A 57,671-nucleotide genomic window follows, 5' to 3' on the forward strand; every position below is an offset into this window, starting at 1 on the left:
TACCTTCTGGTCGCCGACCTCGCGCTTGATCTCCTCGATCATGTCCTCGATGAACGACTCCATGCTCCAGTCGCCCTTGCAATCGCAGATATTATAAAGGAAATTGCGAATCATCTCGTTGCCGTAAACGGAGTGGCGAACCTCCGGGTGAAACTGCACGGCGTACAGACGTCGCTCCGCGTGGCTCATGGCCGCGACCGGCGCATGCGGCGTGCTGGCGTCGACGCGGAAGCCCGCAGGCAGCTCGGTGACGTGGTCGCCATGGCTCATCCAGACGGTCTGGCGCGTCTCGAGATCGCGGATCAGATGCGAATCGGCGACGAAGTCGACGTCGGACTTGCCGTACTCGCGCTTGGACGCAGGTTCGACCTTGCCGCCCTGCTGATGGGTAATGAGCTGCATGCCGTAGCAGATGCCGAGGATCGGGATGCCAAGCTCGTAGACGCCCGGATCGACGGAAGGCGCGCCCTCCGCGTAGACGCTGGCCGGACCGCCGGAGAATACGATGCCCTTGGGCTTCAACGCGCGAAGCTTGTCCGCGGGGGTGTTGTGGGGGAGCAGTTCGCTGTACACGCCGAGATCGCGGATCCGCCTGGCGATGAGCTGGTTATACTGGCCGCCGAAGTCGAGAACCACGATCATTTCATGCTCATGATTAGTCACTGGTTGAACAGAGCCTCCTAAAGGTTGGGCGGGCATCGGCGTCGGTCGTTGCTGCGACGGACGCCCGCCTCATGCCGGATACGCAAATCGATTGTTGTAATTATAGCTTCGCCGCTTCGACAGCGTCAAGGCGATTCGACCTTTTGCGGAAGCGGCTAGGCGCCCCCTTCGCGCGCCGCCGCGAGAACCGCTTCGGCATGGCCCTTCACCCGCACGTTCCGCCATTCGCGGCGCAGAATGCCGGCCTCGTCGATGAGAAACGTCGAACGCACGACGCCCATGTATTCTCTGCCGTACAGCTTCTTGAGCCGCCAGACGCCGTATAATTCTGCCGTCCGGTGGTCTGGATCCGACAGCAGCAAGAACGGCAAGCCGAATTTGTCCGCGAATTTGCGATGCGCCGTGAGGTCGTCAGGACTGATCCCCAGCACGACGGCGCCGGATTCGCCGAACGCCGGATGGGCGTCGCGGAAGTCGCACGATTCCTGCGTGCAGGTCGGCGTATTGTCCTTCGGATAAAAATAAAGCACGACCTTGCGGCCGCGATATTGGCTCAGACGGACGGGACCCTCCGCGCTCTCCAGCTCGAAATCCGGCGCGGGCGAACCGACTTGAAGCGATGCTTCCACTTGCTTCTCTCCTTTTAATCTACAGGTCTCCCCATAGCGTAGCAGATGTTGTTAACGGAGTAAAAGCATGTCGGCGGGCGCGCGGCAATTGACGTTATTTCCCGGGAAAAGAATAACCGGATTCGCCACCCCTCGCGGGCTTGGCGAATCCGGTTATAGGGCGGCTTCCCGCGCAGATCAAGGGGTTTCGGCGTTCGAAAGTTCAATGTCGAGGCTGCATTCGCCCTTGTCTGCCGGCAATTCGACGGTGTAAAATCGCGATCCGGCCTCTTGAACTTCGACATCCTCGCCGTCCAGCAGCGCAGATGCCGGCACCCTGTCGGACACGAAGCCGAACGGCCCGCCGCCCTCGCGGACCCGGATACGGATATGGCCGCGGCTGTCTTCGACACAAGATAGCACCGCGTGCGAACCCGCGAACTTGTCGAGCCGGCCCAGCGGCGCGAACCCGCTCGTCATCGGCACGACGGTCCAGATCGCGCACTCGCCCGGCGCAAGGCTCAGCGGGACCGATTCGCCGCGGCCGACGATATCGGCATGGCCGGAGCCGTGCGCGTGCACGGCGAAGCGTTCGCCGCTCAAGCCCGGCACGTCGCCCGGTCCGACAGCGGCTTCCATGCCGCCCGCCTCCGCGTCGATCCGGAAGATCGCCACCACGCCCGCGCCCCCGGTCGTATTCCACAGCTTCAGCGGCAGCGCTTCCCGCGTCGGATCCCGGAGCAGGCAGTCCGGAGCCGGGACCGCCACCCTGTCGCAGCGAAGCAGCGTGCCGTCGCGGTAGGCGAGCGGCCGCAGCAGCGCGACATCCGTCTGTCCGGGGGGATCGCTCACGTAGACCGGTCCGCCGCTGATCGCACGGAGCAGCGCGCCGGCGCGCGCATCCTGGTGCTCGGACCAGAACATGTCCCAGTCGCCCCAGTAGAATGCGCCGTGCCAATAGGAATTGTATGCATTCTGGAGCGCATGCTCCGCGAAGCCCCGCAGGTCCTGCGGCACGAAATCGTCGCTGCTGCGGGATACGGCGGACTTGGGCCGGTGCCAGACGTTCTCGGCGGCCATGCCCATGCAGTTGATCAATGCCGAATCGAAGTGAAGCGCGACGGAAGCCTCCAGCGAGGCATGCGCGGCAGACGCGGCGTCGCCGTAAGCGTACGCGCCCTCCCAGAAGTTCGACGTCGCGCTCTGGCTGTCGACCTTCACGAAGTCGACGCCCTGCCGGGCCAGCCAGCCGTGCCACCCGTGCCAGAATCCGAACGCCTCGCCGGGCTCCGGCGAAGGCAGCAGCTGTCCGCGGGCGTTCGTCCGCAAGGAGCGGCTGTAGGCGCGCGCCTCGTCGCTCGACGGGTCGATCCCGCCCCAGTAGCCGGCGATCGTATGCCATACGCCCACGTGCGCGACGCCGAACCGGTTTTTCAGCGCGTCGACCGTACGTCCGAGTCCCCCGGGGAACTTCGCCGCGTCCGCCTCGAACCGGGCCAGTTTGCCGTCGCGCACGTCCGACCAGCCGTCGTCGATCATAAACCAGCCGGCGGGTACGCCTAGACGCTGAAGCTCTTCCGCTTTTTGCAGCAGCCCTTCTTCATGGACCCGATGGTAAAAGGCGTCCCAGCTGCACCATCCGACCTTGTCCAGGAGGGGCGGATACGTCTTGTCCTTGCGCAGCATCCCGGGCTTTCCGAGCGACTCGGCAGCCGCGGCGGCGTGGCGTTCGACCATCGCGTACGGATCTTCGCCCTCGCCCAGCACGAACGCCAGCGTATGGATCCGCGTCAGTCCGCTCTGTCCCGGACTCAGCCGCAGCGAGACGCCGGACGCCCAGCCGGACGCGTCGGCTCTGACCGCGCCGCCGCTGACGGGCAGCAATTGCGCGTAGCGGTCGTTCCCGCCGCACAGCAGCAACTGCGTGCGGTCCGGAATCTCCGTCCAGTCCGTGCCGAAGGCAGGCCGCGTCCACCAGTCTTTGTGCTGGTAAACGGCCATCCACCGGCCCGGCTGGCCGCTAGCGCCCAGCCGGATCTCGACGGCGCCGGACACGGCGAACGTCCGCTGGCGTCCGAACGCGCTGTCGTTCGCCAGCGCGGCCTCGATATGTCCCGTCACGCAGTCTCCCGCGTTCCGCAGGATGAGCGTCACGCTGGCGCGGGCGGCTTCGTCAGCGAAGACGTATCTCGCCTCGCCGTTTAGATTTGCGTCGTTATCCGTCGAAGCGGACGTATCCACGGTATTAGGCGAGAGCTGCAGCTCTACTGTCCCTCCGCCCGGATCGGCCAGCTTCACGCTGCAGCGCACAAGCCCGGCGTCCAGACCCGGACCGGAGCCGGAACCCGCCTTGCGCATCCATTCGAACCACATCATGCTTCCCTCCTTCATGCCGTTAAACATGTCCGATCAGTCTTACGGCTCCAGCGCGTGCATCGCGACGGACAGGCTCGCCGCGTCCCCGACGTTCTCGCGCAGCTGCGACGGCAAGATCCTGCAAGCCGCCAGCGACCGGGGCAGCGCCTCGCGCCGCAGCGTCTCCAGCACGATCGGCGCCAGCAGCGGCTCCTGACGGGCATAGATGCTGCCGATGACGATCGCCTCCGGATTCAGCATGTCCACCATCATTGCCAGCCCTCTGCCCAGCTCGATTCCCGTGACGCGGACGACGAGCCGCGCGAGCTCGTCGCCTTCGTGCGCGGCCTCGAAGATCCGGCGCGCCGTCAACCCCCCGGCGTCGGCGGCGTCGATCGTCAGCGCCGTTTTCTTGCCGCCCTGCGCCCATTCCTCGGCCATGCCGATCGCCAGCCTCGCCATGCCGCCGCCGCTGCAGAAGCCCTCGAAGGAGCCGGGCTTGCCATAGCCGAGCGGACCTTCGTCGCGCATGCGAATATGGCCGACTTCGCCGGCCATGTCGTTGGCGCCCGTATACAGGCGTCCGTTCAGGATGAGCCCTGCGCCCATGCCGGTGCCGAAGGTCAGGAACGCCATATGGCGCGTGCCCCTTCCTGCCCCCCAGCGCCATTCGGCCAGCGCGCAGGCGTTGGCGTCGTTCTGCAGCGCCGCCGGCACGCCGAACCGCCCGCGCAGCGGCGTCAGCACGTCGATGCCGTCCCAGCCGGGCAGGTTGGGCGGCGACAGTACGAGTCCGGCTTCGCTATCCAGCGGCCCGCCGCAGCTGACGCCGACGGCGTCCGGCCGGGCTGCCGCACCTTGTTCCGACAGCAGCGCCTCGAGCGCCGCCATCAAGGCCGCCATCGTCTCCTCGGGCGACGATGGCGTGGGAAAGCTCGTTTTCCCCATAATATCGATCCCGCTCTCGGACGCCTCCCCGATGACGGCCGAGCACTTCGTGCCTCCGATATCCAGACCGCCGAGCAACCGCCTCATGGGAAAAACGCCTCCTCGAGCATGATGCACAGCGCGTGATAAATCGGCAGATGCCGCTCCTGGATGTCCGGCGTCCGGTCGTAGGGCACGCGGATCGCGACGTCGCACAACGCCGCCAGCTTGCCGCCACCTCGTCCGGTAAAGGCAATCGTCGCCAGTCCCAGCGACTTGGCGACCTGAACCGCGCGCACCACGTTGGCCGAGTTGCCGGACGTGCTGAACACCGCCAGCGTATCCTCCGGCCTCCCGTAACCATATACTTGCTGCGCGAACACCATGTCCGCCGCCACGTCGTTGATATACGCCGTCGCCAGCGCCGATTGGCTCACCAGCGAGATCGCGGGCAGCGCGCCCTGGAGCCGGTCGGCCAGGTACGCGCCATCCTCCTCGCCCCAGATCGCGAGCCTCTCCCGTTCGCCGGCGCCCAGACGGCGAGGCGACATGAAGCCCTTCATGAGCTCGCCCACCACGTGCTCGCAGTCCGCGGCGCTGCCGCCGTTGCCGGCCAGCAGCATCTTGCCGCCCCGCGCGAACGAAGACCGCGCCGCTTCGTACGCCGCCTCGACATCCGCCCGGCACACGGCCAGCTCCGGATACTTAGCGATCAGTTCCTCCAATGTCCGGCTCAAGCGCGGCACCTCCATTCCATTCATTTAATACAGCCGCCGGCCCTGCTCACCAGTGCCATAGCGGAACTTTTTTCCGCTATCACACTAGCCAGCCTCGCTCACCGGCACCATTAGCGGAACTTTTTTCCGCTATCGCATCCGCCAGCCCCGCTCGCCGAGGCCATAGCGGATCTTTTTTCCGCTATCGCACCCGCCGGCCCCGCTCGCCGACGCCATAGCGGAACTTTTTTCCGCTATCACACTAGCCAGCCTCGCTCGCCGACGCCATAGCGGAACTTTTTTCCGCTATCGCATCCGCCAGCCCCGCTCGCCGAGGCCATAGCGAATCTTTTTTCCGCTATCGCACCTCGCCAGCCTCGCTCACCAGCACCTAGCGGAACTTTTTTCCGCTATCACACCCGCCGGCCCCGCTCGCCGACGCCGTAGCGGAACTTTTTCCGCTATCGCACCCGCCGGCCCCGCTTACCGGCGCCTTTTCCCGCATCAAATCAAACGTCCCGCTCCAGCAGATCCGTCTCCACCGCCCGCAGCTCCCCGTCCCGCGGCACGCGGAACGTCTTGATCTCGCTCGGCCCGAACTCGGCCCGGATCGTGCGCCCGAATCGAGGCAGCGCGATCTCCGCCTGCGTGCGGCGCCCTTCGGTCTCGTAGGCGCGGACGATCAGATCGCCGCTGCCTTCCTCCGCGATCTTGACGGCGCTAACGATGACGTTGTCCGCGGACGACTCCACGTAGGAATCGGCCAGCGGCAGATCGCCCTCGTGATACGTCTCGATGACCGCCGTCGGCCGGCAGTTCAGCTCGGCCGCGCGATGCGCGGTGCCGGCCTCTTCCCAGCCGCCCTCGTGCGGCAGCAGCGAGTAGTTGAACCGCTGGATGCCCTGGTCGATGAACGAATACTCGCCGTCCGGCTCCGGCACCTTCGGATCGTGATGCGCGTAGATCGGGCTGCGCAGCACGGTGAGCGCGAGCTCCTTGCCCGAGATGCTGTAACTGTACTTGGCGTCGTTCAGCAGGCTCACGCCGTAGATCTTGTTCGTCTGGCGCGTCAGCCCCGTGTAGTCGACCCAGCTCTGTCCCGGCTCCTCTTCGCCGTTGTGCTCGCGCTGGATCGTGCCGTAAGGGACTTCGTACGTATGCTTGCTGAAGATGACGTTGATCGGGAAGACAAGCTTAAGCATCTTAAACTTCTCGCGCCAATCCACGGTCACGCTGACGTCGATCAGCTCGCGGTCCGCGTACATCGCGAAGTCCTGCACCAGCTTCGAATCGCCGTAACGGCTCACGACGCGAATCACCGATTTGACCGGCCCGTGCTCGATGCGAGATACCTTAACCGCCTTAAATTCCCCGGCGACCTTGTTAAAATGAAGCACGTCGTGGCTCCACGTATCCGACTTGTCGTCGATGACGACCGCGCGGGCGGCCTGCCCGGCGAATACGTCGTGCTCCGCCTTCTTGTCCCGCAGACTTTTGATCGCGCCGGAGTCGCGGTCGAACTCGAGCCGGAAGCGGCCGTTCTCGAGCACCAGGTTGCTCGCCGCGATCGGCGCGCCGACGGCCTTGAGCGACTCGGACGCCGCGACCAGCTTGTAGGTGCGGTAGCCCAGCGGCGGCAGCTCCGCCATGAAGCTCAGGCGATAGCGCCCGCCGGAGGTCGCCTGCGACTGCACCGTCTGGAACGGCACCGGCGTATCGTTGTCGTCCGTCAGCATGGTTTGCGGCCCGATGCCCCCGACCTCGAGCTCCACATTGACTTTGCTCGCCCAGGCATGCGGATTGAAGACAACGATCGGCTTCATCCCCTCGTCCTGACCGATGCCGACGCGCCAGGAGATCGACTGCACCGCGTCGTTCAGCGCGCGGTCCGCGATCGCCATCGCTTCGCCGAACAGATAGCGCGCATCGTCGTAGGCGGCCTCGAGGCTCGTGCCCGCGAGAATGTCGTGGAATTGGTTAAAAAGTACGTTTTTCCACGCGCGGCCGAACGCTTCGAGCGGATAAGGCTGCCCCGTAATCCAGGAGGCGAGCGCCGAATACTTCTCCGCGGCGGCGAGACGGTTCTCTGCCTGGCGGTTCCACTGCTTGATGCCGGAGTGCGCGCTGTAGCAGCCGCTCGCATGGTGCTGAAGATCATCATGGACGACCGGAAACGACAGCCCGGACGCCTCCATGTCGGAGAAATATTGGTCGGGCGTCGCGAAGACGAGTTTCGGCAGCTCCGGGTCTTCGTTCAGCGCGCGGATGCTCTCGATATTCTCCTTGGTCGGGCCGCCGCCGTGGTTGCCGACGCCGTAGAAGAACAGCAGGTCGTTCAGGGGCTCCTTGAACTCGCCGAGCGCGCGTCGCACGTGACCGCTCAGCTCCTTGCCCCAAGACAGGTACTCGAACATGATGCGGAACGTCAGCACCTTGGAGCCGTCGTCCGACTGCCACCAGAACAGCCGGCTCGGGAGCCCCTTCTCGTTTGGCATCGGCCGCATCATGACGTAGTAGTCCATGCCGCTCTTTTTCAGAATCTGCGGAAGCATGCCGTTGTGGCCGAAACTGTCGACGTTGTAACCGACCTTCGCCGTCACGCCGAACTTCTCCATAAAGTAGCGCTGTCCGTACAGACCCTGCCGCACGAACGACTCCCCGCTCGGGATGTTGCAGTCGGGCTGAATCCACCAGCCGCCGACGATATTCCAGCGCCCTTCGGCGACCCGCTTGCGGATCTCCTCGAACATGTCCGGCGCGTTATTCTCCACCCATTCGTACATGGCGGCCGAGCTGGACGTGAAGACGAAGTCGTCGTACTCGTTCATCCGGTCGAGCGCCGAGCGGAACGTCGCCTTGACCTCCTGGAAGCCCTCCTGCCATTGCCACAGCCATACCGGGTCCAGGTGGGCGTTGCCGATCATGTATAGTTTTCTGTGCTTCATTTAAACGATATCCCCTTCCGTCAGGCGGGCGCCGCCTATGCGGTCCAGCGCCTCGTCGTAGTCTGTGAAAATGCCCGCGCATACCGCAGCGTGCACGGCTGCGCCGAAGGCGGCTTCCTCCCGCGCCTCGGCGAGCTCGAGCGGCGCGCCGAGGCGCTCCTCCAGCAGCCGGCGCAGCGCCGGGTTGCGGCGGATGCCGTTGCCCGCGCCGACATAGCGGCGCACCCCGACCCGCAGGCACGGCGGCAGCTGCGCGGCAAACGCGGCCAGCTCGTCCGCGACGCCCGCCAGCATGCCGGCGGTCAGCGCCTGCGGCGTCAGCGTCGCCGGCGTGAGCCCGGCGACCGTGGCCGTGCGGTCCGGCTCGGCGCGCGTCCCGAAAAACGCGGCGTCGACGCGCGGCAGCGCGCGCCCCTCATCGAGCGCCGCCAGCGCCCAGCGGTTCATCGCGGCGTATAGCCGCTCGTCCGACACGCCGCCCTCGCCGCCGCCGAGCGTCTCCGCGATCTCGCGGTAGAGCCCGGCGAGCAGCGCGTAGGACTTGCCGCCGCCGAGCGACGCGCCCGCCAGCAGCCAGCCGCCGCCTGGAAATGGCCGCAGCTCGAGACCGGACGCGGGCCGGACCGGCTCCGGCGAATAGAGCGACAGCTGCGCGCCCGTCCCCACGTTGAGGAGCAGGCAGCCCGCGAGCGCCGGCGCCGCCCCGAGATAGCTCGCCTGGTTGTCGCCGATGGCGGCGGCGACCGGAATGCCGCCCGGCGTCGTGCCGACGCGTGCGCCGGACGGTACGGCCAGTTCCGGCAGCAGCGCAGCGTCGATGCCGGCGCGCGCGGCCGCAGCCGTGTCGAACGATCGGCTGCGGACATCGAACAAGCCCAGGCTCGCCGCCTGCGTGGCGTCGATGAGCGGCGCCGCCCTGCCTGCAAGACGCATCGCGGCGTAGTCGCCGACGGTGCACAGCTTGGCGGCCGCCGCGGGGACGCCGCCTGTCCGGCGAAGCACGTCGTGCGTCAGCAAGCCGTAGCCTGACGGAACGGGATACCCGCTGAGCGCCTCGAGCCGCTGCCGATAGGTCGTCGCTCCAGGCGCATCTTGCTCCTGCTCCTGCTCCGCGACCTGACGCTCGCCCCGTCCGTCCTGCCATGTATAGAGCGGACTGACAGCCCTTCCGCGATCGTCCACATAGAGGATGCCGTGCATCTGCGCGGAGATCCCGATCGCCGCCGTCTCGGGCAGCAGGTCGCGCCACGCCTCGATCATCTCGACCAGCTCATCCACGATCCGGTCCGGATCCTGGGTCCGCTCGTCCGGCGCCGCAGCGGGCAGCGCCGCCGGATTCATCCGGACGATCGTGCGCGCCGCGCTGCCGTCCCGCGTATCGACCGCGGTCGCGCAGAGCGAGGTCGTGCCGATATCGAGGCCGATTACGTATGGCTTTTGCGCCTCGTGCACTTTCGCTTTCTGCGCAGCGTTCTCCGCATTTTCTGGCATAGACATCCTCCATTTGGCAGCTCGTTCTCAAGCAACGTTATTCAGAGCTGCACCGCTCATTCTCGGCACCGCTTTAGTCCAGCCCTTCCAGCCCGTACAGCTCGATTACGTTCCCGCGGAAGATGCGGTCCGCGAAGCCGATCGCCTCCGCCTCGGTCAACGCCCCGGCCTCTACCTTTTCGCTGAGCGTCTCGGCCACGATGCGCCTCGCCAGCTTCAGGTGGGCGTAGGTGCCTTCGATATGATTGTAGTCGCCGCCGAAGCCCTGGATCTTGCTCGCCGGCACCATCTCGATCGCCTGATGCAGCGTCTGCTTGGCCGCGGTCGGCGTGATGATGTAGATCCACGTGAAGTCCATGTACGCGTTCGGGAAATTTTTGACCATGCTAAGGTAGACTTGGTGATAAGGAAAACCGGCGTGCAGCAGCACGAAGCGCGCGTCCGGGTAATCCAGCAGCAAAGGCACGAGGTGCTCGGCGTTGGATCGCCCGATGATGTTGCCGTCGCCCGATACGCTCGTCTCGTGGTGGCCGGTATGGATCTGCACGGGCAGGCCGATCGCGGTCGACCGCTCGATGACATGCCGGATGATATAGTCCTGCAGCGGCCGCAGCTCGCTCCCCGTCATCTCGGCGCCGCTCAGCAGGCGATCGTACACGCGCTCGGCATCGCTGAGCGTCGGACTGCCGCAGGCCAGGGTCCTCCAGTAAGCGTGACCCAGCTTGGTCGCGACCATGCCTTCTTGCTTGTATCGTTGCAGCAGGCCGTCCGTCGCGTCCAGGTATGCGCGGAACGAACGCGCGACCGCGTCCTTGTCCATCGCGCGCCAGACCGCGAGGAGGTCCTCCGTCGTATGCAATCGGAATGTAAAATCGAGGAACATGATCGGGCGGAACCGGTCATAGCCGAGATCCGTCGTCTGGATGAGCGTGAAGGCCAGGTCGATGCCCGACCGCTCGCCGAGCACCTCGTCGTACCAGCCCGGATTCGCGCTGGCCGCGAGCACGCTCGCATTGGCTTGCAGGATGCCGTCCGCGTTCCATTCCCGGAGGCCGTGAAGCTCTTCCATCGCCTGCTTGAACATGCGGGCGTATGTGGTGTTGGACGTGCGTTGCCAGTACTTGAGAAAGATCGAGGCCCGTTCTTGGTCGGACAAGCCCAGACGCCGGTCGAGCGCGCCGCGTTTCATGCCGGCGGTGATCAGGTCTGATTCCAGATAGTGCAGCAGCGAGAACAAGTCGTGATTCTCCCTGCGGCGAATCTCTGGCGTCGCCAAGTGTTCGTGCGCGTCGATAATTCGGAGCTGCCGGATGTGATCGTGTATGGTTTGCATCTCTTCTGTCTCTCCTTCCGCTAGCCCGTGCGGCGTATGGGGGGCGTCCGTCCGGCGCCTGGCCGGCGGTTCGCGGGAACGTTCCCGCTTTGTCGCCGGCCCGGCGCCGCGCAGCGGCTTAAGCCGCAACGATCGGCCGTCCCTCCTACTGCCGCTCTTTCAAACCTTAACCTCAGTCGACCTTCAGGTCTGGGAAGGCGTTTTTAACTTCCTTCTTGAAGCTCGCCACGACTTTGTCGTAATCGGTCTTGTTGGCGATGCCTTGGCCCGCCGTCTTGCGCCACAGGCTCAGGATGTCCTCGCCGTACTTGTCGGCGGACAGCGCCGGCAGCTTCGTGACGGTATCGTAGTAAGGCTTCAGGACGTTCTGGTCGCCGAAGAAGCTCGACTTGAACGAATCCATGTTGTCTTGATAAACCGTAGCGAGTCCAGGCATGTTGCCCGTCTTGCCGAGGTTGTACGTCTGCCATTCGGAGCTGGCGATATACTTGATGAATTCATAGGCAAGCTCTTTGTTCGGCGACTTGTCGTAGATGCCGCGGTACGTGCCGCCGGTGTAGAAGCCGAGCGGCGTCGGCGCGACGCCGAACTTGCCGACAGCCTTGTCGTCCTTGTTGTCGATCATGAAGCCGGCCCATGCGGGCATCGACGTCAGCACGACCGTGCCGCTGTTCAGCGCCGTGCCCCAGCCTGCCGACATGAATTCCAGCTTGGCGTCGACGTTGTTATCGCGGATCTTTTGCTGCGTCTCATAGGTTTCTTTCCACTTCGGATCGATGACCAACGCGCCGTCCTTGACCCACGGTTCGGTGTTGTACGCCATAATGTCGAACAGGTCGCCCGCGTTCTCGATCAGGTGAACCTTGCCGCCGCTTTGCTCATATACCTTCTTGCCGGTCTCGATCAGCTTATCCCAGTCGCTCACCATCGCGCCGATCTCTGCAGCGTCGTCGGTACCCAGATATTGCTTGGCCGTATCCTTCAGGTACCAGAAGCCGCCCGGGGAGGAGTGGTCGGAGACCGCCTTCAGCTTGCCGTCGGAGGAACGTCCGAGGCCTTGCACGTAAGGCACGTAGTCCTTGACGAGGTCTTCCGCGCCCATCCCGGACAGGTCGGCCAGGAACTTGGAGTCGATGAACTTGCCGATGTAGCCGCGCTCCAGGTCGAAGATATCCGGCAGGTCCTTGCCGCTCTGCAGCGCCGTCAGCAGCTTCGTTTGATATTGGTCGCCGGGGAACATTTTGACCTCAACCTGTACGCCCGGGTTCTTTTCCATGAACTTGGCCGCCATGTCGTTCACCTGGTCGAAGAACGTCCAGATGACGAGCTTGCCGGAGAGCGCGCTAGGCGCCTCGGATTCAGAGGCCGGGGCCGAAGAGGATGCCGAAGGCGAGGCGGGGTCGGAAGCCGACTGGGATGCCGATGCCGAAGACGATGGGGATGCATTGTTGCCGTTGTTGCCGCCGCATGCGGACAGCAGCGTCAGGATGAGAATGAGCGCCAGCGATACGGGAAGCCATGATTTTCTTTTCAAAGCAATCGCCCCTTTAAGATCGTTAGTGAAAAAGCTTGGCCTTGCCGTACTGCGCGTTGCTTGCTGCCGTTGACTGCGCTTACACAACTCGCCTCAGTCCCTATGGACCCGCATCACCTCTTTCGCGGAGCTTCTGCCATTGACATTGCCGGTATTCAGCCGCTGATCAGCCCTTGACCGCGCCGGCCGCCACGCCGCTGATGATCTGCTTGGACATGAAGGCGAAGAACACGAGCAGCGGAATGACCGAGATGGCGATGCCGACGTACTGGGCGCCGAAGTCGGAGGAGAACGCCGACTTGACGCTGGCGATCATGACGGGAAGCGTCTGCTTGTCGTTGTCGAACAGGATGATCATCGGAGTCAGGAAGTCGTTCCATTTGCCGATGAAGGAGAAGATGGCGAGCGTCGCGATCGCCGGCCCCATGAGCGGCAGCACGATGCGGTGGAAGATGCGGAACTCTCCGCACCCGTCGATCCGCCCGGATTCGATGATCTCGTCGGGGATCGAGGCGTCCGCGAACTGTCGCATCAGGAAGATGCCGAACGCGTTGTACAGCGATTGGAGCAGCAGCGGCCAGTACGTGTCGGTCAACTGCAGCATGCTCATGACCTTGTAGAAACCGATGATGCCGAGCTGCCCGGGGATCATCATCGTGCCGAGCACGAACAGGAACAGGAAACCCCGGTAGCGGAAGCGGTACTTGGAAAAGCCGAAGCCGGCCAGCGCCGCGAAGTAGACGTTAAGGAGCGTCCCCGTGACCGCGATGAACACCGTGTTCGCGAAGCCGCGCCAGATGTTGACGGAACCGACGAGCCGGTCGTAATTGTTAGCCAGCTCCGTACCGGGCCAGAGAAGAAGCTTGCTCGCGATATCCGAGTTCGCGTGGGTCGACGTGATCAGCATGCTGTAAAAGGGAACGAGACAAATGAACGTGACGGCAGCCAGCAAGAGATACAGCATGGCTTTGGTGTGGGTATATCCGGATCTCATAAGCGAGGCGCCTCCTATTCCTTCGTTCTCGTGGCCAGCGTAGTTACCGCGGTGAAGAACATGACGACGACGAAAATGCCGTAGGCGACGGCGGAGCCGTAGCTGTAATCGAAGTTCTTGAATGCGGTCTCATACAGGTACATAATCATCGTCCGCGTCGAGTTCCCCGGTCCGTCTCCCAGCATGAGCGGCGCATCGAACAGCTGCAGGCCGCCGATGACCGAGGTAATGAAGGTGAACAGCATGACCGGACGCAGCAGCGGAAGTATAATCTGGCGGATGATGACCGGCTTGGTCGCTCCGTCCACCTCGGCGGCCTCGTAGACTTCCTTGGAGATGCCCTGGAGACCGGCGATGAAGATAATGAGGTTGAAGCCGAAGTATTGCCAGCAGATGACGCCGGCGACGATGATTCGGGACCACCACGGATTGTTGAACCAGTTCACCGGGTCGTTGATGAGGCCGATATTCATGAGCGCCTTGTTGATGCTGCCCGTCTGCCAGTCGAACATGAGGCTGAACAGGACGCCGAGCGTGACCGGCGTGACGATATGCGGGAAGTAGAATACGGCCCGGAAAAAGTGCTTGCCCCGGATGAACCGCTCGTTCAGGATCAGCGCGAGCCCTAGCGCGAGAATGATCTGCGGCACGATCGACATGATCCAGATGATCAGCGTGCTGCCGATCGTCTGGAAGAAAAAGCTGTCGTGGATCAGCCGAGTATAGTTGGCGGCGCCGACGTATACCGGATCGCTGAAGCCGTCCCACTTGGTCAGGCTGAGATAAAAGGTATACAGGATCGGCGCGAGGCCGACGAGCAGGAAGCCGATGAAGAACGGCGCGATGAAAATATAACCGTAGAAGGACTTGTTGATTTTCGTGTTCATGCGCATCAACCCTCTTTTAATCAGATGGAAGTCGGTCTGTCGCAGGAATCGCGTACGATCAGATGCGGCTTCAGCAGGCTGTAGGAGCGGCTGTCTATACGTTCGTCTTCCCCCTCGATCCGGCGGAACAGCCCCTCGGCCGCGAGCATGCCGATCTCCTGGAACGGCTGCCGCACGGTCGTGAGCGACGGGAACACCCACTCCGAGATCGAGATATCGTCGAAGCCGACGAGCGAGAGCCGCGACGGCACGCTGAGGCCTTGCTCCTGGATGGCCCGCAGCGCGCCGATCGCCGTCTCGTCGTTCGAGGCGACGACGGCGGTGAAGCCGCCCGCCTTGAGCAGCCGGCGCATCGCTTCGTATCCGCCCTGGTTGCTCCAGTCGGACTCCGCGATCCAGGCCGGGTTCTCGGTCAGGCCGAGCGCCTCCATCGATTGCCGGAAGCCCTTGAGCCGGTACTTGCTCGCTCCGGCATGCGGCGGGCCCGCGATGTAGGCAATCTCCCGGTGTCCGAGGCCGTGCAGGTAGCGCACGATCTCCTCGAGACCGGCGGCGTTGTCGACGTCGACCGACATCAGCCCCTCCATCTCGCCATGGTCGCCGACGAGCGCCACCGGATACTCCGAGTCCCGGAACACGGCCAAGTCCTCCGCGGTCCGTTTCTGGAAGCTGACGAGGATCAGCCCGTCGACCTGTCCCTCGTACAACAGCGACAAGAACTCCCGCTCGCTGCCGTAGTTCGACGTCCAGCTGTAGAAGATGCAGTTAAAGCCCCTGCGGCCGGCGACGATCTCGATCCCCCGTATGATGCCCGAGTAGAACACGTTAGAGATATTGTCGACGACGACGCCGATCGTATTCGTCTTGTCCATGACCAGCCTTCTTGCGTTGGCGTTGCGGTGAAAGTTAAGCTCCTCGATCGCCCGGTCCAACGCCTCTTGCGTGGCGCGCTTGACCTTCTGCCCGTTGAGATATCGCGATACCGTGCTCTTGGACGTGTTGGCCAGCCTGGCGACGTCGTGAATGGTAGGTCCCATGTTTCGTCCTGCTTTCCTTGAATGGTTTAGGTCCCGGCAGTTTGCGGCGGCTTAACGAAGGCACGGCGCGGTTTCACATTTTCGGGAACGTTCCCATTTTAACACGACGCTTGGACTCGCGATACCGTTTATAACGATCTTTAACGCTCTGAACTTTCTCTTGCCGCTCCACGGCGCGTTAACTCACTTCTCTCGAAGAATCGAACCGCCGGACGATCGCTGCCTCGCTCCTTAGCGAACGGCCCCTTTCTAGACCTCAACCAACACGACGCAAGAAAAAATACGCTTACAAACATTTTGGGAACGTTCCAATTTTAGCTGAAAAAAAGAGAGCCTTTTCATGTGACCGTTTCCAAATGGCTACCGAATAATACGATTGCGGTATTACGATTGCGGTAATACGGTTGCCGAATAGTTGCTACTGTAAGTCGGGTTGGCATGAGGGCCAGATGAAATGGATCTGATGGATCTGATGGATCTGATGGATCTGATGGATCTGATGGATCTGATGGATCTGATGGATCTGATGGATCTGATGGATCTGATGGATCTGATAGCTCTGATGCATCATCGGGACTTCGCCTGATTGGGAACGTTCCCAAAAAATCGATTTGAATATTTACATGGCAATCATACAAAATGAAACATTGCATGTCAATAGCCTTTATATCGGTCTTGCCAGCGCTGCGTCTCCCGGGTATAGTAAAACTAATAAACACGCGCGTGAAGCACACCGCCTCTCCCTTCGGAGACGGCGGTGTTTTTTATTGCCCTTAAGGAGGAAGCATCATGTTCGAGGAAATGTATGAAACCTGGCTGGAACAACAGCGGCGAGGCCGCAAAGGAGAATCGCTCCGCAGGTTGCTGGAGGGCCACGCGCACAATGAGTCTCTATTTGTAAAAGGGATCTGGCTGAGCGCGGTGGGCCATCTGGAATTTCTGCATGCCGAGTATGAAGTGCCCGGATTCGGTGAAAGTTCTTTTTTCGTCGATCACGCATATCTCAGATCTCCGTACAAGATTGCCTGGGAGATCGATGACTTCAGCACGCACGGCCAACATGCTAGCCGACGCACGTTCGAATATGAGCGCGATCGACAAAATCAGCTGGTGTTGGACGGCTGGACCGTATTTCGCATTCCGTTAGATACCATACGAGAGCGGCCGCGCAAGTGCCAACAATTCATATTGCATACGCTAGGCAGGCTATATGGTGACCTCGGCGGCGCCAAGGAGATCACGCTGCCGCTTAAGCACAGGGAAATCGTGCGGTTCGCCAACAAGCTCCAGCAACCTTTCAAGCCAGGTGACGTTTGTGAACTGCTGGGAGTCAGCGATCGGCATGCGCGAATGCTGCTACGCGAGTTGGCCGACAGCGGCTGGCTTGAAAAGTGCGCCGGCATTCAACGCGCAAGAGCTTACCGTCTTGGAAAACGCGCTTTTTAGTTGCGTTCCCGTATCCGCGAACGCATTCAACGGCGATCGAGCTGCGACAGCTGCCGATAGCGGATATTTATTCCGCTATTCGCCCAGCAACGGCGATCAAGCTGCGATAACGGAACTTCTTTCCGTTATTGTGTGAGAATGCGCGGCTTGAATGCCGATAGCGGAAATTTATTCCGCTATCCGCCCCAGCAACGGCGATCAAGCTGCGATCTCGGAACTTTTTTCCGTTATTGTGTGAGAGTGAGCGGCTTGAATGCCGATAGCGGATATTTATTCCGCTATCCGCCCCAGCAACGGCGATCATGCTGCGATAGCGGAACTTTTTTCCGTTATTGTATGAGAGTGCGCGGCTTGGATGCCGATAGCGGATATTTATTCCGCTATTCGCCCAGCAACGACGATTATGCTGCGATAACGGAACTTTTTTCCGTAATTGTGCAAGCGTGCGGGACTTGAATGCCGGTAGCGGATATTTATTCCGCTATCCGCCCCAGCGAAGGCGATCAAGCGTGCGATGCGGAACCTTTTTCCATTCCAGGCGCGCCTTAGCTTCCTGCCCCCCTGTATTTGGTGACGCCTCGATTCCACACGGCGAGGCTGATGCCTGCGGCGATCAGGCCGACGACCGGCGTCATCCACGCCATGAAGACGTCGCGGTGCGCCTCGAGGAAGAACATCGCCGGGTAGACGCCGACGAAGGCGAACGGCAGCACCCAGGTGAGCAGGAAGCGGATGCCCCGGTTGTAGATCTGGATCGGGTAGCGGCCGTAGTTCTGTATGTTGTACATGAGCGGGATGATGCCCGTCGGCGCGTCGGAGTAGAACGAGATCGCGGCGAGCGACACGTAGATGCCCGTATAGATGAGCACCGAGCCCAGCACCATGACGATGAGGACGATCGGATCGTACCAGTCGAACGTCAGCCCCAGCTTCGCCCACGCGGTGCCCATGATGCCGAGGCCGACCAGCGAGGAGACGAGCGACGGCGGGTCCACGTTTTCCAGCATGACCTGCGCGAGCGAGTGGGCGGGACGCGTCAGCACGCGGTCCATCTCGCCTTTGATGATATAGCGGTCGCCGAAGTTCCACAGATTCGTGAAGGCGCCGAATACGCCCTGAGCGATCATGTAGTAGCCATAGACGAACACGACCTCCGACTCGCTCCAGTCGCCGAGCGTCGGCGTGTGCTGGAATACGATGAAGATGAATACGAGATTCGTCAGCGAGAACAGCAGGTCGCTCACGACCTCCACCCAAAAATCGGCGCGGTAGGTCAGCTTCACTTTCACATAGTTGGCGATATATTCTTTGAACAGTCCGAACGTATAGCCCAATCTGGACAGTCTCATCTTCTCCTCAACCTCCCTGCACGAACAGCCGACGGCGCGCCGAACGCCACATGAGCAAGATCGGCACGACGAGGACCGCAAACCAGCCTATCTGAATCCACAGCGCGTGCCACGTCTCGGCGTCGGTCGTTCTGCCCGTGAATACCGAGCTCGGCAGGTACGTGATCGCTTGGAACGGCAGCCAGTCCATGACCGCCCTCCCCCACGCCGGGAAAAAAGCGATCGGCACGATGACGCCGGACAGCAGGTCGACGAGCACCCGCTTCATGCGCATGAGCCCTTCGTTGTTTTCCACGAAGAAGGCGAACAGGCCGGTCAGGATATTGAGCTGGGAATTGATCAGGAAGCTGAACCAGATCATGACGAAAAACACGATCCAGCGCATCGGATCCGTCGGAAGCGTGACATGGAACAGCAGCGTCGCGAGTATCATCCCCGGCACCATGAACAGCAGCATGCGGAAGACGCCCTCGCCGAAGCCCTGCATCATTTTCACCATCAGATAATTAATGGGCCGCGTCATCTGCACCGCCACGCTGCCGTCGCGGATCTCGTTCGAGATCTCGCGGTCCAGATTGTTAAAGTAAAACGCGCGCGCCATCCAGGACACGGCCACGTAGGTCGTCATCTGCTCGACCGTGAATCCGGCCAGCGTCTCGGCGCTGCCGTAGATCGCTTTCCACAAAAAGTAGTACGCGCCGATATTAATGGCATAAACAATGATACCGCTATAATAATTAACGCGGTAAGCAAGCATCGTCAAAAAGCGGATGCGGACGAATTCGAAATAGGCGGCGTTCACGGCTGGTTCGCCTCCGCCCGTGCGGTGGGCCGCGTACCGTCGGTATCTGCGCTCGTTCCGGCGGCGGCGCCGGCTGCCAACGTCTCCGCGGGCGTCTGCGCGCTGCCGGTCCGGTAGATCTCGCGCACGATCTCCTCGGTGTTCGTCTCGATGATCTTGATGTCGCTGATCTCCATCGTGCCGACGACGCGGGACAGCACCTCGGACACATTGATCTCGAGCGGGATCCACACCGTCGCCGTATAGGCGTCGTCCATGCTCCACTTGACGTCCATGCCGTCCGTCAGCGCCGCCAGCCTGTCCGTCCGCACGGCGTCTCCGAACGTGAAGACGACCTCGCGGCCTTTGCCCCATCGCGTCTTCAGTTCCTCGAGCCCTCCGTCGTAGATGATCCGGCCGTCGTCCAGCATGATGACGCGGGAGCACAGCGCTTCGATGTCCTGCAGGTCGTGCGTCGTGAGGAGGATCGTCGTGCCGCGCTCGCGGTTGATGCGCTTCAGGAACTCGCGGATCTCGGTCTTCACGACGATGTCGAGGCCGATCGTCGGTTCGTCGAGGAACAGAATCGACGGATTGTGGAGCAGCGCAGCCGCCAGCTCGCAGCGCATCCGCTGGCCCAGACTGAGCTTGCGCACCGGGCGGTTCAGCAGTTCGCCCAGGGACAGGGTCTCCACCAGCTCGTCGAGCAGCCGCTTGAAGTCCGCTTCGCCGACGCCGTACACCTTGCGGAGCAGGCGGAACGACTCGATCACGCCGATGTCCCACCACAGCTGGCTGCGCTGGCCGAACACGACGCCGATGCCCTGCACGAACTTTTCCCTTTCCTTATGCGGCACGAAGCCGTTGACCTTGATATGCCCCGACGTGGGGACGAGGATGCCGGTCAGCATCTTGATCGTCGTCGACTTGCCGGCGCCGTTCTCGCCGATGTAGCCGCAGATCTCGCCCTGCGGAATCTGGAAGCTGATGTCCTTGACCGCGGTCACTTCCGTATACTCGCGCTTGAACAGGTCGCGAAGCGCGCCGCCTAGGCCCTCGCGGTTTTTCTGTACGTTGAACTGCTTGCGCAGATGATGCACGTCTATCGCTAACATCCATATTCCTCCGGGATTCGACTTAACTTGATTCGAGTCGTGCGGGAACTATATAATTCAATAAGATATCTTACAGGAGAATCATCTTAACGTAAAACGAAGGGAACATGAGGATGCGCAGCAAGCCGCAGAAAAAAAGAAGATGGCCGCTCTACACGGGGCTCTCCATATTGGTGATCGTCATCGCTTACGCCGCCTGGTACGTATACAGCGGTTATCATGCGCTCGATCAGCTGGATAAACCGAGAGAAGACTCCATCTTCAGCAACATGCCGGAGAAGCCGGAGGAGCAGCCGCCCGAATGGACCGGCACCGAGCGCGTCAACGTCCTGCTCATGGGCGGGGACAACCGCGGCCTCGGCAAGGGAGAGTCGCCGCGATCGGACTCGATGCTCATCGCGTCGTTCGACCCGACGACGAAGAGAGTTCACCTCTTCTCGATCCTGCGCGATACCTACGTGAAGATTCCGGGGCACGGCTCCGACCGGTTGAATGCCGCGCTCTCCATCGGCGGTCCCAATCTGTCGATGAAGACGATCTCCGAGTTGACGGGCCTTGATATTCAGTATTACGTGTACGCGGACTTCCAGGGCTTCATCAAGCTGGTGGACGCGATCGGCGGCGTGGACTTCTATGTGGAAAAGGACATGGACTACGAGTCTGCCGCGGATAAGCATATGTTCGACATCCACCTGAAGAAGGGCCAGCAGCACCTAGACGGCGATCATGCGCTGCAGTATGTCCGGTTCCGTCACGACCGGCTTAGCGACTATACGCGGACGGAGCGCCAGCGCGCCTTCCTCGGCGCGGTCGCCGATAAGCTGCAGTCCGGCTGGAATCTCATCAAGCTGCCTACCATCCTCAACAAGGTCGTGCCGTACATCGAGACCAACATGTCGGTCAACGACATGTGGAAGCTCGCGAGCCTCGGCTACAAATCGCACCAAGCGGGCTCCGCGCAGCTGCCTCCGATGAACCTGCTCGTCGAGCAGAATATCGGCGGGTCGACGATCGGCATCCGCGACGAGGACGAGCTGCGCGAATATATCCAGGAGGTGCTCGCCGCCGATTCGTCCGCGGCTTCGCCCTCGCCGTCCGGATCGGCGTCAACTTCCGCCAGCGCAACGCCTTAAACTGCAAGTCCGCCAGTGGGGACCGCCGATACGGCGGTCTCTTCACGTTCGCTCGGTATACGCCACAATCCGCAGTCCCATCGCTCCACGATCCCGCTCGCTCAGGAGGCACCTTCTATATGTCTAAACATGATCAATACGCAAATACGAGCTCGAGCACCAGACCCGTATCCGAGCGCCTCTACGAGGAGGCGCAGCTGCATATCGTCGGCGGCGTCAACAGCCCGTCCCGCTCCTTCAAGGCCGTCGGCGGCGGCGCTCCGGTCTTCATGCAGCGCGCCGAAGGCGCGTACTTCTGGGACGTCGACGGCAATCGCTACCTCGATTACCTGGCCGCGTTCGGCCCGATCATCACCGGCCACGCGCATCCGCACGTCACCGCGGCGATCGTGCGCGCCGCGCAGAACGGCACGCTGTACGGCACGCCGACCGAAGGCGAGGTCACGCTCGCCCGCATGCTCAAGGAAGCGATCCCGTCGCTGGACAAGGTGCGCTTCGTCAACTCCGGCACCGAAGCAGTTATGACGACCATCCGAGTCGCGCGCGCGGCGACCGGGCGCAACAAGATCGTCAAGTTCGCCGGCTGCTATCACGGGCACTCGGACCTCGTGCTCGTGGCGGCGGGCTCCGGTCCTTCGACGCTCGGCATTCCGGACAGCGCCGGCATCCCGGTCAGCATCGCGAGCGAAGTAATCACGGTGCCGTTCAACGACACCGAGGGGCTGCGGCTCGCGCTCGAGGCATGGGGCGACGACGTCGCGGCCGTCATGATCGAGCCGATCGTCGGCAACTTCGGCATGGTGATGCCGAAGCCCGGCTTCCTGGAGGACGTGTGCCGTATGGCCCGTGCGGCCGGCGCGCTCGTCATCTACGACGAGGTCATCACGGCGTTCCGGTTCCACTATGGCACGACGCAGACGTATGCGGCGGCGTTCCCGGATCTGGCCGCGATCGAGCCGGACCTGACGGCGCTGGGCAAGATCATCGGCGGCGGCCTGCCGATCGGCGCCTACGGCGGCCGGGCCGAGATCATGGCGCAGGTCGCGCCGCTCGGCCCCGCCTACCAGGCGGGCACGATGGCGGGCAACCCCGCCTCCATCGCGGCGGGCATCGCCTGCCTGGAAGTGCTGCGAGAGCCGGGCGTCTATACGCGCATGGAAGCGATGGGCGCTCGCCTGGCCGATGGCCTGCGCGAGTCCGCGGCGCGCCATGGCGTGCCGCTGACGGTGAACCGCATCGCGGGCGCGATCTCGACCCACTTTTGCGACCACCCCGTCACGAACTACGACGAGGCGCAGGATACGGACGGCGAACGCTTCGCGGCGTTCTTCCGCGAGATGCTCTCGCGCGGCATCTATCTCGCGCCGTCCAAATACGAGGCCTGGTTCCTGACGACCTCGCATACGGACGCGGATATCGACAGGACGCTCGAGGCGGCGGACGCGAGTTTTAAGGCCATCCGATAGTCATGTGCGGTTCCGGTGCGTGAAGCGGAGCCGTGACGCGCGCGTCTTGGCGGCCCTGCGAATTTGGCGCTAAGAAACAAAAAGACGGCCATTCGGCCGTCTTTTTTTGTCATCGCTCTGACTGGCGATCCGCGTCGTAACGCCCGTCGACTTCCTTCGCGAGCTTGCGGTAAGCCGCCGTCTCTTCGGCGACGGGATCGCGCTCGGTCTGGATCCGGATCTCCCACCTGGGCGACAGCCGGGCGAGCGCTTCCTCGTTGGGATCCCCTGCGGCGGGCTCTCCCTCGGTCAGCTGCCGCACGAGCTCCGCCTCCGCCCCGGTCATGAAGGCCGCCTCGTCGTCTACGTATTCCTCCGCGCCTTGTGCTGCGAGCGCATCGGACAGCTCGGGCTGCCGCTGCGATTGGTCGAATCGGCTCGCCGATTTGTGGTCGCTCATGTATACCGATCTCCTTTCAAAGGTAGCATGAACCGTACAGCCTACTCTCATGTACCCCAAGCGGAACCGAATGCATGTATCCCCCGCACGCAGGATCGCACTCACCGCTTAAGCATCCGCAAGCGCCTTCAACAATTCGTCGTGTATCGGGCCGTTGCTCGCGGCTATGTCGCGGACGCCGAGCGAATAAGGCTGACCGTTCTGGTCCGTGACGACGCCCCCGGACTCCGCGATCATCAGCGCGCCGGCTGCCAGATCCCATGCGCTCAGTCCGACCTCCCAGAAACCGGTGAGCCTGCCCGCGGCGACGTAGGCCATATGCAGCGCCGCAGAGCCGGAGCTGCGGATGTTGCGCACCTGCGGCGCCAGCGCGAGCGTCTGCCGCAGATTCCGCGGCAGCGCGCCGATATGGTCTGCCGGGAATCCGGTCGCCAGCAGGCTCTGCGAGAGCGCGGGCTCGGCGGATACTTGCATGCGTTTGCCGTGAACGTAGGCGCCCTTGCCCTTCTCGGCGACGAAGAGCTCGTCGCGCGAAGGATCATAAATGACGCCCACGATCACTTCTCCGCGATAGGCCAGCGCGATCGACACGGAGTAGAACGGAAACCCGTGCACGTAATTGGTCGTGCCGTCCACGGGGTCCACGATCCACAAATATTCGCTGCCGCCCATCTTGGCGATCGACTGCGCGGAGGCCTCCGGGCCCGGTTCCACGCCCTCTTCGCCAAGAAAGGAATGCGTCGGATAATGCGTCGCCAGCAGGTTGCGGATCAGGCGTTCGGAGCCCTTGTCCACCTCGGTGACGAGATCGTGCTTGGAAAACTTAAGGTCGGGCGCGGCGAACTGCCCGATGCGGCTCTTGATCCACTCGCCCGCCTTGGACGCGCAATTGATCGCCACGGCGGTAAAGCTCTTGCCCCCGATCGTATTCGGATTGTCGCTCATGCAATCATCCCTCATTAAACGTTATAAATTCTATTTGCCCTATACCGCTTGTCTACCCTTGATCTCTCTAGTTATACGCGTCCTCGCGTCGCGGCGTTCCGGCGCTTGGCCCCGACGCCGCATAGAAGAGGCGCGCTCCTACATCTCGCGGGCGCCCTTCCAGATCAAGTAACCCGCCATGATCAGCAGCGTAACCCGCAGCAGCCACATCAATTGGGGCCCCGACAGCCTCGAGGCGATCTTGGCGCCCGCCTGGCCGCCGATCAGCGCGCCCGGCGCGAGCGCCAGAAACAAGGGCCAGTCGATGTTGCCGTGCCACAGATGGACGGTGCTCCCGAGGATCGAGGACAGGAAGATCACGAACATCGAGCTGGCCGTGGCGACATGCGGCGGGAACCGGAACAAGATGACCATGACCGGCACGAACAAGGAACCGCCGCCGATCCCGAACAGACCCGAGCACAGTCCGACGGCGAATCCGATCGACAGCGCCAGCGGCAGATTGTAGCCATAGTGGTGCACGGCGCCGGCCCCGTCGACGAACGAGCGCTTAATGGGCCAGTCGATGCGCAGCGGCTTCATGCGCTCCCGGGCCATCATCAGGCCGAACATCGCGAGCATGAACAGGCCGAAGGCCAGCTGGAACGGGCCCTGCGGGATAGCATCGGTCACCAGCGCGCCGATCATCGCCGCGGGACCGCTGGTGGCGAAGAACAGCCAGCCGGTGCGAAAGTCGACCTTGCCCTGCTTGCGATACGTCCAGGTGGACGTCATGGCCGTAAAGATAAGCACGGCGAGCGAGGTGCCGACCGCCGTCTGCGACGACACGTCTTGGCCGAGCAGACTTGGCCCCAGAAGCACGAGCGCCGGCACGATAATGATACCGCCGCCCAGTCCCACGATGCTGCCGAACAAAGCGGCGACGATGCCGATCAGTACGAGTATGGCCGTGGACAACTGCGATTCTCCCTATGGGTTCGTAATGGAATGATTCACTTTATTATACCTGCATCGGGACGGGAAGCGAAGCCTCCGCCAACAGAAGCGGAAATGCGCCGCCCATGACGTAAACGCTTCACTTCGTTACGGGCGGGCACCTCCTATTCAACCGATCTCCACTTCAACCGATCTCCACGCTGGCCCCGTCCATGATCCGGATATCGGCCGCCCCCGCCTCGGCAGCCGCCCGGAGGTCGTCCATGAGCCTGAACAACGCTTCGTCCTTGCGCTTCGCCTCGATCATCACGTCGACCGCAGGGGTCGATCCGGCGATCGCCCGCAGAAACGAAAGCAGCGGCTCCATAGCCACATGATCGGCATGGCCGCGGGGATCGGTCGCGCTCTTGGGCGTCGATACGTGGATCTTCGGCGGCAGGACGCCGTCAGACCATGCGCCCCCGGACGATGCGCCGCGAAGCTCCGCTCCGCCTTCCGCCCCGTCGCGGCGCAGTCCGTTCCAGCCGAAGTCCGCCCATGTGCGTTGGATGCCGTCCCACAGCGACTCGGGCGCGATGCCTGCCGGATTGTTGACGGCGTGATGATGGATATCGAGCACCATCGGGACGCCCGCTTCCCGGCTGATCGCGAGCGTCTCCGCGGCCGTGAACGTCTTGTCGTCGTTCTCGAGCGTCATCCGCCGGACGATGCGCGGCTCCAGCGCCCCGAACTGCGACAGAAACCGGCGTCCCGCCGTCTCCTTGTCGCCGTAGGTTCCCCCGACGTGGATGTTGCAGGTCGCCCGCTCGTCCAGCCCCATCAACTCGAACATCCGCACGTGGTGGCGCAGATCCTTGATCGAGTTGCGCAGCACCTCCGGCCGCGGCGTGCTAAAGACGGTGAAGTGGTCCGGGTGAAACGAAACCCGGATGCCGGACTCGCGGACGTAAGCGCCGACCGCGGCGAAATCGTCCGCCAGCATCGCGTACGGGTCCCAGTCTGCCAGCGCGTCGTGCGTCGCCAGCGGAATCAGCTTGGACGTCAGCCGATAGAGGTGGATGTCCGAATATTTGCAATGGCTGAGCAGCCGCTGCGTATGCTGCAGGTTCTCCTGCGCGATGCGAACGAGCCGCAGCAGCGCGCCCTCGCGGTCAGTCAGCTTGCTGAAGTTCGTATACGTCATCGTGCGCGACGGGGATGCGTTCTCCAGCAGAACGGACATCGCGACAAATCCGAATCTGACGAGCACGGAACCGCCTCCTTTTTTGTAAGTGTACCCCGCGCGACGGCAACCCACCCCGCGGGCGCCCGCCAGCATTATTTCAGGCAAAAAAAACGCCCCTCCGCCAAGCATCGCTGCTTGAACAAAGTGACGCGAATCGTTGGGTTCTATGGATCTGCGAGCTTGCCGGGTCTACGCGCTTATCCCTTCGGCTTGTCGAGTCTACGGGCTCATCCCTTCGGCTTTTCGGCCCCAGCCGCCTTCGCATACGCCAATCGGCCTCGCACATAGGTAGACTTCAGCTCGAGCGCCTCGTCCAGGACAAGAAAATCGGCGTCCATCCCCGCTTCCAGCCTGCCCTTGCGCTCCGATACGCCGATCTGCCGGGCAGGAACCTCCGTCAGCGAAGGCAGCACCTCCTCTAGCGAACGGCCGGTGAACGCGAGGACGTTTTTTAAAGCCTGCAGCATCGTCAGACTGCTTCCCGCGAGGCTCGAACCGTCCTTCAGCCACACTTGCCCGTCTTTCATCGTCGTCTCCCCGTATTCTCCGTCCGGCAATCCGGCGCAATAGACGGCGTCGGTAATGACGCATACGCCGCGCGGTCCCTTGACGTCGAACAGCAGCTTGACCGCGTCCGGATGGACGTGGATGCCGTCGGCGATCAGCTCCGTCGTCAGCTCCGGGCAGATCAGTCCGGCGCCCGCCGCGCCGGGCTCCCGGTGATGGAACGGGCTCATGCCGTTAAAGTGATGGGTCGTTTGCGTCGCGCCCAGGCGGATCGCCTCGCGCATCTGCGCAAGCGTAGCGTCCGAATGGCCGACGGACACCGTGATGCCCGCCCGGGACAGTCGCTCCGCCGCCGCCATGCCGCCTCCGATCTCCGGCGCGACCGTGACGATCCGGATGAGACCGCCGGCCGCCTCAAGATAGCGCTCCAACTCGGCCGGATCCGCGGGACGAATATTCGCCTTGTCCTGCGCCCCGCAGCGGACCGGGTTCAAAAACGGGCCTTCGAGATGAACGCCGAGCATCTCCGCGCCCTCGAGACCCCTTTCCGCGGCTTGGACGGCATTCCGCAGCGCGGCGACGATTCTCTCCTCGGCGGCGGACTCCGTCGTCGCCAGAAAAGAGGTCGTGCCGTGCGCCGCATGGAAGAGGCTCATACCGTTCAAGCATTCATGCGTGGCGTCCATCGTCTGGCAGCCGCCGCCGCCGTGGACGTGCTGGTCGACCAATCCGGGAATTACGATGGCCCCGCCCAGGTCCAGGGTCTGCGCATCCGCTGCCGTTACCTCCGTGCCGCCGACGGCTTCGATGCGTCCGTCGACGCCGATCAGCAGGCGCCCTTCTTCAATCCGCCCTCCGCCGGCATAGATTCTCCCGTTGGTCAGCAGCAAGCGTCGGTTAAGATGATTGTGCATGTTCGTTGCCTCTCTCCTGTCTCCATTTGCCGATCGCGAAACGCACGGCGCCGACGAGACCCGCCTTGTCCTGCAGCTTGCCGGGGACCACGGACGGCCGCCACTCCGCTTCGGGGATGTGCGCCGCCAGCTCGTCGCGGACCGGCTGCAGCAGATAATCGCCTGCGGCTGCCACGCCGCCCCCGACGATAATCACTTGCGGATCGACGGCGAGCGCGAGCGCGGCCAGCTTGCGCCCGAGCGTACGGCCCGCGAAGCTGAAAATGTCGGCCGCCACCGCATCGCCCGCATCGCAGGCCAGATAGACGTCCAGCGCGGTAATCGGGCGGTCCAGGTCCGCCAACGAGGTGCGCTTGCCGCTCTGCACGGCCTCCGTGGCGAGCCGCGCGATGCCCGGCGCCGACGCGATCGTCTCGAGGCATCCCCGCTTGCCGCAATTGCACGGACTATCCAGGCCGTCCACGCGGTCGTGCCCGATCTCGCCCGCCAGCAGACGGCTCCCCCGCAGCAGGGCTCCATCCATCATAATACCAGCCGACAGCCCTGTCCCTACCGTAATGCAAACCAGGTTGGCGCAGCCCGCGCCCGCCCCGGCCGCGGCTTCACCGAGGGTGTAGAGCCTCACGTCGTTGTCGATGTAGACCGGAGCCCCCAGACGGCGGCTCATTTCCTCCGCGAACCGTACGTTTCTCCAGCCCATGTTGGAGGCGTCCAGCGCCATTCCCGCCGCCGTGTCCACCCAGCCGGGCACGCCGAACCCTGCGGCGGCGATATCTCGGTATCCATGCTCCAGCGCCAGCGCCCCGATCTCCAGCGCCAATCGGTCCATGAACGCCGCCGGCTCGGACGTCGGACGCCGCGGATCCGAGCGCATCGTCGCGATACGCCGCTCGCCGATCGGCGAGCCTTGCTCGTCGAAGAGACCGATCACCGTGTTCGTCCCGCCGATATCCGCGCCGATAAAGGCCGTCCCCGTCCTCCATGCCTTCTCCATGCCTGCCCACCCCCGTCCGGATCGCCTTATAGCCTCATGGTAGATCGAATCGGGTTTCCGGCAAACGGGCCGATCTTAATTTATACTGCGGGACTCTTATCTAGAATCGGAGACCCGCCCCCGAATCCGTCGCGCGGAGCGGCTAATATCCACTCAGTAAAAAACGCGATCGCCTCATCGCCGCGCCGTCGCCGCTGGGGTAGACTGGACTGGATCATGGGATTCCCCTACAAGGAGCTGTGAAGAGATGGAGAAAATCGTAATCGACATCGGACCCTTACCGACAGCCTCGGCGGAAGAGACGACCAGAACCATTCAATCGGCAATCGATTACGCGGGCAATCTGGGAGGCGGCACGGTAAAACTCGGGGAAGGCGTCTATGCGCTGGACGGCACGCTGCACCTGCGTTCGGGCGTGCGCCTCGAAGGCATCCCGGGACGGACGGTCCTGCGTCAAGGCGAGGAGCGAATATCCGCGCTCGCGTCCGACGCCGATCTTCACGAGCGCCAGGTCGCGGTCGACAGCCCCGGGGCCTTCGCCGTAGGCCAGACCGTCACGATCCGCAAAGCCGCGTCGAGCATGGGCTTCGGAGACACGGTCGCCGTCGTCGTCGGCAAGGAAGGGCAGGTGCTGCATCTCGACCGCGAGCTGCATGGCACCGTGCTGCTCGCGCACGGAGGCATCGTGACGACGCAGTCTCCGGTCGTCGCCGCATACGATTGCGCGCGGATCGAGATGTACGGCCTGACCGTCGAGGGCAACAAGGACAGCGTCACGCTGGCCGAAGGCTGCCGCAGCGCGGGCATCTACCTATACGGAGTCGCCGGCGCGCGGATCGAACGCTGCGCGGTGCTGGCATACAAGGGAGACGGCATCAGCTATCAGCACTGCTCGGATATTCGCGTCGCGGATTGCGAGTCCGCCGGCAACGGCGGCAAAGGCATCCATCCCGGTAGCGGCACGTCCCGCACGCAGATCGTGGACAGCCGATTCGACGGCAACGCGATGGACGGGATCTTCCTCTGCTGGCGCGTGCAGGACAGCGTCGTGGAGCGGTGCACGGCGGTCGGCAACGGCATGAACGGCTTGTCCATCGGCCACAAGGACGTCCGCAACGAGATCAAGTTCAACCGCCTTTCGGACAACCAGTACTATGGCATCTTCTTCCGCAACGAAAATGAACCGATGTCGCCCAGCTACAATCGCGTGGAAGGGAACACGCTGGAGGATAACGGCTCGGAAGCCATGGGTTACGTCGGCATTCGCATTCGGGGCTATACGCACGACGTCGACCTCTTATCGAACCGGATCTCCTACGCCAAAGCCCCGCCGGAGCGGACGATCGGCATCTGCCTGGAGCCGCATACGTCGGGGATCACGCTCGCCGACAACGCGTTCGAGGGCTGCGCGCTGCAGACGCACGACCACTGGCTGCCCGACGGCGAAGCAGAATGAATAAATCAAAAGAAGAACAAGAAGAAGAAGGCCGTTCCGCAGCATCGCTGCTGCAGGAACGGCCTTCTTTTCGTATGATCCTCCGAACTTACTTCAAGCCCTCTTGGTAAATGGCCGTAACGGCCTGGTTCTGCTTGTCGAGACCCTTATCCTTGAGCGTCTTCTCGAGGCCCGCCCAGATGCCGTCGAGCTTGGATTCATCCTTTTCGAGGATGAACTTCGGCAGCGTCTTGCCCCATTCGGCGATCGCTTCCGTGTTGAAGGTTTTAATCTCGTCCGTCCACTTGACGGTCGAGAACTTATAGTCCCTCTCCTCGCCCTTCAACACCAGGTCCGCGTTCGTCTTGGCCCCGTATTTGCCGAGGGTCTCGACCGCGACCGCGTTCATATTCTTGGCGATCCAGCTCTCCGAGGAGCTGTACATCGCGAAGTCGCCGTCGGACAGGGTGAAGCCGGAAGCATAGTTGGTGGACAGCGGACGGGCGTAACCGATGCCCAGGTCCTCCCAGAACGTACTCGGATGCGTTTTGTATTGTTCGATAAACCAATCCGAGACCGTTCGAACGCCGTTTTCGACCGTGTAGTATTTGCCCTCGATGCCCCACCCGACGAGAATCTGGTTCTCGAGCTTGAACATATCGTCGTAGAATTGAATGATGCGCTCAGGGTTCTTGGCATTCTTGGTGATCGACAGCCACATGTCGCCGCCGACGCTCGGGTTTTTGGACGGTGTCACGACATACTTCGTCTTGCCCGGCGCGACGATGTCGAAGTTGATGTACGTCCGGTCCGCCATGCCGTTCTGCTCAAGGGTGCCGTTGCAGTTGCCGCCGCCGCCGAAGATGACGAGCACGCGGCCCTGGCTGCACTTGGTCGTGAACTGCTCCTGCGTCTGGATGAGCGACTCGGGATCGAACATCCCTTCTTTATTCAGCTGGTTCAGGAATTTGAAGAAGTCCGTGTAGCCTGGCTCGAAGAAACGCAACCGGGCATTTTTCTGATCGTCGATAAAATACTGTGCCGTCGTCGGAAGGCCTGCATAAGAGCGCGCCGACGTATCGAAGATATTATAGAGCATGTTGGCCGCGCCGTAGTTGGAGAAGCCGATCGTCTTGCCGCCGCCGATCTCCGGATTCTTCTTCATGTAGTCGGCGGTGATCCGCTTGACGTCGTCGAGCGTCTTGATCTCCGGATAGCCCGCGTCCTTCAGTACGGCCGATTGAATGGCGATCCAGCCGGTTTGGCTCAGATTGTTCACCTTCTGGGTCGGCGGCTGCAGTAAACCGTAAATCTTGCCGTCCGGCTGTTGCAAAATGGACAAGTCATTGTTGTAGGCCTTCATAATGTTCGGCGCATGCTCCTTGATCAGATCCGTGAGATCGAGAACGGCTTTCGCGCCGATGTACGATTGGAGCGTGTTGTCATGGATGTTGATGACCTCGGGGAAATCGCCCGCAGCCAGCCATACGTTCATCTTCTCGCGGAAGTCCCCGGTGATGATGTCCCACTTGATCGTTGCGCCGGTGCGTTTGGTGATCTCCTGAGCCACTTCGTTGTTCCAGTTGATGTTCGGGTTGTCCGTGTTCATCGTGAAGGTGAACGGCTCCCGGGCCGCTTCTCCTCCCGATGACGCGCTCGGCGCTGCGGACGCGGAAGCCGTCGCGCTCGGCGATGCCGACCCGGTCGGCGCGGCCGAAGACGAAGCCGCCCCGTTGTTATTGCCGTTCGAGCATGCAGTCGCGAGAATACCGAACATCAGCAGTACGGACACCAAACCGTGCTTCTTCTTTTTCCACATAAGCTGGCGACCTCCGATTTCTTATCGTTCTATTTATTTCATGCGTCCGCCGGCTTATGGCCGGCAACGCCGTGAAATCAATCCTTCATAGAGCCCAGCGTCAGGCCTTTGACGAAGTATTTCTGCAGAAACGGATAGACGAGCAGAATCGGGACGGTAACGAGAATGGTCAGCGTAGACTTGATGGTGAGAGGCGAGATGACGCGGGGTCCGTCTCCCCCTCCGTCTTCGGGTTGAGCGGTTTCGACGACCTGAATCATCTTCTGCAGCTCGTACTGGAGCACCGCGAGCTTCTCGTTGCGGCTATTGTACAAGTAGTTGTCGAACCACGAATTCCATTCCCCTACCGCGACGTACAGCGCGATCGTGGCGAGGACGGGCAGGCTGACCGGCAAGATGATCTGCGTATAGATCCTGAAGTCGTTGGCCCCGTCGATATAAGCGGATTCGACGAGACCGTCTGGCAGTTGTTCGAAAAAGGTCCGCATGACGAAGATGTAAAAGGCGCTGACCAGTCCCGGCACGATGTAAACCGCGAACGTATTCATTAGATGAAGGTTCTTGATCAGCAGGTAGGTCGGGATCAATCCCCCGCTCACGTACATCGTGACGATGAGCATCAGAATGAAAAAGCGGCGCAGCATGAAGTGTTTGCGGCTGAGAACGTAAGCGAGCATGCCGCAGGCGAAAACGGAAAGGACGGTCTGGATCACGGTGCGGAGCACGGAGTTCATCGACGCCCGCAAGAGGGTGTCCTTCTGGAAAACGTAGGCATAATTCTCTAACGTAAACTTGCGCGGCCAAAAGTACAATCCGCCCTTCAAGGCATCTGAAGTCTCGTTCAGCGAAATAATCAACAGGTAGATAAACGGATAAACGGTGGTAAAGGCGGCCACGGCCAACAGCGCATACAACGCGGCGTCGAACGTTCGCTCTCCTGCACTGCGATGAAGAGGCATGGCGATTCGCTCCAATCGTTAGAAGAGGTTGGCTTGATAGCGTTTGGCAATCGCGTTTACGATTAGGACCAGGGTAATGCTGACGACGGAATTGAAGATGCCCACTGCGGTACCGAAGGAGAAGTCGCCTGCATTGAGGCCCAACCTGAGCGAGAGGATCGAGATGACCTGGGAGTAATCCGCGTTGATGACGTTGCCGAGCAGGAACTGCGATTCGAAGCCGCCGGTCATGAGGCCGCCGATCGACAGGATCGTGAGCAGGATGACGGTAGGCATGATGGAGGGCACGATAATGTACTTCACCTTCTGCCACCTGTTCGCGCCATCCACCATCGCTGCGTCGTATAGACTGGGATTGATGCCTGCAATCGAGGCGAGGTAGATAATCGCGCCCCAGCCGAAGCCCTTCCACGTGAGGATAAGTGTGTGAATCACCCAGAACCACGTCGGCTTGCCGAAGAAGAAGACACTCTCGTCGATCCAGCCGAGCTTCAGCAGCAGATCGTTGATCAGTCCGCCGTCGGGCGACAGGAGCATGACGAAGATGTTGGCGACGACGACCATCGAGACGAAGTGGGGCAAATAAGTCATCGTTTGAACGATGCGGACGAAGCTCTTGCTCCTCAACTCGCTCAGCACGACTGCCAGCGCGATAGAGCTAAGCGTACCCAGGATCAACTGCATGGAGTTCATGGCGAAGTTGTTTCGAAGCGCTTGCAAAAATTCGTCGTGCCCGAGCAGCGTTCTGAAGTGCTTGAATCCGACCCAGTCGGCCTTCCACAAGCTCTGTCCGATGTGATAATCCTTGAAAGCCATCAGCCATCCCCAGAGCGGTACGAACTGGAACAGAACCAGGTGCAGCATGATGGGAACGGACATCCATAGCAGCACTTGCTGTTTCTTGATCCTCGTCCATAGCGGAGACTTGCGGGCCGATGCTGCATGGTGGACAGTCTGGACGGATTCTGCATTTGAGGCTGCGTTTGTTTCCATTCCGTTCACCTCCGTCTTACTTGAGATTCATTATAGCTTCTCCCTGCGCCGGCGCAGTATCTCTTAAAGTTGTTCTTTACTAGGAGAGTTTTAAACTGTTCGGGCAGAAAAAAGGACCGCCCGCCGGTTAAGGGACTTATACCGGACGAACGGCCTGTGCTGTGGCGTTAGATTGCATCCCGCTGCGCCGGCTCCGCGCTCAGGATCGGATGCGAGATTCCGATGACCGTCCCGCCATCTTCCCCGTTCGCGATCCGCAGGCCGTACCGATCGCCGAAATAGAGGGCCAGCCTTTCGTGAACGTTGCGCAGGCCTACCCCTTTACGTTGATGGGGAACATGCGTCTCCGCGGTCAACAGTCCCGCGCGAACCGCCTCCGGAATGCCGGGGCCGTTGTCCACGATCTCGAACTGCAGCCGGTAAGGCTCGCGGGTCCCCCGGATCAGGATCTTGACGGCCTCCCCGTCGCCGGCGTGCCGGGTGCCATGCTTGATCGCGTTCTCGACGAGCGGCTGGAGCATCAGGCGCATGCAGGGAAGCGGGAGGATGTCCTCGTCGATCATATAGACGACCCGGATCGACGTATCCTGGCGCGCGGACTGGATGGCGACGTACGCTTTGACGTGCTCGATCTCCCGCTCCACCGTCGTCAGCTCCCGGCCGTCGTTCAGGCTCAGGCGCAGCAGGTTGCCGAGAGACCGCACCATCTCGCTGATATCCGAAGCCTGCCGGCTCTCGGCTTTCCAGCGTATCGCTTCGAGCGTGTTGTACAGAAAATGCGGATTGATCTGATGCGTCAGCACCTGAAATTCCAGTTCTTTTTTGTCCTTCGCCTCTTTCTCCGCGCTTTTGACCAACTGATCGATCTTCCGGACCATGTTGTCGAAGCCGATATACAGCCAGCCGATCTCGTCCGAACGTCTCAGCTGCGGCCAGTTGTTCACGGGCTCCCCGCGCTCCACCTTGCGCATAGCCTGCACCAGCTTCTGGATCGGATTGGTGAACCGGAACGTGAAAAAGGCGATCGTGAACACGGAAATCAACAGATAGAACAGCAGGAAAAACAGGCTGATCTGCTCGATGCCCGATACGGGCCTTGTCAGCGTAGAGACCGGAATGAGGCTGAGCACCTTCCAATCGTTGTGGGTCAGCGAGGCGTACGTCGCCATGTAATGGATGCCGCCGATCGAGAGCGGACGCGCCGCATCCGCCGACTGCCTCAGGAAGGCGTCCAGCTCCGGCGAATCGAAGCGGGTGCCGATCCTATCGGCTTCCTGATGGTAGACGATCGTGTTGTTCCCGTTCAGCAGCATCACCTGCTGCCGGTCCACCATCTTGACCGGCGCCAGATACTCGCTGAGCGTGCTTGCCTTGATGTCGGCGGCGACGAAGCCCAGCGGCTCGGATTGGTTCAGTCCGTACAATTGCTTGATTTTCGACAGGATCGGCTCCTTGTAGAGGGTCGGGTTGTCCTTCGGCAGGAACAGCTGCCAGTAAGGCGATTTCATCTCCTTGGCCAGACGGAACCAGGCCTGGCTCTCCACGTCGGCGTCCTGGTAGATGGAATGCGTGAACGTCGGGTAGCGGGAAGGCTCGATCGGGAAAATCCGGATCGTATACGCATGCGTGTTGCTGTTCAGCATGCCGGTGTACTGCACGAGGCTGGACGCGATCTCGAGCTCCTCCAGTTCGGAGGCCGGCCGTATGCTCAGCAGATCCTGCATCTCTCGCGAATACATGATCTCGTTCTGCGCGGTATCGACCAGGTCGAGGTAGTTGTCGAGCACCTTCGCGTTCTTGTCCATCATCTCCATGGACACGATCGAGCTCACGTCCTGGATGGCCTTGATGGACTTGGAATAGGCAAAATAGCCGATGAACATAAAAGGCAGCACGACGATCAGAAAAAACAGAAGAATCACTTGGCGGCGGATCGAGAATCGCCCCATCGGGGGCCGGGCGGGCCTATTCATGCCGGATGCTCCGGCTGTTGCGGTACTCCTGCGGCGTGCAGCCATAGGTTCGCTTGAACAGCTTGGAGAAGTGAACGGGATCCTGGTAACCGACCATGTAGCTGATCTGATAGACCTTGTATCTGAGGTCGCCCAGCTGATCCGCCGCTTTTTGCAGGCGTACGTCGGTCAGATACTCCAGAAAGTTCATGTCGGTCTCTTTTTTGAACAGCTTGCTGAGCCATACCGGGGTCACGTGCACATGCTCCGCGACCATCTGCAGCGTCAGGTTTTCCTGAAACCGCTGATGAATGATGCGCTGGGCCTCGTGCACGATCTGGCTTCGCGACCCGGACTGCGCCTTGATGCTCTCACCCGCCTTCAGCAGCTGCTCCGTCGCCTGCTGCCGGAGAGACTCCAGCGTATCGAAGCGTTCGAGATGCTCCCAGAGGGCGATCGGATGCTTTTCCCACGACGTTTCCTTCCACCCCGCCGTTTTTTGCGCGGTCCGGAAGATGTCGAGCAGCCATTCGAACGTGCGCTGCTGCAGGTCCTTGGGATGCTTTGCCTCCCAGGACTTGGCCAGCTTCGGGAATCCGGCCATCGCCTCCCGGATATCCTTCTCCGTGCCATATTTCAATATCTCCACGAGCTCCCTGGGGTTGGCCAGCTGGTACTCGGGTCGTTCGTATCCCCCGCCGGCATCCGGCGCTTCCTCCGCGGCCTCGCTCCCCTGAAGCCTCCGGCCGACGAGCGACGCCATCGCTCTGCGGTACAGATCGGACAGCTGCCCCAGTCCTCCCCTGCCGACCGCCTCGCCGATGTCGACCCGGATCTCCAGCTCGCTCCCGATCCGTTCGCGGGCATCCTCGAGCAGGTCCGCGTACGGCTCGGCCATATCCGATGCCGCTTGCTCGAGGATCGCGATCCAGTCGTCCTCCTCGGACCTGAACAGCACATGGCTGCCCGGATGGCGCGTCTTGATCGTCTGCGAGAGGATACCGCCGACTTCCGCGAGCAGCGCGTCCTTGTCGACCGCGGACGGCCGAATCGTAAGCGCCTTCAAGCTGTCGATCCCGATTACCGCGAGCCGCAGCTGAGAAGCGAGCAGCCAGTCGAGACCGAGCTGCCCCAGCTTGTGCTCGGTACGCGCCGCCGGGTCTTCCCTGTACGGCCTCCCGATCAGCTGCCGCAGCAGCTCTTCCCTGATCTTCGGGACGGCCGACTCGTACCCTTGCCGGATGAGGCTGCGGCTGAGCTCGCTCGCATGCTTTTCGCGCTGGCGCTGAAGCGCCACCGTGACGGCCTTGAACAGGTCTTCCTTGTCCAGCGGCTTGAGCAGGTAATCCGATACGCCCAGCTTGAAAGCTTCCTTGGCATAATGAAAGTCGTCGAACCCGCTCACGACGATCAAGCTGCCGTCGTACCGTTCGCGCACGAGCGCCTCGATCAGTCTCAGGCCGGACATGCGGGGCATGCGGATATCCGTGACGATCAGATCCGGCCGGCGCCTCAGCGCCACCTCCAGCGCCGTGTCGCCGTCGTCGGCGTCCAGCACCTCGTCGACGCCCCACTCGGACCAGGGGATCTGCGTGACAAGCCCGTTGCGAATTTCCCTTTCGTCGTCGACTATCAAGATCCGGACCATCGCGCCGCCTCCTCGGGTTTTCACTGTTATGTCGCGTGTCGATAAAGGAATGAGGCTTTATTATTCATTTTGCTTAGGGTATCCCCGGTGCCGCTATGGGCGAATATTAAACAATACAGGCGATCCTTGTCTTCGACGCCGAATCCGGTCTTTTGGAGCAGGATTCTGGTACATTTATTCGTCCCTTAACGATAGGTTACCTGCCAGAAACAATAAAAAGCATCGTGCATAAACGAAATCCGGCACAAGGCAAGACTCGTTCATGCACGATGCTTAAAGGTTGAAAATAGCAATAGTGGCGATCAAATGAACATCGGCTCGATATTTTCGGTCAGCTCGAGCACCCCGACGATCTCCTCGTCCGAGTTGCGGACCGGATAATATACCGTCTGTCCGCGATCGCGGTTCCGGCGCGTAGGCATTCCCCCGAAGGCCCGCGCAAGCTCCGGCCACAGCTTCTGGATGAGCACGCCCTCCGATGGCAGCGCGCTTCCCGCGACCATCACTTCGCAGAGCGCGGGATTCTCCGGCCGCCGGATCCAGAGTGCCGCGTAGGGGCTGCGGGTTGAATCGATCCGCTCCGTCAGCAGCAGTACCCGCTTCAGGGCGTTGTAGTGATCTTCGACGAAGTCGATCTCGTCGGTGAGCGCGAATTCGCTGTCCGAGTCCGCGACCAGCAGCGGGTATTCTTTGCGCTCCGGCGGCATGATGTCCTCGAGGAAGTCCCCCGGAAGGAACAAGACGCCCAGCCTGGCTATCTCCATTAAGTCGTACGGCTTCGTCTTCATTTGCGGCTTCGGCCTCCTTTAGCTCAGAATCTCCCACAGCGTCTGCCTCAGATCGTTGAATGCCTCCGGCGCGAGGCTGTTATCGAGCGACGCCCGGGGAGCCTCGCTGAACATTTTGTTCTCCCACTCGTACGGCGGCTTATCCAGGAAGTCCGGCTTGCCGGGCCACCATGCCCCGGGCTTAAGGGCGAATGCGGCGGCGATCGCTTCGCCCATCCGCGTCCTGCCGTCCGGCTGCTCGTCGATCCACTCCGCCATGCAGTCCGCGACCTGCATCGCGCTCCGGATCGTCTTCAGCCGGATCGACGGGATCGGTCCCTGGAGACCAAACAGACGGTCGCCAGGATAGAATACCGCGGTGCTGCCCTCCGAATCCGGCGTCTCGTACCAGCGATCTCCCCACTTGGTGCTCTCCCAGTAGGTGAACCCGTCAATGCCTCTCGCCACGGCGGCGAGCGGAGAGAATACGGTAGCGAGCAGCGACGTGGAGATTCGCTCGGCGCTTCCGTAAGTCCATATATCGCAGCCGGCCTCGCGAAGCACTTCGACACTCTCCGGGAACCAGGAGAACATCTGCTGATTGACGACCCACAGCTTGATCATGTTCGCGTATTTGTCGAAATGCAGCCCGTAGCTCCAGCTGGCATCGGTGCGGAAAATAAACTGGGCACCGTCTTCCTTCTCGAGGACGTCCTTGGATAGATCGTAGAAAATGTCGTTAATCTTCTCATCCCAGACGAAACGGGTCTCGTCGCCGTCGTACGGGAACAGCTTGTAGCGCTTCTTGTGGTTCAGGAACAGCTCGAACTTGGTGTTAAGCCATCCCTTCTCGGTGAAGTGCCGGTGGAATTCTTCCATGATTGCCGCGAATTCGGTACGGTAGCCCTTCATCCCGAACTTCGCGTAGTCGGCCGGCCAGCTGAAGTTGAACGGGAGGTACATGTACGGAATCGGGATCTCGCCCCGCTTGGTTCCTGCGAACGCGGAGCCGTCCAGATAAGGACCGAAGTGCTCGTCGAACGCCGACCAGTCCTTGACCCGCATCTGCTTGCCCTTGCCTTCCAGCTCGGGAGCGAAGGTAGGGGGCATCTTACCGGAGTGCTGGTACGGCAAATAGTGCAGCAGGCAGCGGTGCTCGTGTGCCATACGGTAAAACTGCTGCTCCGTCTTAAAGTAAGTCCCGTCCTCGTACCGGGTCGGATTGTCGCGCAGCGCGTCCGTCCTGCGCGATATATTGTCGGCGTAGCTGTTGAGGTCGAGGATAATGCGAGACTCGTCCGGTACGGCCGTGCGCAGCACGCGAAGACGAATCTCGTGCGATTCGGTCTCGCCGCCCGCCGTCACGCGCAGCGCGCCTCGGTATCCGCCCGCCTGCGCGTCGGACGGTACGAACAAGTCTACCCATACGGCGGCGTATGCTTGGTTCGCGACCCCGTTGCGCGCCGCGATCTGGGACAGACTGCGCGGACCTCCTCCCTCCTGGTCCAGCGGGACCAGCGCATCGGGATAATAGCGGTCTTTGATACCATGATACCACTGGGCATAGAACTCAAATTCGCCGGCGCCGATCTCGCCCTGCTCGCCCTTCAGCGCCTCGGCTTCGAAACGGATGCCTTGCACGCCTGCATCGCCCAGCTTCACGACGATCTGGAAGGATACGTAGGCATTGCGAGGCGTCGTCAGCTCCGCGGTCAGCCCGCCCAGTTCCGGGAGCGTCCGCACGCGGGCCTGGTCTTCGAGCACCTTTCCGGTCTGCGGACAGACGCGGATCATATCGTGGATCAAGTAGCTGCTGCTCATCGCTTCTCCTCCTGCGGCTGTGTTTTTTTGGCGTTGAGCGCCGAGACGCGGATATCCGCCGCGGAGACCTCGGTCCCCTTGCGGTTCGTCGCCAGCACCGTCCTGCGCTCGCCGGGCAGCAGGTTGAAGTAGTTGTCCGAGAACATCGTGTGGTCGATCGGACACTCCAGCTTGACGAACCGGGCGAACGTATCCGTCTCGATCGTGACGAGTATCCCTTCCGGCCGCTCTTCGTACGAGACCCGCAGACGGCATGGACTGAACCGCAGATCCTTCTGCTCGGCGAAAAAGTAGTGATTGTCGTAGACGTCGTCCCGCGCGCTGCGTGCGAACATGAAGTGCGACCGCTTGTTGATAACGCCGAGACGCCATTCAACTTCTTCCGGCGAATACGCGACGATCTGCGCCGAGGAATTCGGCGCGACGCGGATCTCGAACGTCTGCTCATAGGTCGGTTGCCCGAAGCAAGTGCGGACGCCGACCGTGATCTTGTCTTCGTATTCCTCGCAGCTGTCGTTCGTCATCCAGACCGAGATCCGGCCTCCGTCCTCCTTGAACGACAGCAGCAACGGGTGGTAGAAACGGCGGGCATAGTAATAGGAAGCCTTCGGGAACAAGTAGTAGTCGATTAAGCTCCAGCTGATGCCCGGCCAGCAGTCGTTGAGCTGCCAGATCAGGGAGCCGCCGTTCTCCGGCTTGCGCCTGCGGAAGTGCTCGACGCCGAACTTCAGCCCCTCCGCCTGGCACAGCATCGAGAAATCGATGTATTCGTCCAGGTCCCGCGGCAGCCCCGAGTAGCCGGCCATCGTGATCGACGCCTTTTCCGGCTCGTAATCCTTGTTGCGGTAATCGACCTCGAAGCTGCCGTAGTAGAGCTCGCCCTCGGGAATATTGCGCCGCAGCGTCTCCTTCACCGTGCTCCCGTGGATGCCGAACTCGCTGCTGAACTTGGAGGTGTCGTCCGCGTATCTCCGGTAGGAGATGCCGTACGGCGATACGTCCATCTTGAAGCCCTCGCCGTAATGCCGCGGATAGACGTCCCCCGCCCATACCGCCCAGTTGTGCGTATCCCCTTCGTCGAAGCTGTTGGGGTCGTTGCCGCCCCATGGCGAGCTCGGCCAATACAACCGCGTCGGGTCGAGCTTCGCCAGCAGCTCGGGCATCATCTCGTGGAAGATCTTCGCGCCGTAGAAGCGGGTGTCGCTGCGATATCGCATTTTTTCGCTATGGATGGCCTGGCTCTCGTTGTTGCCTGCCCAGATCGCGATGCACGGATAGCTGCGCAGCGCCTTCACGTTCGCCACGATCTCGGCCCGCACGCTCGCCATGTACGCCTCGTCGTCGTCCGGCACCTCGCTGCAGGCGAACATGAAGTCCTGCCATACCAGGAGCCCCTGGCGGGAGCATGCCCGGTAGAACGCCGCCTTCTCGTAGACGCCGCCGCCCCAGACGCGCAGCATGTTCATGTTGGCTTCGCGGGAGAGCGTGACGAGGTCTTCGTAGCGCTCGTCCGGGATGGCGCCGATGAAGTTGTGGGCGGGGATCCAGTTCGCGCCCTTGGCATATACCTCCTTGCCGTTCAGGACGAACATGAACCGCGGGCTGCCGGCTTCCGAGCGGAGCCGGACCTCGACGGTGCGGATGCCGACCTCTTCGGTCGCCGTATCGACCAGCTCGCCGTCCGCCTTAAGATTCACGGTGAGCTCGTAGAGGAAGGGTTCGCCGTGATCGAACGTCCACCAGAGCGACGGACGAGCCACCGTGAACCGGACCTTGACGCTGCCGTCCGTCACGTCCGTCTCGTACCGCATCTCGGCGTCGCGGCCGCGCAGGATCGCCTCCGCGGTCAGCCGCATATCGCCGCCCCTGTGCCGGACCTCCGCCTCGACCTCGACCTCCGCGCCGTCCGGGCCGATCGACAGCGTCTTGAAGTTCAGATGCGCGAGCCGCGCCGCATGCACGACCTTCAGGCGCGCTTCCTTCCAGATGCCGGCGGTTACGATCCGCGGGCTCCAGTCCCATGAGAAATTGGTCGCGCTCTTGCGCAGCCATATCCGCTCGTAGTTGACCTTGGCCCAGAACCGGGACACGTCCTGCCGCGCCGCGTATTCGACGACCGGGTCGAATCGCACGACGAGCACGTTGCCCCGTTCCTTGAGCTTGCCCGAGAGCTCGACCGCGAGGGGCACGAACATATTGTCGGACAAGGCGACCGATTCCCCGTTTACGAACGCTTCGGCGAGCGTATCGAGGCCGTCGAGTTCCAGCAGCAAGCCCGCGGTCTCCTCCGCTTCCGGACGGTCGAATTCGGTACGGTATACCCAGGTTTTCCGTTCGACCCACACGCAGGCCTGATCGTTGGTCGAGTAATACGGGTCCTCGATTCGACCGTGCGCCAGCAGCGTCGAATGCACGTCTCCCGGCACCGCGGCTGCCAGCCACTCCGCATCGTCGAAGCCTGTCCTGTGCACGGCGTCCGGGATGTCCTCCCTGCCGTCGAAGCCTTGTATCTTCCAATTCCGCCCCAGTTCTACAGCATTCGTCTTGATCGGTATCCTCATCGTCCATTCCTTCCCGGCCTCGCCTCGTACCGCCTTGTGCTATTTAACTATCTATCATGTTAGAGAGGACGCCGGTCTTTATAAACCGGACATTGCTGGCTTTTACTGAGTAACTTTTATCCTCCTCCCTACCGGATTCTGCGGCGCAAAAAAAACCGCCGGAGCGGCCCGGAATCGGGCTGCCGCCGGCGGTCGGTCGGAAGCGGATTATGGCTTAAGGCTCATATACGTTGAATTCGTAAATGCTCCACCAGGGGGATGCCGCCGCCGTCAGTACGACCTTGATATACTGGGCCGTCTGCACGGGGAAGGTCACGGTCTGCACGTTGCCGCTGCCCGTGCCGCTGGCAACCGCGGTGCCCCAGTTCGTGCCGTCCGAAGAGACGTACACCTCGTAGGCGCGCGGATAATCGTTGCCGCCCGTCGAGTCTAGCGTGATCTTGTTGAAGGTCTTGGCCGAGCCCATGTTAACCTGATAATACCTGCCAATGCTCTGCGCTCCGCTCGATGTCCAACGGGTGGTCGCGTTGCCGTCGAGCGCATTGGCCGTCCCGGAATTCGTCGAGGACGTCGCGGTCCAGCCCGTACGGCTCAGCGCCGCCCCGCTCGAAGGCGTGGCCGATACCTGCGCGGAGTTCGCGCTCTCGCTTCCCGAAGCAAGGGCGCTGACGACGTAATAGTACGTCGTCCCGTTCGCGACGGCCGGATCGGCATAGACGACGCCGGTCACGCTCGGCGCGACGACGGTGTAAGGACCCCCGCTGACGGTGCTGCGCTTGACGTTGTAGCCTGCCGCGCCCGCGACGGCCGTCCAGTTAACGGAGACCGTGGCGTTGCCGCCCGTCGCCGTGACGCCGGTCGGAGCCGCGAGCGGTATCGTGACGGAAGCCTCGGCGGCATTCGGTCCCGCGCCCGCCGTATTCGCGGCGGAGACGGTGTAGTAATAGGTCGCGCCGGGCGATGCCGTAGAATCAGTGTACGTATTCGCAGTGAGACCCGTGGCCAGATTCGTATACGGGCCCCCTGCGACCGTCGCCCGCTTCACGGTGTAGCTCGTCGCGCCGGACACGAGATTCCAGGCCAGCTGGACGTTGCCGCTAACCAAGCCGGCCGTAAGGCCGGTCGGCGCGGCCGGAGTCGCGCTGAGCTCGTCGGCGCCGATGTCGAAGGCCGAGCCGGACGGACGCGGCTGACCGTCCATGTCGAACGGCACGTCGGCGGGCAGCGCGTAGCCGGCGTCGATCGCCGCCGAGGCGGTGGCCGCGTTCAGATGGTAGTCGCCGGCGGCCGCATTGACCAGCATGCTCGCGGTGCCGTTCGTAATGTTGTTGCTGCTCGTGGCGGTACCGCCGTCGCGGGGCTTCACCGCTCTGTCCATCAGGTTGTTGCGGACTTCTCCGTTGCTCGCCGCGTACCTGGACTCCACGGATCCAACGCCGGTCGGAACGCCCAGGATCGTGTTGTTGTACACCTTGAAGCCGGAAGCCTTGTTCATATATACGCCTGCGTCGTCCGTGACGTACACGACATTGTTGCGCATGATGCCGCCGCGGTGCTCGAGCGACGTATCGCCATTTCGGAAATACTGCGCCGCGGTTCCGCCGCCGCCGAACGACATGGCGATGAAGCTGTTCTTGAACACGTTGTTCTCGACGAGCGTGTCCATGGAGTTGCCTTTGGCGAAGAAGGCATACGCGACGCCGCCGCCGGACTTCTTCGCGTTCTGGAAGGTATTGCCCCGGATGATCCAGCCCTTGGCCGCGATCAGGTCGACCCCTTCCACGACGCTGCGCGTACCGCCCGCGGTGTAGCCGATCAAGGAGTTCTCGATCGTGCCGTAGTCCGCATAAGGCAGATCCGGGGAGCCGCCCGAGGTCGACTTGAAGCCGCCCTCTCCGTTGTCCCAGGTCTTCAGATGATCGGCGCGGAAATAATCCGACCCCGAGTTCACCTGAATCGCATGATAGTAGGAATCGCGGATCGTCATGTTCTTGAACGTGATATAGTCCGAATCGTTAACCTTGAAGTTAATATCCATGCTCGAGGTGTCAATGCCCTGGCCGGCGACGACCGTATCGTCGTAGTTCGACGTCGCGCCTTGGATCGTAATATTGTTTTTGCCGTTAATGTTGATCGGCGTCGTCTGGCTGTACGTCCCCGCGGCCAACGTGATGATCCGGCCGCCGGCAGGCGCTCCGTTGATCGCCGTCTGCAGCTGGGCCAGCGACGTGACCGTCACGCTGTCCGGCGTCGGCGCGACGGTCGCCGCGCCGACGGGGTTGGACAGCCCGCCGTAGTTGCCGCCGTCATCGTACGTCTTGACCGCGAAGTAGTAGGTCACGCCCGTCTGGAGCTGATTGACCTGGTACTTCATCGCCTGGCCCGGGCTCTTCTGCGCCAGCTCATCCTCCGCCTGCGTAGCCGCCGCCCAATGGGCTTCGGTCGTGATCGGCGAAGTCGAATACCGGACTTCGTAGCCCTCCGCCATGCCGGCATTGCCGTCGTTGCCCGGCGCCGTCCAGGTCAGCTGCATGCTGCGCGGGCCCGGGTTCATCGCCTGCAGATCGGCGATCGCCGCAGGCGGCGTCGGATCGTTGGCCGCCGTCGTGACAGGCACCACGTTGGACAGGGACGAGGCGTTGGACGTCTCGTCGAAGGTGCGCATCGCGAAGTACAGCGCCGAGCCCGAGGGCAGTCCGGTTACCGCCAGCGTCTGCGTCGTGCCCGCGAGCGCCGGAGCCGGCTCGTTCGTCAGCCGCACCGCATCGTTCCAGTTGTTCTCCGAGATGCTGGACGTATGGTACCGGATGTCGTAGGAGGCCGCAGTGCCGGTCGTGCCGTCATCGCCCGGAGCGGTCCACGACAGATTGGTCGACTTCCAGGTCGTACCGGATGCGGACAGATTCGTGATCGCGCCCGGCGCCGTCGCATCCCCGGGATTCGCATACACCTCAAGCTCGACGGGGGTATTGACCAGATTCGTCTCCCCGGTGGCTCTCACATGTCCGTTGGCCCAGGATCTTACGTACCTGGCACTGACGGGCGTCGTCAGCACGATGTTTTTGCCCGAGCCGTCGGTCGGCTCCTGGTAAGCCGCATCGCTGCCCGCGCCGAGTCCCGCCGTGTTGTCGGTGTCGTTGTTGAAGACCGTCGTGACGCCGGTTGCGAACGTCGGATCGTTGGACAGCTGCACGACATGGTCGCGCCCCGTTCTGGCGATGCCCGAGGTTCCTCCCCAGTCGTTCAGAACGTTGATCCGGCTGATCGCGTAGGCCTGACCGAGGTCTACCTGCACCCACTTGGGACCGTCGGCGACGCTGATGAGCGCGTACGCGCCCGAGCCCCGCGCGCCGTCCGTCACGACCGAGACGGAGACCGTGCCGTTGGTCGTCGCGGGCTTGCCGAACGCGACGTTGACGGTCGACTCCAGCACGGTCTGCGCCGTGTTCGACAGGATCGACTCGTTGTTCGCGTTGTCGCGGGTCTTCATGGCGAAGTAATACGTCGTGCCCGTCGTCAGCCCAAGCACCGTGAAGCTCTGCGCGGTGCCGGCCGCCTGAGGCGTCGGCTCGCCGATCGCTTGGGTGGCGCTGCTCCAGTTCGACGCGGTGATCGGAGACGTGCTGTAGCGGACGTCGTATTGCGTCGCCGTACGCTCATTGCCGTCGTCGCCGGGCGCCGTCCACGAGAGCGTGGCGCTGGTCATCGTCTTGGCCGTGACGGCGAGATCTTCGGTCCGCGCGGGCGCGAACGTATCCGTCGCGCTCAAGACGAGGTATGGCCGGTTGTAGGCGTTCTCGGTGCTGGAGAATGTCACCGAGCTCGCCTGGACGAGCGGGTCGTGCAGCTTGAAGGATACGGTGTGATCCGACATCTGGGCGTTCACGAACGCCGTGACGTCGAATTCGTACCAGCCGGGCTGGCTGACCGTGATCTCGCCCAGATCGACCGCGCCGGTCTCGCTCGGGCGGGTGGTGTTGGTCACGGTGCTCTCCGTCCAAGCGTCGTCAAGGAGCCCCGTGACCGTGACGCCCCAGGTCTTGCTCGGCTTGTTTTGCGCGAACAGCTTGAGCGTCGCGCGCTCCGCCGCCGTGCCTGCGAAGCCGGAATAGCCTGCCTTGACATAACCGTTGTAGACGCTGTTGCCGTTATTCTGGATGATGAGGGTAGTCGACGTGCCGTATGCGGCGCCGCCGGCGAAGTTCACGTCGTCGGTCGGCGTAAACTCGGTAGCCGAGCTTGCCTGCATCGTGACGGAAGCCACGTTGGACAGCCCAGAGACGTTGCCCTGGTCGTCGATCGTCTTCATCGCGGCGTAGACGGTCGCGCCCGCCGTCGGTCCTTCGACCTTGAGCGTCTGCGCCGTCCCGCCCGCCGCCGGCTGCGGCAAGCTGTAAATCTTCTGGGCGCTGTCCCAGTTGGCATCCGTTATATTGCTGTTCGAATAGCGGATGTCGTAGGCATACGCCGTGCCGGTCGTGCCGTCGTCTCCCGGCGCGGTCCACGTGAGCGTGAACGTGCGAGAGGTCGGGCTGCTCGCGGTCAAGCTCGTCGTCGTCGCCGGCGGCGTCGTCTCGCTCGGCGCGAACTCGTCGGCCCCGACGTCGTACGCGCTGCCGTACGGACGGGCTTCGCCGTACATGTCGGTCGGCACGTCGGCAAGCGTCGTGCCGACGTCGCGGGCTGCCATTCCGTTGAACGGATGCAGGCGATAGTCGCCGCCCGCCGGATCGACCAGCCAGCTTGCCGTAGCGCCCGTGATGTTGTTGCTCGCGACGGAAGTGCCGCCGTCGCGGTTTTTGACGGTCCCGGTCATCAGGTTGTTGCGGACCTCGCCGCTCGTGCCCGCGAATCTGGGCTCGACGGCGCCGACGCCGGAGCCGGTGTTCAGGATCGTGTTGTTATACACCTTGTAGCCGTTGGCCTTGTTCAGATAGATGCCCGTATCCGTAGCGCCGAAGACGACATTGTTGCGGATGATGCCGCCGCGATGCTCGTAGGTCTGGTCCTGGTTGCGGAAGAAGGTCGCCCCCGTGCCGCCGCCGCCGAACGACATGGCGACAAAGCTGCCTACGATCACGTTGTTCTCGAAGATCGTGTCGATGGAGTTCCCCTTGGCGAAAATGCCGTAGCCTCCGCCGTTACTCGACGTCTTGGCGTTCTCGACGCGATTGCCGCGGATGATCCAGCCCTTGGAGGCGATCAGGTCGATGCCTTCCACGACGCCGCGCATGCCGCTCGTGGTGTAGCCGATCAGCGAGTTCTCGATGATGCCGTAGTCGGTGTAGCCGCTGCCTCCGTTGATGTCGAAGGTCGTCTTGAAGCCGCCTTCTCCGTTGTCCCAAGTCTTGAGGCCGTCGGCATGGAAATACTTCGAGCCCAGATTGACCTGGATGGCATGATAATAGGAATCCTGGATCGTCATGTTCTTAAACGTGACATAATCGGAGTCGTTGACCTTGAAGTTGATGTCGAGCGAGCTGTTGTTGATGCCCTGCCCCTTCACGACCGTCGCCGTGTAATTGTTCGCGGCGCCCTGGATCGTGATGTTGTTCTTGCCTGTAATCGTGATCGGCGTCGACTGGGTGTAGGTGCCCGCCGCCAGCGTGATGACGCGGCCTCCGGCAGGCGCGCCGTTGATCGCCGTCTGAAGCGCGGAGAGCGAGGTCACCGTGACGGCGTCGGCCGTCGGCGTCGCGATCGTGGCAGAGGCGGAGTTGGAGAGTCCCGAGACGTTGCCTACGCCGTCCGTCGTCCGGACCGCGAAGTAATAGAGCGTCCCCGGCGTCAGCTCCGTCACCTTGAAGTGCATGGGCGTACCCGCGGTCGGCTGCGGCATCTCGCCCTCCGCCTGCGTCGCGGACGCCCAGTTGGACAAGGTGATCGGCGAGGTCGAATAGCGGACGTCGTAGCTCGCGGCCTTGCCGTTCGTGCCGTCGTCGCCCGGCGCGGTCCACGTCAGCCTGACGGACTTGAACATCGCCTGCGTCGCCTGCAGGTTCGAGATGGCGGCCGGCGCCACCGTATCCGCCGTCGGCGTCGTGACGGTCGCGACGTTCGAGATCGGCGAGTCGTTGACGAGGTCCTTCGCCTTCAGCGCGAAGTAATACGTCGTACCTGGCGTCAGTCCGGCCACCGTGAAGGATTCGGCCGTACCTGCGGCCTTCGGCGCGGGAACGCCGGTTACGGGCGTCGCGGAGGACCAGTTCGACGCGTTGATCGCGCTCGTAGCGTAACGCAAGTCGTACGAGATCGCCGTACCGGTATTACCGTCGCCGCCGGGCGCCGTCCAGGCGAGATCGACGGACTGCCAGGACACGAAGGTGCTCGCCAGGTTGGTCACCGCGGCTGGCGGCGAGCTGTCCTGGGGATCGGCGTACGCTTCGATCTCGACGGGCGTGTTCACGGTATTGACCGAGCCGTTGACCCTGATGTGGCCGTTGGCCCAGTAGCGAATATAACGCGCGCCGACCGTGTCGGCGAGAAGGATGTCCTTGCCGGAGCCGTCCGCGGGCTCCATGTATTCGGCGTCCGTCCCCGCGCCGAGGCCGGCGCTGTTGTCGCCGTCGTTGTTGAACACCGTGACGACGCCGCTGGCGAAGGTCGCGTCGTTCGACAACTGGACGACGACGTCCCGCGCATACCGGTATGCGTCGGCGGAGGCGCCCCAGTCGTTGCGGATGTTAATCCGGGCGATATCGTACGTCTTCCCCAGATCCACCTGCGCCCACTTCGGACCGTCGGACACGCTGTAGAGGGAATAAGCGTCCCGCGTCTTCACGCCGTCCGTCAGGGCCGAGATCGGCTGTCCGGTCGTGCTGGCGGCGCTGGTCGTGACCGTCTTGCCGAGCGCGATGTTCGCGACCGGGAGGGTCGTCGCCGAGACGGGAGCCGAGAGCGCCGATGCTTGCCCCGAGCTGCCGACCGTCTTCATCGCGAAGTACAGCGGCGTGCCGGAGGGCAGCCCCTTGACCGTCATGCTCTGGGCCGCCGAAGCCGCGGCCGGAGACGGCTCGCCGTTCACCCGCTTGACGACGAGGCCGTTGTCCCAGTTGGCGCCCGTGATCGGCGAGGTCGAATAGCGGATGTCGTAGCCGCTGACCGACGACGGTCCCGGACTGGTCCAGGACAGGCTCACGCTGTTCACCGTGGCTCCGCTCGCCGTCAGGCCGACGGAACTCGGCAGCGACGCGTTCGTCGCGGGTACGGCAGCGTACACCTCCAGCTCGACCGGCGTATTGACGGTCTGGATCGAGTTGTTCGAGGACCGGATGTGACCGTTCGCCCACGAACGGACGTATCTGGCGTTCACCGCGGACGAGAGCGCGACGGTCTTGCCGCTGCCGTCCGTGGGCTCCAGGTAAGCGGCGTCGGTCCCGGCCCCTTGCCCTGCCGTGTTGTCCGTATCGTTGTTAAAAACAGTAGTGACACCGCTTGCAAAGGAAGGATCGTTCGACAGTTGGACGATGATATCCCTGCCCGTTCGCGGCTCTGCGGAATTGAAGTCGTTCAGGACGTTCACGCGCGTGACGGCGAACGATTCGCCGAGATCCAGTTGAACCCACTTGGGGCCGGATGCCGCGTCGATGAGCGCGTAGTTGGACGATTGCCGGTCGCCGTCGACGAGTCTGCCGAGCGAGACGGCATTTCTGACTACCCCGTTCGTGGATACGACGGCGTTGCCGAGCGCGACGTTCGTTTCGACGGGGTCAGCGTAGACTTTGGCGGCGGGAGAGAAGGTAAGAGGCGAGGTGATTAATGCGGCGACAAGCATGGACAGGCCTGACTTTTTGACGATCGACAGCATGCGGACACATCCTTTTCATCGAATGGTCTTGCGTTAAGCGCCGAACCCGTTCCGTCATTCCCCGGTCTTGCGATTCTTCAATTCCTCCTTTCCAATGCCGGTGCGGCGTTGCTTGAAGCGCCCGCGTAAACCCAACCTTGTGCGCGCTTCTCCTTTAAAATTGTCATATTCCCTCCCGCCGCACTACGGGCGTAAATTGTCTTATACTCGGTCATTTCCATACAATCGCCCGAACCCCGGTCCGAGGTCTCCCGCCGGGCCTGAATAGGCCGCAACGGCAAATAAGCCTGCCTCGTCGCCGAGACAGGCCGGAGCCGTCCTGCTTTATCTGAAGGTGCGGGCGAGCAGCCGCAGCAGATCGTCATCCTGCAGCCGCAAGGCCCTTCCGCCATCGCGCAGGACGCCGTCCTCTTCGAGGGCGTGCGCGTCGGCCAAGCTCGTGCTCGTGTACTCGATCCGCATCTCGTAAGGTCCCTCGATCGCGTAGGGCTTGCACTCGCTTCTGCGGCTGACCGCTTCCTTGACGGCCTCGCCGATCTCCGACAGTACCCGCCTGGGCGCCTTGAGCAAGCCCGAATGGCGGCCGGTCGCTTTTTTAGTCTCGTACGTGAACACGCTGCCCAGCTGCCGCCGCGCCTCCGCGCAGGTCTTGTCGTCGCCGGAGACGAAGAGGACCGGGACGCCGGCCCGCCCGAACAGGAGCGCGTCGATCCCGATCTCCCCGATCGGCTCGCCGTTCAGCGCCAGCTCGTGAATATCCGCGTAGCTGAACGTATGCTCGAGTATCGCGCCCCGGGTGCCCGCCATGCCGTGATAGCCGATCAGCAGCGCGCCTGCGAAGGTCTCGTCCAGACCGGCGAAGCGGTTCGTGAGCGGCAGCGCGCCGGCGGCCAGCGTGGCCGCGGGATGCAGGTCGCCGTACAGCAGGTTGAAGCCCGACGCGTGGGCGTCCTTCACGACGACCTCGGTCGCGCCGGCCTGCGCGAGCGCCTCGACGACGGCGTTCACTTCGTCCGTCAGCAGCTGCCGGGCCTCCTGATAGAACATCTCGCCGCGGTAGATTTGTTCCTTGAAGACAACCCCTGCGATGCCCTCCATATCGACGCTGACGTAGAATTTCATTCTTCTCCTCCTCTGCCGGACAAGGCTTCGGTTAAGCGGAAGCGCTGCGGAAAAAGGCTGTACCCGCGCAGATCGAAGGATACAGGCTGTACGGCCCACGGCAAGCCCGTCTCCGAGAGCAGCTTGCCCGCGGCGAAGGCCTCCTTCAGGCCGGACTCGATCCCTTGGATATAAGCGCCCGGCTCGTCCGCGGCGTCCGACAGGCGCACGAAGGCGGAAGGTATCCCGCGGATCTCCCCGGCGGATTCGAACGCGCCGTTGGCGACGAGCGTGAAGCGCCGGGCCGAAGCCAGCGAGACGTCCAGCCCCTCGTCCTGCCCTTCGATCGTCCGGATCAAATTGCGGTACCGCCGCTCGACGATGCCGCCTTCCGCGCAGTCGTACGATTTGCCCAAGCCGTACCGGCAGATCTTGACCTGGTCCGCATAATCCCACTCGATCGCGCCTTCGGTGCCTTCGATCCGGATCCGCTGAGTCTCGGTCTCCTTCGCGCACAGCGTCACATAATAGCAGAGCGGCATGCCGTCGCTCATCTCGATGCGCATCGCGGTCGTGTCGTCGCTCTCGATCGGATTGGCATGGTACATCTCGGCCGTCACGCCGACCGGCTGCGACTCGCGGCCGACCGCGCCGGCCGCGGTCTCCGCCAGCTTGAGCATGCTGTAGAGCAGATGCGCGGCCGGGTTGTGAAACGCGCCGTCCAGCACGACCGACCCGGCGGCCGTCAGCTTGCCGGCCCAGGGCGTGCGGCCGAAATAAGCGGCCGTGCGCTGCAGCAGAGCGATCGCCTTGAAGCTCTGTACGCGGCCGATCTCCCCGGCCGCGATCGCGTTCGCGATGAGCGCCTGGGCCTTGCGCGACGGCGCGAAGAAGTTGACGGCGCACAGCCTGCCCGTCCGGGCGGCGGTCTCCGCGATCCGGTCGACATCCTGGAGGAGGGCGCCCGGCGGCTTCTCCAGGAGGACGTGGTACCCGGCCTCCATCGCGTCGATGCTCATCGGCGCATGGAGCGGGATCGGCGTGGAGACGACCACGAAGTCCGCCCCCGCCTCCGCGGAGAGCATCTCGCGATAGTCGGCATAATGCCGGATGCCCCGCTCCGCGACGAGCGCCGCCGCGCTCTCCGTCAGACGCACGTCGCTGACCGCGGCCAGTTCAAGCACGCCGGCGTCAGTAAGCCGGACCAGTTCGTTCAGATGCACGCGGCCGAAGCCGCCTGCGCCGATCAATAAGGCTTTGCGTACGGACATGACGCTTCCCCATCCCCTCTCGCATATCGCTTTCTGCCTCTTGGCCTCGCAGCCTCGCGAGACAGGCGGCTGCTTCGTCTGCTAAGTGCTCACGATTCGTTCAGCTTTTTCGTCCGCCGCTACTGCCGCCTCGGAGGCAAGCAGTACGTCGGCGCCGGACAATACGGATGCGCCGCCGCGCAGACGGTTCGCGAAGTCCGCATAGATGCCGACCGGCGGCCGAATCAGCGGCACGGCATGCAGCGCTTCCATGCCGTTCGACATGTGCAGGACCGGCTCCCTGGTCCCTCCGGGGTCGCCCTGCAGGCGCAGCTCCGCGGTCCCTTCGGTGCCGACGGCGAAGATGCGCCCGTCGCCCCATGTCCAGCTGCGCGCGGGCGTATGCCAGTCGGCGTACAGCTGGGCGAACGTGCCGTCCGCAAGCCGCACGTTCAGCGCGGCCGCATCGTAGAAGCTCGGATGCTCCGGCAGGATCCGCTTGGCCATATAGCCCTGCAGATCGGCGATCTCGCTGCCCGTCAGCCATCGCAGCAGGTCCAGATCGTGGACGAGCAGGTCCTGAATGATGCCCCCGGACCGCTCATGGTCGAAGAACCAGGCGGGCCGGTCCCCCGCGTTCAGCCGGTGCGGCTTGCGCATGTCGAGCGAGACGACCCGTCCGAGCGCTCCTTGGTCGATCAGCGCCTTGAGCGTATGCACGCCTGCGTGGAAGCGCTGGGTCAGCAGCATGCCGACCTCGATCCGCCCGCGCCCGACGATGCCCCGGAGCCGCTCGAGCCCCGCTCTGTTCGTTACGGCCGGCTTGTCGAGCATGACCGGCTTGCCCCGCGCTTCGCACAGCTCTACGACGTCGATCTTGCGGCTGTTGACCGCCGAGCAGCCGACTACGCTCACGTCCTGCGCCAGCGCTTCATCGACGGCATCGAGCAGCGGTACGCCGAATCTGCCGGACAGCGCGTTCGCCAGCCGCCGGTCTTCGCCGGCCTCCTCGTAGATGCCGGCGCAGCGGTAGCCCATGCCCAGCATGTTTTCAATCACGGAGGCGATATGCCCGTGCTGGCATCCGATGATCGAGAAAACCGGTTGTCCCATAAGTCCGCTCCTTGGCCGACAGTTTTATAGCAATTACGTAATTACTGAGGTACGTGCACGGCCATTCCATGGTGCTCGCATGCGCGCGCCAACCAGCCGTCGGGCTGCCGGTTCGTGATGATGCCGGTCGCTTCGGTGAGCGGCATGATCGTGAAGAGGGCCGTTTTTTCCAGCTTGCTGTCGTCGAATACCGGGAATACCTCGCTCGAGCGCCCGATCAGAATCTGCGCGATCCGGACTTCCATCTCGGCATGCATCGTCCATCCGTGCGTCTCCGATACGCCGTCCACGCCGAGGAACATCTTGGTGACGTTGATCCGCTCCGCGACGGTCTCGGCCAGCGGCCCGATCAGCTCGTAGCTCTTGGCCCGCATGACGCCGCCTACCACGACGACCTGGACGCCCTCCGCGTCCGCCAGCTCGAAGGCGATATTCACCGCGTTGGTCACGATCGTGATGTTGCGCCGGGTCTTGAGCGCGCGCGCGATGAGGAAGGTCGTCGTGCCGCCCGTCAGGCAGATGACGTCGCCCTCCGACACAAGCGCCGCCGCCGTCTCCGCGATGCGTTCCTTCTCCTGCAGCTGGGCCAGCCTTTTATCCGCAAAAGGCAGCTCGGCGGCCGGCTGCGCCGGCGCCCCTTCGTAGACGGCGCCGCCGATCGTGCGGATGATCGGTCCCGACCGCTCCAGCAGGTCGAGATCGCGCCTTGCGGTCGCCTCCGAGCACCGCAAGGCGCTCGTGATCTCCTGGATCGACAGCCTTCCGTTCGCCTTGATGAGCTCCAGCATTTTGGCCCTGCGCGCTTCGCCCTTCGACGTCGCCTCCATATTCCGTCTCCCCCGCCTATCAACCGCGTATTTTCTACATTGTGCAGGAGAAGACCGCCGGATTGCAAGACGGACGCCACGATACTGCCGGGCCGCCGCTGCGCTAGAGCGGCACGACCTCGACGCTTTCCAGCAGCCGCTCGTATACCGCGGGGTCGAGCTCGCCCGCCCGGTCCGTCATGGCCGCGGCAGCGGCAGCCGCCGCGGCCATCCGAAGCCGCCCGGCTGCCGGCAATCCCAGCTCGTCGGCATAGGCCATGCCCGCTACGAACGCGTCGCCGCAGCCGACGGCGCTGACGGCGCTGACGGCCGGCGCGATGACGCGGTATAAGTTGCCGTCCATGCAGGCGACGGCGCCCCGGCTTCCGAGCGTCGCGCACACCTGGCGCACGCCCTGCGCATGCAGCTTGGCCGCGGTCTGCGCCAACTGCGGCGCCTCGAGGCGCTTGCGCCCGACGAGCCTGGCGAGCTCGTCTTCGTTCGGCTTAATCAAGTCCGGCCGCGCCCGGATGCCGAGCGCCAGCGCTTCGCCGCTCGCGTCTAGGTAGACGCGGGCGCCCGCGGACCTCGCAACGCCGACGAGCTCCGCGTACAGATCCTCCGGCGCGCCCGCCGGCAGGCTGCCGGACAGGACCACGACGCTGGCCTCGGCGCTAAGCTGTCGGACGGCGTCTTTGATCTGCGCCAGTTCAGCGTCGCCTACCGTCGGCCCCGACTCCAAGAGCTCCGTCGATGCGCCGCTCGCTTCGTCGACGATGTTCAGGCAGGTGCGGGATTCGCCGGGTATGCGCACGAAGGCGGACCGGACGCCTCTCGCCGCGAGGCGCTCCTCGATGAAGGCGCCTGCGCCTCCCGCCGTGAAGCCGGTCGCCGCCGCTTCGCCGCCGAGCAGCCGGACGATCTTGGCGACGTTGTTCCCCTTGCCGCCGGGTTCGGCGATCTGCCGTCTCACCCGCTGCACGGCGCCCGGCGCGAACCCGGACACATAGTAGGTTTTGTCGACCGCGGCGTTCAGGGTGACCGTGGCGATCACATCGCCTCACCGCCCCGTCCGGCGCAGCCGCACAGCGAGATTTTCTCCAGCGCCAGGCGCTTGACCGCTTCCTTCGCCGGCACCATGTACTTGCGGGGATCGTTCTCCCCCGGCCGCTCCTCGAATACGCGCTTGATGGCATCCGAGAACGCGATGCGCAGCTCGGTGGCGATATTTATCTTGGCCATGCCGAGCGCGACCGCCCGCCTGACCTGCGCGGCCGGGATGCCGGAACCGCCGTGCAGCACCAGCGGGACGTCGACGCGGCCGGCGATGCGGGCGATCCGGTCGAAGTCGATGTCCGGGTCGCCCTTGTAGATGCCGTGCGCCGTGCCGATGGCCGGAGCCAGCGTGTCGACTCCCGTCCGTTCGACGAACGATACGCACTCCTCCGGATCCGCCAGCAGCGCGTCGCGCTCGTCGACCACGATATCGTCCTCTACCCCGCCCACCTTGCCGAGCTCGGCCTCCACGTTGACGCCGACCGCCGCGGCTACGGACATGACGCGCAACGTGCGCTCCACGTTTTCCTCGTACGGATGCATGGACGCATCGATCATGACGGAGGTGTAGCCCGCCCGGATACACCGGACGATGACGTTGTAGTCGGTACAATGGTCGAGGTGGAGGCCGATCGGCAGGCGCGTACGGCTCGCGGCCACCTGGGCGGCGGCGGCGATGTAGTCGGCGCCCAGATGTTGGACCGTGCCTACGGTCGTCTGCAAAATGAGCGGGGACTCGCTCTCCATCGCCGCCTCTACGACGGCTTGCATCATCTCGAGCGTGTGGACGTTGAAGGCGGCTACGGCGTATCCGTGTTTTCTCGCGTGGCGCAGCACCGCCGTCGTCGAAGTTAGGGGCATGACTGGTTCCTCCCGGCCTGCTTGAGTGGTCTACGTCTGCGAGATGGCTCCTAGGAAGCTCTTCCAGGACGTTATGCTTATAATATAAGGATATAATATGATTTTTTCAATCATTAAATGATTGTATTTATCATTTTATTAAATTATTATGATCGTATAATTCAATTTATGGAGGTTTCCGTCTTATGAGTCTGACCTATCGGGAGACCAAGCAGCAATACGCGGCATTGCGCCAAACTTACGAATACATGCTCGGCGAGCGGGAGCGGATTGAAGCAATCGTGAAAAAAGCCGCGCCGTCCTCGCTCTCCTTCCTCGGATGCGGGTCCAGCTATTGTCTATGCGAATCCGCCGCGTTCTCCGTCCGACTGCGCGCCGGCATGGCGGCGCAGGCGTATGCGGGCGGCGATCTGCTGCTGAACGGCGAGCGCTACCTGCCCGCGCTGACGGGCACGCTGCTGGTCGCGCCTTCCCGTTCCGGCAGCACGACGGAGGTCGTCGAGGCCGTCCGTCTGCTGCGCGCCAAGGCGCGATTCCCGCTGCTGGCGATCTCCTGCGTCGCCGACTCCCCGCTGTCCGCCGAGGCCGACCTTGCGCTGGAGCTGCCGTGGGCGTTCGACGCCAGCGTCTGCCAGACCCGCACGGTCATCAATCTGTACGCGGCCAACCTGCTGATCGCCGCCTTCCTCGGCGGCGACGAAGCGCTCGTCGCCTCGATAGACGACGCTATTCGCGAGGGCGAAGCGTTCATGGAGCGGGTGGAGCCCGGCCTTCGCAAGGCGGCCGGAGCGGACTGGACGCACGCGATCGTGCTGGCGGACGGCGAAGCGAAAGGCCTGGCCGGCGAGGGCGCGATCGCGCTTACCGAGATCGCGGGCGTGCAGGCCCAGTCGTACCATCTGCTCGACGTCCGGCACGGGCCTATGGTCGTTGTCGGTCCGGGCACGCTTGTCATCGCTGCCGTCTCGGGCGGCGGAGAGAC

At 62.8% G+C, this 57,671-nt stretch carries 42 protein-coding genes (2 of these 42 running past the window's edge); 6 read left to right on the forward strand and 36 right to left on the reverse strand.

The annotated features are described in order from the left end of the window. The 12 genes from guaA to PQG80_RS14425 form a co-directional block, all read right to left on the reverse strand. A protein-coding gene (gene guaA, locus PQG80_RS14370; RefSeq protein WP_271752123.1) for a glutamine-hydrolyzing GMP synthase crosses the window boundary here: on the reverse strand, positions 1 to 642 show its start. Its footprint begins 879 nt before the window's first position; only the first 642 of its 1,521 coding nucleotides appear in the window; it begins with the start codon at positions 640 to 642; its stop codon lies off the left edge, out of view. A 176-nt stretch (positions 643 to 818) separates the two neighbouring features. Beyond that, a complete protein-coding gene (locus PQG80_RS14375) occupies positions 819 to 1,292 on the reverse strand; it encodes a peroxiredoxin (protein ID WP_271752059.1) in 474 nt (157 codons plus the stop codon). 177 nt (positions 1,293 to 1,469) lie between these two features. After that, complete coding sequence (locus PQG80_RS14380) at positions 1,470 to 3,647, reverse strand: Sip1-related alpha-galactosidase (RefSeq protein ID WP_271752061.1); 2,178 nt, start codon at positions 3,645 to 3,647, stop codon at positions 1,470 to 1,472. A gap of 39 nt (positions 3,648 to 3,686) precedes the next feature. Beyond that, positions 3,687 to 4,661, reverse strand: a complete 975-nt coding sequence (locus PQG80_RS14385; RefSeq protein WP_271752062.1) for an ROK family protein — start codon at positions 4,659 to 4,661, stop codon at positions 3,687 to 3,689. Next, a complete protein-coding gene (locus PQG80_RS14390; protein ID WP_271752063.1) occupies positions 4,658 to 5,290 on the reverse strand; it encodes a D-sedoheptulose-7-phosphate isomerase in 633 nt (210 codons plus the stop codon). Before PQG80_RS14390 ends, PQG80_RS14385 begins: the two co-directional genes overlap by 4 nt. A gap of 488 nt (positions 5,291 to 5,778) precedes the next feature. Continuing rightward, complete coding sequence (locus PQG80_RS14395; RefSeq protein ID WP_271752064.1) at positions 5,779 to 8,214, reverse strand: alpha-mannosidase; 2,436 nt, start codon at positions 8,212 to 8,214, stop codon at positions 5,779 to 5,781. Next, the gene (locus PQG80_RS14400; RefSeq protein WP_271752065.1) at positions 8,215 to 9,705 is read right to left on the reverse strand and encodes a sedoheptulokinase; all 1,491 of its coding nucleotides are present in this window, start codon (positions 9,703 to 9,705) and stop codon (positions 8,215 to 8,217) included. A 73-nt stretch (positions 9,706 to 9,778) separates the two neighbouring features. After that, complete coding sequence (locus PQG80_RS14405) at positions 9,779 to 11,038, reverse strand: amidohydrolase family protein (protein WP_271752066.1); 1,260 nt, start codon at positions 11,036 to 11,038, stop codon at positions 9,779 to 9,781. A 172-nt stretch (positions 11,039 to 11,210) separates the two neighbouring features. Next, complete coding sequence (locus PQG80_RS14410) at positions 11,211 to 12,572, reverse strand: ABC transporter substrate-binding protein (protein ID WP_271752067.1); 1,362 nt, start codon at positions 12,570 to 12,572, stop codon at positions 11,211 to 11,213. Between the two features lie 166 nt (positions 12,573 to 12,738). Further along, positions 12,739 to 13,566, reverse strand: a complete 828-nt coding sequence (locus PQG80_RS14415; RefSeq protein WP_271752068.1) for a carbohydrate ABC transporter permease — start codon at positions 13,564 to 13,566, stop codon at positions 12,739 to 12,741. Positions 13,567 to 13,580: 14 nt separating this feature from the next. Beyond that, a complete protein-coding gene (locus PQG80_RS14420) occupies positions 13,581 to 14,453 on the reverse strand; it encodes a carbohydrate ABC transporter permease (RefSeq protein ID WP_271752069.1) in 873 nt (290 codons plus the stop codon). Between the two features lie 20 nt (positions 14,454 to 14,473). Continuing rightward, complete coding sequence (locus PQG80_RS14425) at positions 14,474 to 15,490, reverse strand: LacI family DNA-binding transcriptional regulator (protein WP_271752070.1); 1,017 nt, start codon at positions 15,488 to 15,490, stop codon at positions 14,474 to 14,476. Positions 15,491 to 15,944: 454 nt separating this feature from the next. On the opposite strand from PQG80_RS14425, the gene PQG80_RS14430 reads away from it, so the two are divergent. Together PQG80_RS14430 and PQG80_RS14435 are read left to right on the forward strand one after the other, a co-directional pair. Continuing rightward, positions 15,945 to 16,076 carry a hypothetical protein gene (locus PQG80_RS14430; protein WP_271752071.1) on the forward strand — a complete coding sequence of 44 codons (132 nt, stop codon included), beginning with the start codon at positions 15,945 to 15,947 and terminating at the stop codon, positions 16,074 to 16,076. A 203-nt stretch (positions 16,077 to 16,279) separates the two neighbouring features. Continuing rightward, complete coding sequence (locus PQG80_RS14435) at positions 16,280 to 16,936, forward strand: DNA-binding response regulator (RefSeq protein WP_271752072.1); 657 nt, start codon at positions 16,280 to 16,282, stop codon at positions 16,934 to 16,936. 545 nt (positions 16,937 to 17,481) lie between these two features. Here PQG80_RS14435 and PQG80_RS14440 read toward each other — a convergent pair. Genes PQG80_RS14440 through PQG80_RS14450 form a run of 3 tightly spaced genes read right to left on the reverse strand, consistent with a single transcriptional unit; the run spans position 17,482 to position 20,181 of the window. Next, entirely contained in the window at positions 17,482 to 18,285 is an 804-nt protein-coding gene (locus PQG80_RS14440; RefSeq protein ID WP_271752073.1) for an ABC transporter permease, read from the reverse strand. 7 nt (positions 18,286 to 18,292) lie between these two features. Further along, positions 18,293 to 19,087, reverse strand: a complete 795-nt coding sequence (locus tag PQG80_RS14445) for an ABC transporter permease (protein WP_271752074.1) — start codon at positions 19,085 to 19,087, stop codon at positions 18,293 to 18,295. Further along, on the reverse strand, positions 19,084 to 20,181 hold the full coding sequence (locus PQG80_RS14450; protein WP_271752075.1) for an ABC transporter ATP-binding protein: 1,098 nt from the start codon (positions 20,179 to 20,181) through the stop codon (positions 19,084 to 19,086). The genes PQG80_RS14445 and PQG80_RS14450 overlap by 4 nt, the downstream gene beginning before the upstream one ends. Before the next feature lie 113 nt (positions 20,182 to 20,294). Here PQG80_RS14450 and PQG80_RS14455 point away from each other — a divergent pair, with 113 nt between their 5' ends. Further along, positions 20,295 to 21,314 carry an LCP family protein gene (locus tag PQG80_RS14455; RefSeq protein ID WP_271752076.1) on the forward strand — a complete coding sequence of 340 codons (1,020 nt, stop codon included), beginning with the start codon at positions 20,295 to 20,297 and terminating at the stop codon, positions 21,312 to 21,314. A gap of 119 nt (positions 21,315 to 21,433) precedes the next feature. Beyond that, positions 21,434 to 22,780: a glutamate-1-semialdehyde 2,1-aminomutase gene (locus PQG80_RS14460; protein ID WP_271752077.1), complete on the forward strand. Its 1,347-nt coding sequence runs from the start codon at positions 21,434 to 21,436 to the stop codon at positions 22,778 to 22,780. Positions 22,781 to 22,889: 109 nt separating this feature from the next. On the opposite strand, the gene PQG80_RS14465 is transcribed toward PQG80_RS14460, so the two are convergent. The 6 genes from PQG80_RS14465 to PQG80_RS14490 all read right to left on the reverse strand — a co-directional run bounded on the left by PQG80_RS14465 (position 22,890) and on the right by PQG80_RS14490 (position 28,740). After that, positions 22,890 to 23,219 (reverse strand): hypothetical protein, encoded by a 330-nt coding sequence (locus tag PQG80_RS14465; RefSeq protein WP_334219821.1) that lies wholly within the window; start codon positions 23,217 to 23,219, stop codon positions 22,890 to 22,892. A gap of 108 nt (positions 23,220 to 23,327) precedes the next feature. After that, complete coding sequence (locus PQG80_RS14470; RefSeq protein WP_271752078.1) at positions 23,328 to 24,164, reverse strand: inositol monophosphatase family protein; 837 nt, start codon at positions 24,162 to 24,164, stop codon at positions 23,328 to 23,330. A 138-nt stretch (positions 24,165 to 24,302) separates the two neighbouring features. Further along, positions 24,303 to 25,121, reverse strand: a complete 819-nt coding sequence (locus PQG80_RS14475) for a sulfite exporter TauE/SafE family protein (protein ID WP_271752079.1) — start codon at positions 25,119 to 25,121, stop codon at positions 24,303 to 24,305. A 163-nt stretch (positions 25,122 to 25,284) separates the two neighbouring features. Beyond that, entirely contained in the window at positions 25,285 to 26,349 is a 1,065-nt protein-coding gene (uvsE, locus tag PQG80_RS14480) for a UV DNA damage repair endonuclease UvsE (RefSeq protein WP_271752080.1), read from the reverse strand. Between the two features lie 203 nt (positions 26,350 to 26,552). After that, positions 26,553 to 27,746, reverse strand: coding sequence for an N-acetylglucosamine-6-phosphate deacetylase (nagA, locus tag PQG80_RS14485; protein ID WP_271752081.1), 1,194 nt, complete (start codon positions 27,744 to 27,746; stop codon positions 26,553 to 26,555). Beyond that, positions 27,730 to 28,740, reverse strand: a complete 1,011-nt coding sequence (locus tag PQG80_RS14490; protein WP_271752082.1) for an ROK family protein — start codon at positions 28,738 to 28,740, stop codon at positions 27,730 to 27,732. Before PQG80_RS14490 ends, nagA begins: the two co-directional genes overlap by 17 nt. 247 nt (positions 28,741 to 28,987) lie before the next feature. On the opposite strand from PQG80_RS14490, the gene PQG80_RS14495 reads away from it, so the two are divergent. Next, a complete protein-coding gene (locus tag PQG80_RS14495; RefSeq protein ID WP_271752083.1) occupies positions 28,988 to 30,196 on the forward strand; it encodes a right-handed parallel beta-helix repeat-containing protein in 1,209 nt (402 codons plus the stop codon). A gap of 88 nt (positions 30,197 to 30,284) precedes the next feature. Here PQG80_RS14495 and PQG80_RS14500 read toward each other — a convergent pair whose 3' ends face one another. The 15 genes from PQG80_RS14500 to PQG80_RS14570 all read right to left on the reverse strand — a co-directional run bounded on the left by PQG80_RS14500 (position 30,285) and on the right by PQG80_RS14570 (position 56,689). Beyond that, positions 30,285 to 31,994 carry a type 2 periplasmic-binding domain-containing protein gene (locus PQG80_RS14500; protein WP_271752084.1) on the reverse strand — a complete coding sequence of 570 codons (1,710 nt, stop codon included), beginning with the start codon at positions 31,992 to 31,994 and terminating at the stop codon, positions 30,285 to 30,287. Between the two features lie 77 nt (positions 31,995 to 32,071). Beyond that, positions 32,072 to 32,953, reverse strand: a complete 882-nt coding sequence (locus PQG80_RS14505; RefSeq protein WP_271752085.1) for a carbohydrate ABC transporter permease — start codon at positions 32,951 to 32,953, stop codon at positions 32,072 to 32,074. An 18-nt stretch (positions 32,954 to 32,971) separates the two neighbouring features. Next, positions 32,972 to 33,946, reverse strand: a complete 975-nt coding sequence (locus PQG80_RS14510; protein ID WP_271752087.1) for an ABC transporter permease — start codon at positions 33,944 to 33,946, stop codon at positions 32,972 to 32,974. A gap of 167 nt (positions 33,947 to 34,113) precedes the next feature. Beyond that, on the reverse strand, positions 34,114 to 35,919 hold the full coding sequence (locus PQG80_RS14515; protein WP_271752088.1) for a cache domain-containing sensor histidine kinase: 1,806 nt from the start codon (positions 35,917 to 35,919) through the stop codon (positions 34,114 to 34,116). Then, entirely contained in the window at positions 35,912 to 37,546 is a 1,635-nt protein-coding gene (locus tag PQG80_RS14520) for a response regulator transcription factor (protein ID WP_271752089.1), read from the reverse strand. Before PQG80_RS14520 ends, PQG80_RS14515 begins: the two co-directional genes overlap by 8 nt. 302 nt (positions 37,547 to 37,848) lie before the next feature. After that, a complete protein-coding gene (locus PQG80_RS14525) occupies positions 37,849 to 38,334 on the reverse strand; it encodes a hypothetical protein (protein WP_271752090.1) in 486 nt (161 codons plus the stop codon). Between the two features lie 18 nt (positions 38,335 to 38,352). Then, positions 38,353 to 40,134, reverse strand: coding sequence for a glycoside hydrolase domain-containing protein (locus PQG80_RS14530; protein ID WP_271752091.1), 1,782 nt, complete (start codon positions 40,132 to 40,134; stop codon positions 38,353 to 38,355). Then, positions 40,131 to 42,695 (reverse strand): beta-mannosidase, encoded by a 2,565-nt coding sequence (locus PQG80_RS14535; protein WP_271752092.1) that lies wholly within the window; start codon positions 42,693 to 42,695, stop codon positions 40,131 to 40,133. Before PQG80_RS14535 ends, PQG80_RS14530 begins: the two co-directional genes overlap by 4 nt. 214 nt (positions 42,696 to 42,909) lie before the next feature. Continuing rightward, positions 42,910 to 50,502 (reverse strand): fibronectin type III domain-containing protein, encoded by a 7,593-nt coding sequence (locus PQG80_RS14540; protein WP_271752093.1) that lies wholly within the window; start codon positions 50,500 to 50,502, stop codon positions 42,910 to 42,912. Between the two features lie 324 nt (positions 50,503 to 50,826). After that, complete coding sequence (locus PQG80_RS14545; protein WP_271752094.1) at positions 50,827 to 51,624, reverse strand: M55 family metallopeptidase; 798 nt, start codon at positions 51,622 to 51,624, stop codon at positions 50,827 to 50,829. Next, the gene (locus tag PQG80_RS14550; RefSeq protein WP_271752095.1) at positions 51,621 to 52,874 is read right to left on the reverse strand and encodes a Gfo/Idh/MocA family protein; all 1,254 of its coding nucleotides are present in this window, start codon (positions 52,872 to 52,874) and stop codon (positions 51,621 to 51,623) included. The genes PQG80_RS14545 and PQG80_RS14550 overlap by 4 nt, the downstream gene beginning before the upstream one ends. Positions 52,875 to 52,955: 81 nt before the next feature. After that, positions 52,956 to 53,966 carry a Gfo/Idh/MocA family protein gene (locus tag PQG80_RS14555; protein ID WP_271752096.1) on the reverse strand — a complete coding sequence of 337 codons (1,011 nt, stop codon included), beginning with the start codon at positions 53,964 to 53,966 and terminating at the stop codon, positions 52,956 to 52,958. A gap of 41 nt (positions 53,967 to 54,007) precedes the next feature. Next, on the reverse strand, positions 54,008 to 54,793 hold the full coding sequence (locus PQG80_RS14560; protein ID WP_271752097.1) for a DeoR/GlpR family DNA-binding transcription regulator: 786 nt from the start codon (positions 54,791 to 54,793) through the stop codon (positions 54,008 to 54,010). A 103-nt stretch (positions 54,794 to 54,896) separates the two neighbouring features. Beyond that, a complete protein-coding gene (locus tag PQG80_RS14565; RefSeq protein WP_271752098.1) occupies positions 54,897 to 55,826 on the reverse strand; it encodes a 1-phosphofructokinase family hexose kinase in 930 nt (309 codons plus the stop codon). Then, positions 55,823 to 56,689, reverse strand: coding sequence for a class II fructose-bisphosphate aldolase (locus PQG80_RS14570; protein WP_271752099.1), 867 nt, complete (start codon positions 56,687 to 56,689; stop codon positions 55,823 to 55,825). Before PQG80_RS14570 ends, PQG80_RS14565 begins: the two co-directional genes overlap by 4 nt. A 185-nt stretch (positions 56,690 to 56,874) precedes the next feature. On the opposite strand from PQG80_RS14570, the gene PQG80_RS14575 reads away from it, so the two are divergent. Then, positions 56,875 to 57,671, forward strand: partial view of an SIS domain-containing protein gene (locus PQG80_RS14575; RefSeq protein WP_271752101.1) — the 5' portion only. It continues 250 nt past the right edge of the window; only the first 797 of its 1,047 coding nucleotides appear in the window; its start codon is at positions 56,875 to 56,877; its stop codon lies off the right edge, out of view.

The sequence above is a fragment of the Cohnella rhizoplanae genome (genome assembly GCF_948329515.1).
GTDB lineage: Bacteria > Bacillota > Bacilli > Paenibacillales > Paenibacillaceae > Cohnella > Cohnella rhizoplanae.

Coding starts and splice junctions, on each gene's coding strand:
- PQG80_RS14380 (WP_271752061.1), bottom strand. CDS start 3,647: ATGATGTGGTTCGAATGGATGCGCAAGGCGGGTTCCGGCTCCGGTCCG.
- PQG80_RS14385 (WP_271752062.1), bottom strand. CDS start 4,661: ATGAGGCGGTTGCTCGGCGGTCTGGATATCGGAGGCACGAAGTGCTCG.
- PQG80_RS14395 (WP_271752064.1), bottom strand. CDS start 8,214: ATGAAGCACAGAAAACTATACATGATCGGCAACGCCCACCTGGACCCG.
- PQG80_RS14400 (WP_271752065.1), bottom strand. CDS start 9,705: ATGCCAGAAAATGCGGAGAACGCTGCGCAGAAAGCGAAAGTGCACGAG.
- PQG80_RS14405 (WP_271752066.1), bottom strand. CDS start 11,038: ATGCAAACCATACACGATCACATCCGGCAGCTCCGAATTATCGACGCG.
- PQG80_RS14415 (WP_271752068.1), bottom strand. CDS start 13,566: ATGAGATCCGGATATACCCACACCAAAGCCATGCTGTATCTCTTGCTG.
- PQG80_RS14420 (WP_271752069.1), bottom strand. CDS start 14,453: ATGAACACGAAAATCAACAAGTCCTTCTACGGTTATATTTTCATCGCG.
- PQG80_RS14425 (WP_271752070.1), bottom strand. CDS start 15,490: ATGGGACCTACCATTCACGACGTCGCCAGGCTGGCCAACACGTCCAAG.
- PQG80_RS14430 (WP_271752071.1), top strand. CDS start 15,945: ATGGATCTGATGGATCTGATGGATCTGATGGATCTGATGGATCTGATG.
- PQG80_RS14435 (WP_271752072.1), top strand. CDS start 16,280: ATGTTCGAGGAAATGTATGAAACCTGGCTGGAACAACAGCGGCGAGGC.
- PQG80_RS14440 (WP_271752073.1), bottom strand. CDS start 18,285: ATGAGACTGTCCAGATTGGGCTATACGTTCGGACTGTTCAAAGAATAT.
- PQG80_RS14450 (WP_271752075.1), bottom strand. CDS start 20,181: ATGTTAGCGATAGACGTGCATCATCTGCGCAAGCAGTTCAACGTACAG.
- PQG80_RS14455 (WP_271752076.1), top strand. CDS start 20,295: ATGCGCAGCAAGCCGCAGAAAAAAAGAAGATGGCCGCTCTACACGGGG.
- PQG80_RS14460 (WP_271752077.1), top strand. CDS start 21,434: ATGTCTAAACATGATCAATACGCAAATACGAGCTCGAGCACCAGACCC.
- PQG80_RS14465 (WP_334219821.1), bottom strand. CDS start 23,219: ATGAGCGACCACAAATCGGCGAGCCGATTCGACCAATCGCAGCGGCAG.
- PQG80_RS14470 (WP_271752078.1), bottom strand. CDS start 24,164: ATGAGCGACAATCCGAATACGATCGGGGGCAAGAGCTTTACCGCCGTG.
- nagA (WP_271752081.1), bottom strand. CDS start 27,746: ATGCACAATCATCTTAACCGACGCTTGCTGCTGACCAACGGGAGAATC.
- PQG80_RS14490 (WP_271752082.1), bottom strand. CDS start 28,740: ATGGAGAAGGCATGGAGGACGGGGACGGCCTTTATCGGCGCGGATATC.
- PQG80_RS14495 (WP_271752083.1), top strand. CDS start 28,988: ATGGAGAAAATCGTAATCGACATCGGACCCTTACCGACAGCCTCGGCG.
- PQG80_RS14500 (WP_271752084.1), bottom strand. CDS start 31,994: ATGTGGAAAAAGAAGAAGCACGGTTTGGTGTCCGTACTGCTGATGTTC.
- PQG80_RS14505 (WP_271752085.1), bottom strand. CDS start 32,953: ATGCCTCTTCATCGCAGTGCAGGAGAGCGAACGTTCGACGCCGCGTTG.
- PQG80_RS14510 (WP_271752087.1), bottom strand. CDS start 33,946: ATGGAAACAAACGCAGCCTCAAATGCAGAATCCGTCCAGACTGTCCAC.
- PQG80_RS14515 (WP_271752088.1), bottom strand. CDS start 35,919: ATGAATAGGCCCGCCCGGCCCCCGATGGGGCGATTCTCGATCCGCCGC.
- PQG80_RS14520 (WP_271752089.1), bottom strand. CDS start 37,546: ATGGTCCGGATCTTGATAGTCGACGACGAAAGGGAAATTCGCAACGGG.
- PQG80_RS14525 (WP_271752090.1), bottom strand. CDS start 38,334: ATGAAGACGAAGCCGTACGACTTAATGGAGATAGCCAGGCTGGGCGTC.
- PQG80_RS14530 (WP_271752091.1), bottom strand. CDS start 40,134: ATGAGCAGCAGCTACTTGATCCACGATATGATCCGCGTCTGTCCGCAG.
- PQG80_RS14535 (WP_271752092.1), bottom strand. CDS start 42,695: ATGAGGATACCGATCAAGACGAATGCTGTAGAACTGGGGCGGAATTGG.
- PQG80_RS14540 (WP_271752093.1), bottom strand. CDS start 50,502: ATGCTGTCGATCGTCAAAAAGTCAGGCCTGTCCATGCTTGTCGCCGCA.
- PQG80_RS14545 (WP_271752094.1), bottom strand. CDS start 51,624: ATGAAATTCTACGTCAGCGTCGATATGGAGGGCATCGCAGGGGTTGTC.
- PQG80_RS14550 (WP_271752095.1), bottom strand. CDS start 52,874: ATGTCCGTACGCAAAGCCTTATTGATCGGCGCAGGCGGCTTCGGCCGC.
- PQG80_RS14555 (WP_271752096.1), bottom strand. CDS start 53,966: ATGGGACAACCGGTTTTCTCGATCATCGGATGCCAGCACGGGCATATC.
- PQG80_RS14560 (WP_271752097.1), bottom strand. CDS start 54,793: ATGGAGGCGACGTCGAAGGGCGAAGCGCGCAGGGCCAAAATGCTGGAG.
- PQG80_RS14570 (WP_271752099.1), bottom strand. CDS start 56,689: ATGCCCCTAACTTCGACGACGGCGGTGCTGCGCCACGCGAGAAAACAC.